The sequence below is a fragment of the Microcoleus sp. K5-D4 genome (assembly GCF_036704575.1).
Taxonomy (GTDB): domain Bacteria; phylum Cyanobacteriota; class Cyanobacteriia; order Cyanobacteriales; family Microcoleaceae; genus Microcoleus.
Genome location: NZ_JAUBSD010000038.1, coordinates 1 through 57,671 on the forward strand (window position 1 = coordinate 1; position 57,671 = coordinate 57,671).

Genomic DNA, 57,671 nt, shown 5'->3' on the forward strand with positions numbered 1-57,671 from the left:
TGAGTTGTCAGAGACTTTCTTGATGACAATATTGCCAGTGCCTTTTTGTACGGCTTCACTCAAGGTGACAACTAAATCAGCAGCAACTGCAACACTGGTGGCGTTGTCTGCGGGGGTGAAAGTGGCAGCGGTGGGGGCTGTGGTATCAGCGGCGACAGCAGTGGTGAAATTCCAAGCAGTTGCCCCTGTAGTGCCGGCATAATTGTTACCAGCCGAGTCTTTAATCGCCCCGCTAGCAATTTCAACGTAGTAATCAGTACCCTCAACTAAATCCGCTGTGGGATTAACTGTGACTGTACTACCGCTGACGGTGACATTGGCTGAGGTGACATCAATGGTTTCTACCACTGAGTTGTCAGAGACTTTCTTGATGACAATATTGCCAGTGCCTTTTTGTACGGCTTCACTCAAGGTGACAACTAAATCAGCAGCAACTGCAACAGTGGTGGCGTTGTCTGCGGGGGTGAAACTGGCCGCGGTGGGGGCTGTGGTATCAGCGGCGACAGCAGTGGTGAAATTCCAAGCAGTTGCCCCTGTAGTGCCGGCATAATTGTTACCAGCCGAGTCTTTAATCGCCCCGCTAGCAATTTCAACGTAGTAATCAGTACCCTCAACTAAATCCGCTGTGGGATTAACTGTGACTGTACTACCGCTGACGGTGACATTGGCTGAGGTGACATCAATGGTTTCTACCACTGAGTTGTCAGAGACTTTCTTGATGACAATATTGCCAGTGCCTTTTTGTACGGCTTCACTCAAGGTGACAACTAAATCAGCAGCAACTGCAACACTGGTGGCGTTGTCTGCGGGGGTGAAAGTGGCAGCGGTGGGGGCTGTGGTATCAGCCGTGCGCGTCAAAGCAGTGGCCGCTGTATTGTTGTTGCCGGCGGCATCCGTAGCTATATTGGCGGGGATGTTAACTGTAACTGTGCCACTCCCTGTGGGAGTGACGGTGAAGTTGTAGGTGGTGCCGGTGCCACTAAAGCCGCTGACGGTGCCGTTGGTGACGGTGATATCACTGGCGATAAAGTTGGTTGTGCTTTCACTGAAGGTGGCGGTGACGGGAAACGCTGCGGTGACGGTGGCAGCGGCTGCCGAAGTCAGGCTGACGGTGGGAGCAATACTGTCAAAGGTACGGGTTAAGGCGGTGGCGGCGGTGTTGTTATTTCCAGCCGCATCGGTGGCGACCCCAGTAGGGACGTTAACCGTGACAGTTCCTTGACCGGTGGGGGTGACGGTGAAGTTGTAGGTGGTGCCGGTGCCACTAAAGCCGCTGACGGTGCCGTTGGTGACGGTGATATCACTTGCGATAAAGTTGGTTGTGCTTTCACTGAAGGTGGCGGTGACGGGAAACGCTGCGGTGACGGTGGCGGCGGCGCCCGAAGTCAGGCTGACGGTGGGCGGTGTGGTGTCAGCGGTGGTGAAGTTCCAGGCTGTTGCGCCTGTAGTGCCGGCATAATTATTACCAGCTAAGTCTTTAATCGCACCGGCAGCAATTTCAACGTAGTAACCAGTACCTTGCGCTAAATCTGCCACTGGGTTAATGGTGACGGTACTACCAGTAACAGTGACATTTGTGGAGGTAACATTTATAGTTTCCACCACTGAGTTGTCAGAGACTTTCTTGATGACAATATTGCCAGTGCCTTTTTGTACGGCTTCACTCAAGGTGACAACTAAATTAGCAGCAACTGCAATATTAGTGGCGTTATCTGCGGGGGTGAAACTGGCGGCTGTCGGCGGTGTGGTCTCTAAAACACCTGTGGCTCCCAAAACTCCCAGATAATTAGTAGCTAACGAACCCGTCGTTTTAGTGACGGTAATGCTTTGAAGCGTTTTGGCTGGGTTAGGATTGAACCCAAACCCAAATAGGGCAACATCGTTGGCATCATGATAACTTGTTCCAGTTGTATCAAAGCTCCTATCCCTTCCGTCAATCAGATAGTAACTGGAAAATGATTCAGTGGTAATTTCGTTAAACCAGTCGGGAACTGTGGCTGTGGCTGTCCCAGTAGTGCCATCGCTATAGTTAAATGTCACCTGCATCCCAGCGTCGCCATTGGAACTGGTGGCCAACAGGTGGATTTCTGAATACTTATTGGGCGTAACTGCAAAGTTAAAGGATGTGCCGTTAGCTGTGAGGACTTTGGCGTTGTTGCCGTTATTGGTGTTGTTGTAGCCTAGCTGAACGTCGGGATGGTAAGCATTCGTGGCGAAAAAGCCGTTGTCGGGTAAACCGTTCCCATTAGCACCGGCTTTAAATGTGGCAAAGGACTGAGTTATTAGGGTTCCCCCCGAGGAATCCAGTCCGCTCTGTGTCGTGTCTGTGACTCCTCCCGTGTAGTTGATAATGACATCGCCATCGAATACTGATGTGAGGTCAAATTGAACGGCTGTGGCTAAAACACCGGCATAGGTTGCGATCACTTCGCTGGACAAGGCAAGTCCGCCTTCAATTGAACCGGTGGTTTTTTCCAGTTCCCAGTCGCCCCCTAGTGCTGCATTCCCCGTCTTGTCGGTAGATGCTGCCACATCTGCCCCTGTTATTTCACTGAGGCGCTTTACGAAGTTTTCTCCAACTTCTCCGGCTGCTACGTCGCAGCCATAAAGTAGGATATCGCCATTTGCTGTCAGGGCATTTCCCCACTGTTTGAGCTGATTGCTGAAAGTTTCTAGGTTATTCTCATTGAGTACGTCAGCACCGAGTTTTAAACTGCCTTCGCTGCCGTGAGAAACTATATGAACTGCTTCAATATCTTTTTTATCTGCCAAGGCGTTAGTAATTTGGTCGATCGCCCTGGAATTTTCATTTAAAATCACAATTTGAGCGGGATCGATGCCTTGAATCAGGTTTTGATAATCTTGTACAGAGGAGTCAACGAAAATAATTTGCTTGTTCATGGTTGGTACGTTCATAATTGCTGAAATTCTTTATATCTATTGTTTACATTCAAGTGGGGCAGGGGTTGAAACCCCCGCCTCGCTTAAGTCCTCGCTATGAGGACTGAATAATTTATTAGTCGTATTGCTCAAATCAATCGGGCGGTAAAATTGTTAGCCCGTTCCCCTTTTTCACGGGAAATGAACACGGAAAACTCATTGTCTTAGCTCACGGTTTCCAGCATTCGATCGACTTGCGCCCCCAATAGGGGAAGTCATAGCGCTGTAAAACCGGGGATTTTGTCGTAGTAGTGCAGCCAGTAAAGTAGAGCCTGAGCGGGGTAGTCCTGATATGAAGTAGGCTTTCACTGCCCTCCCGTGGGAATGAATGCCTTTAGCTTAGATGCAACTTTAATGTATCCCCCTAAAGACATATCTTTTATAGCATATTTTTATTTAACCTTTCGCAACACAACATCCAGGTTTACGATATCTTTACAATCTAGACATCGTGGGTTGGCTTTCCCTATCTCTAATCATTGCTTCGGGCCCCTGCCTCTGTAAAGTCGGAAAAGTCGGATCGTAAAGTCGGAAAAGTCGGATCTTTGTCTTTGTGATGAGTAGATAATAAGGTTTACGATATCTTTACAATCTAGATATCGCTGGGTTAATTACTTAGGTATTTAAACCGGATATCTCAGGAGATATACGCGGATATACGCAGATGAAGAGATGTTATTTGATGAGTTCTTCGAGGGATGGAAAAAGCAATTTTTCTGCGCTCACTTTTTCGCAATCACAAGGCAGTTGACTGGCGGATATTGCTGATACTTTTCCCAGCAGCAATTGGATGCTTTCGATTAGCAATGGTAGAGTTAATAAAATAATTGATGCTGATACTAGCAAGCTAATTAAGCCGTCAGCCCAATTCCAGTGTAGCCACGCTACGGCGATCGCAGCTAAAATTACTCCAACCGACGAAAAAATGTCGGCGACTGCGTGCAAAAAGGCGCTTTTGAGATTCAAGTCGCCGTGACAGCAGGAATGCAAGCAACAAGCATTAATCGAGTTGATGCTTAAACCGACTATGGCGGTAATTAACATCGGGAGTCCTTCTACTTCGGGAGTTGGGGACTGCAAACGGGCGATCGACTCAGCAGCAATCCACAGGGCGATCGCGACTAAACTGATACTATTAATTAAAGCAGCAATGATTTCTCCTCGTTCAGGGATTGACGATTGTGCGATCGTACAATCTACGGATTTACTTTTCCGTTTGACTGAGGAGTACCAAGTCGCTGTCAAAGTTATTGCTAAAGCTGCTACATCTGAAAAAACGTGACCTGCATCTGCTAATAGGGACAAACTATGAGAATTAAGTGCGGCGATTAACTCTGCTACAAAAAAGCTGCTAAGCAGTACCAATGCTGTTTGTAAAAGCCGCACTTTGCCAATTCTGGGATTTATATTCTCGCATTGTGCGATATCCGTGGCGTTTTCAGAGTCAAAATTTTCCCTAACTAGAAATGTCATGCAGCAGTCCTTAAGGTTAAACTCGATTTTAAATTAAACATTAAATTAACTATCAATGACCGATTATATACCAAATCCGAACCAAGATCCGGAAAATTTGATCGCAAATTCCCCAAATTCGGGAATAAACGATCGTCCAATTAGCGAGAATCACGCAAATACTTTGACAGGCGAATCTTTAGTTGATTTGCGCCGCTACGATCAATCAAAGTTCGATCGAGGAAAGCCTAGTTGGGTAATTTTGCTGTGGTGGTTCGTCCAGGCGATCGGATTTCCTCTCACTCCACACCCTTTTAATCGCATCAGAAGGGGGTTGCTGCGGTTATTTGGAGCGAAAATAGGTCGGGGTGTGATCGTTCGCCCCACGGCTCGTTTTACCTATCCTTGGAAAATTGCCATCGGCGATTACAGTTGGATCGGAGATGATGTTGTATTGTACAGTCTCGATCAAATTGCGATCGGCAAACACTGCGTCATTTCTCAAAAAAGCTACCTCTGCACCGGCACTCATGACCCTCAAGACCCAGCCTTTCGCTTAATAACAGCACCTGTGATCATTAATAACGGCGTTTGGATTGCCGCCGACTGCTTCATTGGCCCTGGTTTAGAAATCGGCGCTAACGCTTTAATCGGAGCTCGCAGCAGCGTCTTTAAAAATATGCCTGCAGGCTTTATTTGCACAGGAACACCTTGTCGTCCCCGCTGTCAGCGAGAAATTAACCAAAGTTCGTAAGAAATATTGCACCGGAAAACTAAGCAGCTTTACAAGCTTGCTGCCGAATAGGAATTTCAATGACGAATTCTATTCCCTTTCCTAATCCAGGCTGGCAGTATAATCTGCCCCCATGCTTTTCAACGATAATTTGGTAACTGATAGATAACCCCAACCCAGTTCCTTTACCGATAGGTTTGGTGGTAAAAAAAGGGTCAAATAGTTTCGGTTGTAAAGTTTCGGCAACTCCCCGACCGTTGTCACTAATATGAATAGCAACCCAATTATCGTCAATTACTTTTGTAGAAATTTGAATGCGGTTCGGGTGTTGTTTGATTTCTGCAAAGGAACGCTGCTGATTCGATTCATCTAAAGCATCAATGGCATTGGAAAGAATATTCATGAACACTTGATTTAATTGTCCGGCATGGCATTCTACTGGTGGAAGCTGACCGTAATTTTTTATTAGTTCAATCTCAGGATGCTCGGGTTTTGCTTTTAAACGATGATGCAGGATGGTGAGTGTACTATCAATTCCTTCATGAATATTTACAGCTTTCACGTCTGCCTCATCTAGGCGAGAAAAGATTCGCATAGACTTGACAATTTCCTGGATGCGCTGCGTTCCTAAGTTGATTGAGTTAAGAACTTTGATAAAATCTTCTTCCACAAATTCCAGTTCTATTTCATCCATTGCTGCTTGAATCCGAGGGGTGGGATTTACATAATCTTCTTGATAGAGATGTATTATTTTTAGTAAGTTATGAGCGTACTCTTGGGCATAACCCAGATTGCCAGAAATGAAATTTATAGGGTTGTTTATTTCATGAGCAATCCCAGCCGCCATTTGCCCTAAGCCGGACATTTTCTCGCTTTGGATTAACTTTAGTTGCATTTGTTGTAAATCTTCATATGCTTGGCTAACCTCTAAAACTTTTTGCTCCAATAATGTATTTTTTTCTTCTAACTTCTCAGTTAAAACATGAAGCTTTAAATGCAGCTTGACGCGAGCTAATACTTCTTCCTGTTGGAAAGGTTTGGTAATATAATCTACAGCCCCAAGCTTAAACCCCTCAACTTTATTAGCCGTATCCGAGAGAGCCGTCATAAATATAACGGGAATCTGTTTAGTTTCTGGATTAGCCTGTAATCGACGACAGGTTTCAAATCCATCAATTTCTGGCATCATGACATCTAGCAAGATTAGATCGGGGAGAGCATATTTGACTCGCTCTAGTGCCATTTTGCCAGATTTCGCGACCCGAACTTCAAATCCTTCCTGACTTAAGGCATCAGATAAGACACCCAAGTTGGCTGAATTGTCATCAACTATAAGAATTGTACCATTTGCTTGAATTTCTGAATTCATAAACCTTACTTGTAGGACTGAATAAACGTTAAAATCTCTTCGTCTTGAAAGTCCTTTGCCATCTGATGCAATCTTTTAGCAAATGGAATATATTGGGGATCTATTTCTTCAAGTAATAGCGCCTGCTTAACTATTTCTAGGAAATTTCCTTTCATAGCCAGTTCGTATAGCATTTCCATTTGTGTAGCAGGCGGGGCAATTAGCTCATCGGTGTCTGAGGATCTCGCCTGTGGCTCTTCATTAGCTTCATAAACCCATTCCAAATCAAGATACTGTTGCAATTTTTGCAGGAGTTCTGTTGCCTGAATAGGTTTGGGAATAAAGGTGTTGCCTCCTGCTTCTAAACTTCTGTATTGATCTGTTTCAAATACGCTGGCAGAAGACACAATAATGATGATGTCTTTGAAATTTTCCGATTCTCGAACCCGCTTAATTACCTCGAAGCCATCTAGTTCGGGCATTAATAAGTCGGTAACAATTAAATCGGGCTGCACCTCTATAATTTTTTCCCAGCCTTCCTGCCCATCGTTCGCTTCAAACACCTCAAAGCCGATCGGACTGAGTAAATTGCTAATTACCGAACGGTTAGCCCATTTGTCATCAATAACCACAATCTTAGGTTGGCGGTCTTTGATGCCGATAATCTGCCCGCGATGGTCGATTTGAGATGTTTTCACCCATTCATCGGCTTGAGATAGATGGACATCAAACCAGAAAATACTGCCAACATTCATCTCACTTTGAACCTGAATGGTACTGCCCATTAGTTCTACAATCCTTTTGCTAATTGCCAGTCCCAATCCCGTACCTTCCGTCTGCCGCCTGCGATCGCCTACCTGCTCGAAGGGCTGAAAGATAGCTTGGAGTTGATCCTGTGCAATGCCGGTACCTGTATCGCGTATTTCAAAGCGAATTTTTCCTTCTGTTGCAAAACTGACGATAAAAGTGACACTGCCCTCATCCGTAAATTTAATAGCGTTGCTTAAAAGATTAATTAACACTTGTCGCAAGCGTTTTTCATCCGCACGAATACCGATCGGCAGTTCGGGGCTTGAAGGAAAATGAAAGTGAATTCCCTTAATTTCAGCTCGGATGCGACACATTTCTGCGACACCTTGCAGGAACGCCGGGAAATGAAAATCCGTGGGCATGAGTTCCACTTTCTGTGCTTCAATCTTCGACAAATCGAGAATATCATTGATTAAGGTCAGTAAATGGGAACCGCACTGATAAATGACATCAATGCGCGATCGCTCTTCTTCATTCAAGACTTTGGAACGCTGAAGAATCTGCGCGTACCCCATGATGCCATTAAGCGGAGTCCGCAACTCGTGGCTCATGTTAGCAAGGAATTCACTTTTGGCCCGACTAGCTGCTTCTGCGGCTTCCCTGGCTTTTGCCTGTACGATTTCTGCTTGTTTGCGATCGTGGATATCGGTGCAAGTGCCAATCCACTCCCGGAGGCTGCCATCTTCATTTAGAATTGGCACCCCTCTAGCTTGAAAATAACGATAGTTTCCATCCGCTCTGCAGAGTCGAAATTCCATCTCATACAGGCTGTTGGTTTGCGCTGCTTCCATCCACACCTGAGCCGTTCGTTCGCGATCGTCCGGGTGAATTGCATCTAACCAGCCAAAACCAACCACCTCAGCTTCAGTTTGTCCGGTGTAAGCTCTCAGACTCGGTGTATCTGGGCATCTTCCTTCAGCATCCGCTGTCCAGACAATTTGGGACGTAGCAGCGATGAGCGATCGATAGCGTTCTTCGCTTTGTTTGATCGCATCTTCGGCTTGTTTGCGATCGTGGATATCGGTGCAAGTGCCAACCCACTCCCGAATGCTGCCATCTTCATTCTGAATTGGTACCGCTCTAACTTGAAAATAGCGATAGTTTCCATCTGCTGCACGCATTCGATATTCTATGTCATACAGGCATTTCGTTTGCGCTGCTTCCATCCACACCTGAGCCGTTCGTTCGCGATCGTCCGGGTGAATTGCATCTAACCAGCCAAAACCAACCACTTCGTCTACGGTTTGTCCGGTGTAAGCTCTCCAACTTGGTAGATCCGGGCATCTTCCTTCAGCATCCGATATCCAGACAATTTGGGAGGTGGCAGCGATGAGCGATCGATAGCGTTCTTCGCTTTGTTTTAGAGCATCTTCCGCTTGTTTGCGATCGTGGATATCGCTACAAGTGCCAATCCACTCCTGGAGGCTGCCATCTTCATCCAGAATTGGTACCCCTCTTAGTTGAAAATAACGATAGTTTCCATCCGCTCCCCGGATTCGATATTGTACGTCATACAGGGTTTTCGTTTGCACTGCTTCCATCCACACCTGAGCCGTTCGTTCGCGATCGTCCGGGTGAATTGCATCTAACCAGCCAAAACCATCAGCCATCTCAGCTTCGGTTTGTCCGGTGTAAGCTCTCCAACCCGGCTGATCCACGCATCTTCCTTCAGCATCCGCTGTCCAGACAAGTTGGGACGTAGCAGCGATTAGCGAACGATAGCGTCCTTCGCTTTGTTTGATAGCATCTTCGGCTTGTTTGCGATCGTGGATATCATTGCAAGTACCAACCCACTCGCGGATGTTGCCATTTTCATCAACAATGGGCACTCCCCTACCTTGAAAATAACGATAGTTTCCATCCGTTCCCCGGATTCGATATTCTATGTCAAACAGGCTTTTCGTTTGCACTGCTTCCATCCAAACCTGACTCGTTCGTTCCCGATCGTCCGGATAAATTGGATCTAACCAGCCTAAACCAAGCACTTCAGCTTCAGTTTGACCGGTGTAAGCTCTCCAACTCTGTAGATCCGTACCTCTTCCTTCAGCATCCGTTGCCCAGACGATTTGGGATGTGGCAGCGATTAGCGAACGATAGCGTTCTTCGCTTTGTTTGATAGCATCTTCGGCTTGTTTGCGATCGCTAATGTCATTATTAATTTCGAGTTGGGCACAAGGCTTTCCTTCGCGATCGCGCTGCAATGTCCAGCGACTTGCCACAATAATATGCCGACCATCGCGGGTGGTGTGCTGCAATTCTCCTTCCCAACTTCCCTGCTGGCAAAACTCTTCCAATACGGTTTCTAATGGTTGAGGGAAGACGGTTTCCAAGAATGTATGAATGTACTGCCCGACTACTTCCGCTTTTGTCCAACCATAGAGCTTTTCTGCACCTTGGTTCCAGTAGATGATGCGGTCATCCATATCCCGAATAATGATACTATTGCTGGCTAAGTCGAGTATTTCTAGGGTTTGACGGAGTGTTTGCTCGGCTTGTTTGCGATCGGTAATATCTCGTGATATGGCGATAATGCCGAGGATATTGCCATTAGCATCCAGCCAAGGAGTCTTGGTAGTGAAAAAAGTCGCGGTTTTTTCACCGTCAGAGACATCTTCCTCGTAAGTCTCAGCGATTCCTGCTGCCATAACTTGGCGATCTTTTGCCATAATTGCACGGACACTCTCATGCGGTAGTAATTCCAAATCATCTTTGCCGATGATTTCCTCAATTGGCTTGCCCAGGAAGTTTGCCACATTGGAGTTAACGGCAACATAAAGCCCTTCCCGATCTTTAACGACAATGAAGTCTGGTGTACTTTCCAAAATAGAGTTTAGCAGTGCATTACGATCGCGCATCTGGGCTTCAGCTTGTTTGCGATCGTTAATGTTTCGCGCTATGGCGATAATACCGAGAATATTGCCTTGACCGTCCCGCCAAGCGGCTTTTGTGGTTAAAAAATAATTGCTGCCCTCACCATTTGAAATTTCTTCTTCGTAGGTTTCAGTAGTGCCTGCTTCCATAATCTCCCGGTCTTTTGCCATTATTGGAACGGCGGCCTCCGGGGGCATCAGTTCCGAATCATCTTTACCCACAATCTCCTCTATGGGTTTACCGTCAAAGAAGCAGTTTGCCACAAAGGAATTAAGGGCAACATATCGACCTTCCCGGTCTTTAACAACTATTATGTCTGGCGTACTTTCCAAAATAGAGATCAGCAAGAGGTTGCGATCGCGCAACACAGCTTGCTGTTCGCGCAGAGCTTCTTCAGCTTGTTTGCGATCGGTAATATCTGTATTAGCCCCAACCCATTCCCGAATTGAACCATCCGCGTTCAGAATTGGTACACCACGACAACTCATGTAGCGATATTCCCCGTCATAGCGACGCATACGGAATTCAACTTCATAGAACGATCGATTGGCAACAGCAGTTAACCAGGCAGTGACCATAGACGAGCGATCGTCTGGATGGATAGCGTTGCTTCCACCCGTTCCCTTGTAATCATCAAATGTCTGTCCTGTAAATGCACTCCAAGTAGGTTGCTCGATCGCCATTTCGCCGTCGGCATTGCAGATCCAAATAATTTGAGCGCTGGCTTCGATCAAAGAACGAAATCGTTCTTCACTTTGTTTGAGGATATCTTCTGCGGTTTTGCGATCGCGAATATCCCGCGTAATAGTGGCAATCCCTACCGGTTCATTAGTCTCTGGATGTTTTACCAGAAATAGGGTGTAGTCTACCGCAATGGGTTGACCTGTCACGAAATGTCTGAACCGGTAATCACTCCGCCACCCCCCCTCTTGCATTAGAGTAGGCAGAACACGCTGCTGTACAAAGTCCAAATCTTCTGGCATGAAGAAGTCGGTAATGTGTTTAGTTCTGGCTTCGTCCAAACTACTGAGTCCAACCAAATCCAGACCAGCCTGATTCAGTAGCATCGGGCGACCATCCATTGAGGCAACGCCAATAAAGTCACGGCTGTTCTCGATCGTTGTAGCGAGCAATTGCCGTTCTTCCTCTGCTTTTTTGCGATCGCTAATGTCCCGTGCAATAGTGGAAATAAACTCGACTTCGCCTGTTTCCGTTTTGTGGACGATTAAAACTTGGGAAACTGGAATTTCTTTCCCATCGTGTGACAAAAACACGGTTTCACCAGCCCAGCTACCCTCTCTTAAGGCGGTTGGAAAGACTTCATTTTGGAATTTTGTCGTTGCCGAGGGAGCTAATACAAAATCTACACTAAACGGAGATCGTGCCTCCTCTGGAGGTACCCCCATCATTTTCTGTCCGGCTTTGTTGAGGTAGACGTTATGCCCTGTTGCATCCGCAATCCCTACGAAGTCGGAAGTTGCTTCCAAAATTGCCGTCAGTCTTGCCTGCTTTTGTTCGGCCCGCTTGCGATCGCTAATTTCAATTACAATCCCACCAAGACCAAAAACCAGGCCATTTTCATCCAACAAAGGATAGTAAGATGCTTGCCAGTAGCGCACGATGCCGGGTTCTTTCGGCGTTTCACCCACTAATTCATAGTCGAGAATTGGCTTGCCCGTATCCAGAATGCCTTGCAGCATTGGTTCCACAGTCGGAGCCAATTCTGGCAGCACCTCACGCACTGACCTACCAATATGGTCTGCCACGCAAACGCCATTCATCTGGGCCAAAACTTCGTTAATTTGGACATACCGAAGTTGGCGGTCAAAAATCAGCATCCCGGCGTTAGCACCTGCAAAAAAAGCGTCGAAGTGAGCCTGTCGCAATGCCTGTGCTGTTGTGTTCTCTTGCTGTTGCGGTTGGGTTTTCTCTGGTGGGAATTTGCTCATGTTGGCTCGTGCATTTCAGCTATTATTCTAAAACTTCTTTCCAATGGCGCGATCGCAAGGTTTTCCTTGTTTCCTATTTGGGTACTGAATCAAACGTTCAGTAGGGCGACCATTCGCTTTTCCATCGGCGATAAATGTATCCCTTGCGACAATATTTCCGTTAATTCTTCGGATGTATCGCCAAGCAGTTCCATTGCTCATCAATTCTATTCCTAATCAATCCTATTGGTAGAACCTTGGTGACAACCTAAGCTAGGGAAGCGTTTGTCAATCAGCAATTATGCTCAGCATTTACTCTGTTTTTGGGTGGAGAACTTAGATTTGGGCGATCGAGCAATCATGTCTCGCGCCATATTTATTTCCACCCAACCCCAAACCGTCAATTTTCCACTCCTGAACAAGCAAGTATTTTCAGTAATTTTACTGATTGACAAATGTGATTAAGTTATAGTGGGTCCTCCAGGTCGGTAGAATGCCAAGTATTCTTGGAACGTTATCAATTTTAGCTATATCCGTTAAATTTTCACTTATAAATACACAAAACGCACGCAACTAGCAGAGTAATAGCAATATGTCTCCCACCAGTTAAAGTCATTGTAATACTTGGATATTTGACTTGTCCACTTAAAGAGTCATTCAATAATCCCTGCTTAAGTTGATAACGGGACTTCAAAAAAAATTAGTGGAGAGTATGATAAACTCGAATCGAGTTAATGTTGACTAAAGTTAGCAGAGCGATCGCTTTAATAATAGATGAGTTTGCTCTTGGATCGCGCAAAAGTGGCACACTAACCGCAGGCCTGCGAAGACCAGGTATCCTAAAAATTGGCAATAGGGAGAACTGCGTAGTATGAGGAACCACATCTCTATGTAACGACTTCACTTTTTTTACCCCTAAAAATAGGTTAAAATTTATGATTACGAGTTCAGTATTTTATTTTTACATTGGGTACTGAGGACTTTATTTTTTACTACTCCCCTTAAAAAATGACAACACAAACAACATTAGGGCCTGAATTTAAATTAAATACAATACCAGAAGAAGTATTCACACAGATCTCGCAAATATTTACCGCTACCCTATTTAAAATAGGTGAAAATCCTGTATCCTTGCAGTCACTGGTGGAACTGATTGTATTGTTTATGGCTATCCTTGTGATAGCACGATATTTTACCAACTTTCTTAAGGAACGCTTGCTTGTCAGACTGGGAATTGACGAGGGAAATCGGGAAGCGATAGCAGTAATTATTGGGTACTTAATAGTAGCTTTGGGGGTGATAGTCGCCATCCAAAGCATCGGCTTCAACCTCGCTTCTTTTGCAGTAGTTGCGGGGGGATTGGGAGTCGGAATTGGCTTCGGAATCCAGGATTTAACAACTAATTTTGTCAGTGGCTTAACGCTGCTTTTAGACAGACCGGTGAAAGTCGGAGACTTTGTGGAATTAGAAGGATTAATGGGAATCGTCAAAAAAATATCGATTCGATCGACCATCATCCAAACCACTGAGGACTCTAGCGTTATAGTTCCCAACAGCAAAATGATTAGCAACAAAATTGTTAACTGGAGTTACGAAAACTCGCTACTCTGTCTGCGAGTTCCCATAGAAGTAGCGGAGAATAGTAACCCGCTGTTAGTGACAGAAACTCTGTTAAATATTGCTTACGCAGAAGCGGGAGTTTTGTACGAACCGAATCCGAAAGTATTGTTTGTCGAGTTTGGTGACGATAGTTTTAAATTTGAACTTTTAGTTTGGACGGACAGGCCGACTGAAAGAGAAATAATTAAAAGTTCTTTGAATTTTGCAATTGAATACAATTTCCGCCACCAGAAAATCGAATTTCCCTTCAATGACAGAGAAATTTATTTGCAAAACCCCGAAGTTCTGTTGTCAATGTTCAACAAAAAAGAAACTGCAATTGATCTCCCGAAGAGTTACTCGGAAAATGAGCAGAAACCGCCAATTTTTGCAGAGAAACTGAAAAAGCCATCGTCCCTTAGCTGTTTGCTACGAGAGGTAGAATACTTTGAAAATCTGACTGATCTTGAATTGCGGCAGTTGATTGAAGTTGGATATCGCAAACGGCTGCGACCGCAAGAATTTTTGTTTCACGAAAACGACCCCGGAGATGCTTTTTACATGATTCTTTCAGGTTCAGTAGAAGTTTTTGTAGAAGCTATTGACAAACATCTGAATAACCTAGGTAGTGGTCAGTTTCTCGGAGAACTTTCTTTGATGTTGGGCATCCCCAGAACTGCTTCGGTAAGAGCTTTGGAAGAAACAATTTTGTTTGCCATCAATAAAGAAGGTTTCCAGAAAGTTTTAACTGAACGACCGGATTTATCTGAACAGATTATTAAAGAAATAGTCAAACACGAAGAAGAACTCAGCGAGAGACAGAAATTCTTGCGAGAAATGGAATTAGTAGAGGCAGCAGAAGAGGAGGAAAATCCTGTAGAATGGGTGAGAAAACGGCTAAAAAATCTATTTAGTCTTTGAAATAATTCCTATGACGCGATTTATTCACGATCTCTTTGCCAAAGAATACCTGGAGGAATTGCTGTCGCCGCTCGGAACGGTTAATATCGGCCGCGATGTGACTTCAGAAGTCAGAGAAATCGATGTTTATTTCACTCCCAGCACCGCAATTCCCGAATACTCAGAAACCCTGGGCTTGTTGGGAAAAATGGCAAACACAACGGCAATTTTTGAACCGTTTCGCAATCCTGCCAACGTCAGCGAAATTTGTAGCTGTCTGGGCAAGTTATTGGACGTGCGAGGTGAGTTGGAGCGAAAATTTAGGAGAGAAAATACTCGCTATGATGACGCCCAGTTACCGAAACTGTGGATTTTGATGCCCACAGCATCGAAAGCATTGGTAGATAGCTTTAATGCGATACCAGACACAGAGAATTGGATGCAGGGAATCTATTTTTTGGGTGAATCTTTGCGATCGGCAATTGTAGCGATCCACCAGTTACCAGAAACTCCAGAAACCCTGTGGTTGAGGATTTTGGGCAAAGGGGGAGTGCAGCAAAGGGCTATTTCCCAATTAAGCGCTTTAGCTACAGACGATCCGTTGCGGATTATCGCGCTAGAATTGCTGTATCGGTTACAGTCAAATTTAGTAACCGATGCGCCACAAGAATTAGAGCCAGAAGAGCGGGAGTTAATTATGGCCATTGCACCACTTTTTCAACAACAAATACAAGCAGCACAGCAACAAGCTAGAGAAGAAGGACTAGAACAAGGACTAGAACAGGGACTAGAACAAGGGCTAGAACAGGGACTAGAACGAGGCAGACAAGAACAACAGCGCTTAATCTTAGAAAACTTTCTGCGAGTTAGATTTGGAGAATTAAGTCCAAAAATGACTGTTTTTCTATCTCCAATATCCAAGTTGCAGGCGGCGGAATTTACAGTGCTGTTGCTGGCAATATCGATGCTGACCGTTGATGAAGCTGGGCGGGAAGCAGCGGTTAAATTGTTAGCTGAAAGTGCGTTGCAAATACGATCGCCTGAATTGGGCGATCTTCTGCCTACAGCCGTTACTAATTTATTGGCTTTGCCTGTGACAGAATTGACATTGTTTGTAGAACAACTGCCGCAGTTATCGGCTGAGGAATTGAGGGACAGGTTAGGAAAAACACCTGACTAAAACCTGCGATCGCAGCCATAAAGCGATCTCGCTCTTTATGGCTGCGATCGTTCTCAAATAAAATTCCTAAATTCTGTCGATCGCACTTAGGAATTGGACTGCGGGCCTAAAATCAAGTGCAGCAGAGCGTCGATCAGTCGATCGCGCTCCATAGGGATAATATCTTTGCCGTGCATCATATGCTGCGTTAACTGGAAATATACCACCGATCCAATAAAAATCCGCGCCGTTGCCTCCGGATCGGGCAATTTTAACTCTGGATGCGATGCGAAATATTGAGTAAGCCGCTCAATACCCGGTTTAGCTAAGTTTTTCACAAAAGTCTGCGCTAGCTGGGGAAAACGCCCCGACTCCGCAATCACTAGCCTCACAAAATTCAGGAATTCAGGTTCCTGCGTCACCTGCTCTAATAGATTGGTGGCAACGAATCGCAGCGCTACGGCGGGTTCTTCATCCAAAACTGTAAAATGGACTTTTTCTCGCGCCAGCCGCTGTACCAAGGCCACGAATAATCCTTCTTTATCTGCAAAATAGCTGTAAACCGTGGCTTTGGAAACTCCTCCCGTCTTCGCTACCTTGTCCATACTCGTGCCCGCGTAGCCGTGGGCTAAAAATTCTTGCATCGCACCTTGCAGGATTTGCTCGGTTTTGTCACCTCCTGCTGCGTCTGGTTCGATCGATTTTGTCCTTGCCATACCTTGCTTCTGTAATTTTTATTTAGGATCTTGACATTATTATACTGAACGGTTTAGTATTAAAACATATCAGAACTAAACGGTTTAGTTTTATTTTCTTAAAAGAGGTATGTCATGGTACACCAACCAACAGCAGACAGCTTATCCTCAAATCCATCCCTAGTTAAACAACTCCTAGTTGTGGCAGCACTAGCAACCCTGGCGGCAGGAGGAACCACAGGCTACACGATCTGGCGATCGCGCATACCCGATCCCAACGCAGTAGCAGCAGCAGCATCCGTCGCAGCATCCCAATTAACCCAAGTTACAGCCTTGGGACGACTCGAACCCAGAGGAGAAGTAATTAAAGTCTCCGCCTCCGGTACGGCGGAAGGGAACCGCATCGATCGACTCCTGGTAAAAGAAGGAGACATGGTGAAAACAGGCCAAGCGATCGCAATTTTGGACAGTCGCGATCGCCTGCAAGCCGCCCTCGACCAAGCTCAAGAACAAGTGCGCGTCGCCGAAGCAAATCTAGCAAAAGTGAAAGCCGGAGCCAAAAACGGCGAAATCCAAGCTCAAAAAGCAACTATTAGCCGTTTATCCGCCGATCGCAGCAACGAGATCGCAGCGCAGCAGGCGATCGTCAGCCGCCTAGAAGTCGATCGCAGCACCGAAATAGCAGCGCAACAAGCCACAATTGCCCGCATAAGGGCCGAACAACAAGGGGAAATTCAAACTCAAAAAGCCGCAATTGCCCGCCTACAAGCCGAACTCCGCAACGCCCAAAGCGAGGATCGGCGGTACTCCCAACTCTATGAACAGGGAGCAATTTCCGCCTCAACTAGCGACAGCAAAAGCCTCGCCGCCGAAACAACTCAACAGCAACTCAACGAAGGAAAGGCAAAACTAAATCAAATTCAGCAATCGCGCCAACAGCAGATTAACGAAGCCCAAGCCAAATTAAATCAAATTCAACTATCGCGCCAACAGCAAATTAACGAAGCCCAAGCCAAACTCAGCCAAATTCAGGAATCTCGACAACAGCAGATTAATGAAGCCGTGGCAAATCTCGATCGCATCGCCGAAGTGCGTCCCGTTGACATAGCAGCAGCCGCCGCCGAAGTCAGTTCCGCCACTTCAGCAGCCAAACAAGCCAAAGCCAATCTGGATCTAGCTTACATCCGTGCTCCCAGAGACGCCCAAGTCCTGAAAATTCACACGCATCCGGGGGAAAGGGTAGGAAACGACGGCATTCTCGAACTCGGACAAACTCGCGAGATGCTAGCTGTTGCGGAAATCTACGAAAGCGATGTGGACAAAGTACGCCTCGGACAAACCGCAAAAATTACTAGCGATGCTTTGACCGGCGAATTGCGGGGAACTGTCGAACATATTGGTTTGCAAGTGCAGCGGCAAAACATTGTTAACACCGATCCTTCTGCGAATATTGATAGTCGAATTGTGGAAGTAAAAGTGCGCTTAGATGAAGCTTCCAGCCAGAAAGTAGCGGGATTAACCAATTTGCAAGTCAAAGTGGCGATCGGGGAAATTAAAGATTAATAAGTCTTAAACCGCAGGGTCGCTTTCTTCAATCCAAAATCCAAAATCTAAAATCTAAAATCCTATGCTTGGACTCATAAAACCCTTACAACAATTAAGACGCAGAACTTCCCTCGGATGGCTGCAACTGAGTCACGACAAAGGCCGCATGGCCGTTGCAGTAGCAGGAATTGCCTTTGCTGACGTTTTGATGTTCATGCAGTTAGGCTTTCAAAATGCGCTTTACACCAGCAATACGCGGCTGCATCAAGCCTTGCAAACAGACTTAGTTTTGATTCACCCCCAAGCGCGAAATTTGATTAATTTGTCTTCCTTTCCCAGGCGCAGATTGTATCAAGCAATGAACGTACCGGGCGTGAAATCAGCCGAGCCGCTTTACGTAAAAATTGCTAACTGGAAAAATCCTGAAACTCGGCGCGAAACGTCGCTGATGGTCGTGGGTTTCAATCCCGATCGCCCTGCGTTTGCGCTTCCAGAAGTCAACCAAAATTTGAGCGCGATTAAATTGCCGGATACCGTGTTGTTCGATCGAGCTTCTAGGGGAGAGTACCAAGGGACGATCGCGCAAATTGCTGAAGGCAAAGCCGTTAAAGCTGAGGTAGAGCGACGCACGATTAACGTCAGCGGTTTATTCACAGTTGGAGCATCTTTTGCCGCCGACGGTATTTTGATGACTAGCGATCAAAATTACCTGCGCCTGTTTCCCAGACAAAACGCCGCGAGTGTCAATGCCGGATTAATTCAACTGCAACCGGGTGCTGACCCCATGGAAGTTCAACAAGTTTTGAAAGCATATTTACCGCCGGATGTCAAGGTACTAACCAAACAAGAATTTATCGATTTTGAGAAAAACTATTGGGCTAAGAATACTGCGATCGGCTTTGTATTTAATTTAGGCGTCGCGATGGGTTTTGTCGTTGGTGTGATTATTGTTTATCAAGTTCTCTCAACCGATGTCAGCGACCACATGGGAGAATACGCTACTTTCAAAGCGATGGGCTACCGCAATGTTTATTTACTCGGCATCGTTTTTGAAGAAGCTCTAATTCTTTCCGTCCTCGGTTTTTTGCCAGGAGTAGGAGTCTCTCTCGGACTCTACTCTTTAACTCGCAAAGCTACAAATTTACCTTTGTACATGACGCTGCTTAGAGCATTTATAGTCTTACTTTTGAACGTGATTATGTGCACTATTTCAGGAGCAATTGCCACTCGAAAACTGCAAGCAGCCGACCCGGCAGATATGTTTTAAGGGAAAATGAATCAGAGAGTATGAAAGACTAAAGCCCTGACTAAAAACATATTTTTGTAATCCTTATCTTCTTTTTCCTCTGCCTTGTTGGCGACAAAAGCGGTTTATTAGACTTGAAGTGAAAAAATTCCCAATCTTGAAATTCATCTGCCTTCATCTGCGTTCATCTGCGGTTTGCCTCTTAATCAAAGATTTAGGCAACCTTGTCTCTTAATTAAATCTCAAACCTCAAACCAAGAAGTTATGAATTCTACTACTCTCTACCCAACAACCAACGCATTACAGATTCCTGCACCTGTAGTTTCCGCGCACCAACTCGACCACTACTTCGGTCAAGGTCAACTGCGAAAACAGGTACTTTTTGACATTAATCTCGACATTGAGGCAGGTGAAATCGTGCTGATGACAGGGCCTTCCGGTTCGGGAAAAACTACGCTTTTAACTTTGATTGGCGGACTGAGATCCGGTCAATCGGGAAGTCTCAAAATTCTCGGTCAAGAGATGTGCAAAGCGAGTTCAGACCAATTGGTAAAGGCGCGGCGCAAAATTGGCTATATTTTTCAGGCGCACAATTTACACCGCAGTTTGACGGCGCTGCAAAACGTGCAGATGGGTTTGGAAGTTCACGGGAATTTGTCGCGTTCCCAAATGCGCGATCGCTCTGCAAAAATGCTAGAGTTAGTAGGACTGGAACAGCGAATTAACTATTATCCAGATGATTTGTCGGGAGGACAGAAACAAAGAGTTGCGATCGCCCGCGCTTTGGTCAGTCAACCACAAATTGTTCTAGCTGACGAACCAACAGCGGCCCTGGACAGCAAATCCGGTCGCGAAGTGGTGAATTTGATGCAGCAACTTGCCAAAGAACAGGGTTGTACTATTTTGTTAGTAACCCACGATAACCGAATTTTGGATATTGCCGATCGCATCGTTCACATGGAAGATGGAAAATTAGCCTAATTTTTAAATTTCTGAAGAATAGACATCACCCATAACTCCCTCATTTTCAATTTTGGATGTTAAAATTTAATCCAAAATTGCCCAACCCCAATCTAAACTCGTCCTGGGACTGTTCACTAATTGCTAACAACCAATCCTGGGCGGTCAATCCCCAAATTTTTATGATACATGGCTTCGAGTGTGGGCATAGACGATTCCACAGAACCACCATAACGGCGAAAAGATGGCCAGATGTAAGCGAGTTTTCTGACTGCTGACTCTAATCGACCCGCTTCTATATCTTCTAAGGCACCTTTTTCTCGGATTAACTCTATAGCCATCAAATCTTGATTTTCTGGGCTGAAATCGCGGACGCCAAATTTTTTGGCAAATCTGTCCCAAGTGGTGCTGAGAAACTGATATCGCCCCGCTGCATCGGAACAGAGTTTTTTACGGTAACGACGGCCGCACCTCATTTCTCTGGGATGATCTTGAAAGCTGACAAATTTCGTGCCGGTGTACTGGGTGCGGTAGCCGTCGGGGCTAGCGGTTCCTTCGGCGGCTGCTATGGTGTCGAGAAAGGCTTTGACTCGACGTTCGGGCCCGATGCTATCGAGTCTGCTATCCTGTCTGGGAACTGGTGAATTCACGGTTGCAGCTTCGGGCGATCGATCGCGCTCGATGTTATCCTCTCCTTTGTCTGGTGAATCGATCGCCGCAACTTCCTGCAGGCGTTTCGGGGCGGGCGAGCTTTCTGCCGAGACCGCTGGTCCCCACAGCAGCCTCGGCGTCATTCGACCTAAGAAAAAGCACAAACAGATTAAGAAACCCCAAGAGAGTTGAAAACGAAGGCGTTTGGAGCGGTTTCGGCGCAGAACCGGCCACCGGTGAAGGGGGAGTGTTGCGGGCAAAATTTTCGTTTGCTGGCCGAAGGCGAACAGCGATTTCAGCGCTACCAAGGTTTGCTTGTAAAAACGTGGTGGAAGTTTCCGAGCTCTCATCGCTGTGGCGAAAGTCTCGACCTCTGTCAGAGTAACTTGTGCCAGCGGTTTTGCGACAAACACTCGAAAATGGTTAGCCGCCTGCCAGCTAAAGTGCCGGTTGCGGGGGGATTGGCGATTTACCCACAGGCGAATTAGCTCCATGTCTGACATAGGGAGCAGGTGGCGTCCCAGATCTTTTGATGCGTACAAGAGTACCTCCTGATATCACTTCTAGTTGAAGGTTCCCAGCTATAACGGATGAGTGAAACAGGGATCAATGGAAACTGGCTTCAACCATACTAAGTGATACTACTAAGCGCTCACGGGGTCAAGCTCAAGGGCCGATTGTTCGAGCAGTTGAGTGTAAAGTTGACTAAGTTGGGAGGCGATACCGTCCCAACGGAAATAGGTTTCGACGCGCTGGCGGGCTGTGTGTCCGAGTTGCTGGCGCCATAGTGAGTCAAGTAACAAGCGATCGATCGCCTCGGCAAAGGCTGCTTCATTTTTCGGCGGGGCGAGCAAACCTGTTTGTTGCGGCACTACAGTATATTTCAGCCCTCCTACGTCGGAGGCGATTACGGGCGTGCCGCAGGCCATCGCTTCAATGGCGACTAAACCGAAGGGTTCGTAGTGGCTGGGAACGACGCACACATCGGCGGCGGCGTAGTAGCCAGGGAGAATGTCTCTGCTCAAGGCGCCGGGAAAACTGGTAATGTCGCTCAGCCCGAGTTCTTCAACGATGCTGCCCATACGATCGCGCTCTTTACCGTCGCTTTCCCCCGCACGCCATCCGCCGCCAATAATGAGTTTTAAATCGGCTTTGGGCACTGCCGAAAGACTGACGGCGCGGACTAAGGTTTCGATGCCCTTGGGGGGGTCAAAACGGCCGACGTACAACACGACTTTGGTTTCGGGGGCTATGCCCAAGTGGCGGCGGGCGGTCGATCGGGCGATCGAGCCGAACCGTTCAGTGTCGGTACCGCAGGGAATGATGTCAATATTGCCTTTTAAGGAAACCAGAGACCTCATGTGTTCTTTTTCTTGGGGACTGGTAGCCACCACGCGATCGGCTGTTTCCAAAAGTGTTTTTTCGACTTGCAGCCTGGTTTTGGCAATCATCGGAATTGTCGAAACCGACTTGTATTTAACTGCTGCCAAAGAATGGTAAGTGTGAACTTGCTGCAGAGGTTGCGATTTTTTCAACTCCATTCCCACCCAAGAAGACAGCCAGTAATTCGTGTGAACTAAGGGATATTGAAAGCCTGATTCTAACTGAAACTTCTGAAATTCTTGAACAAAGATTGGTAAATATTCGTATAGTTCGTCGCGGGGAATAAATTCTTGTGGCCCGGCTACTAGCCGAATTGTCCGGCAATTGGGACTGTGCTCTACAATCCTTGCTTGTTGCCGATCGGATGAGCGGGTGAACATATCAACTTGCCACCCCTGTGTAGCCAGAGCTTCGCCTACTTGACGCACGTAAACATTTTCCCCGTCCGCTTCTTCTTTGCCAATTTCTACAGAGGGATCACCCTGTACTGAGATGAGAGCGAGGATTTTTTTATTTAATGAAACCATGATTGTTTACCAAAATTTAAATATATTTTCTAAGAAGATTAAAAGTGCAATTTTGGCTGCTGCGCCGGGACTGGAATCTTCTAGCTAATTTGTATTAAAGTGAAACTGGGGGATCGATAAATCATCCTTCAGGGATAAGTTCCAGGAAAAAATTCACAGACGACTTCCTTCTGCTGACAGAGACGTGCAGCAGCTCAAACTCTAGATAATCAAAATATAAATGAACGAGGGTGAAGGGAATTTTCCGTATTCTGGCCGCTGTCAAACTCGCACCTTTTAGCTATCTATAACTCGAGCCTGCTTTCAGCTTGCTGCTAGAGATGCGAGGTCAGCAGAAGGTAGAATTTTACCCCTCTGAATAAATAACTCGGGCTTTCGAGAAAGCAGAAGTCGGTCGTCCCAAAGACCGAAGGTTACAGGGCAAGCGAAAAAAAAAGCAAAGTTATTGCTTTCAAAATTTTTCTTTCGTTCCGCCTTGCACCTTCTGCCTTTTTCCCTCTTGCTTCTTGCTTATTGTGTCAAACCCGGAGTGCGAGTTTAACCTCAAATTTCCCGTTTGTATAATGTTAAGAGTTCTTCCGATGTTTGCGTGGGGAGGATTCACCGTTTTCGCTGTTGAGGATATTGTTTCGCGAACCAGGCATTCTGGAACCGTATCGGTTAGTCCAAACTTGGGTAAACTCGGCACCTAAGAAGAGAATTTGAGCGGAATAATTAATCCAAAGCAGGATAATCACGAACGAACCCGCAGCACCGTAGGTAGAGGCGATACCGCTACCTCCGAGGTAAACTCCAATTATGGATTTGCCGATCGTAAACAGCACTGAGGTGATGGCGGCGCCGATCCAAACATCATTCCAGGCAAGATGGACATCGGGCAAAAGTTTGTAAATTAAGGCAAAAAGCAGCGTAACTACGCCAAAGGAGATAGCAAAGTCCACAATCTGCCAAATGTTGATTGGTAATTGCAGCAAGCCGTTCAACCAATAGCTGACGGCGGCTAAAATGGCACTAATTACTAAAGATACTAGCAGTAGAAAGCCTATGCCTAAAATCATTGCAAAAGACAATACGCGGTCTTGCAGAAATCCCCAGATTCCTCGTCCGGGAGGCGGTGAAACATTCCAAATAGTATTGAGGGCTTCTTTAAGATTAGTAAACACGTTGGAAGCACCCCACAAAAGTGTAGCGATGCCGATTAAAGTAGCAATCATTCCCGACTTTGGTTCGGAGGCTTTGAGGATTAGTTCTTGGACGGTTTGGGCGCCTTCTTTGCCGATTAAACTTTGGAGTTGGGCGACGATTTGACCTTGGGCTGCGTCTGCACCAAAGACTAAACCGGCGATCGCAATTACGATAATTAGCAGCGGGGCGAGGGAGAAGACTGTGTAATAGGCTAGGGCGGCGGCTAAGGTTGGCGCTTTATCTTCTTGCCATTCAGTAAAAGTTTGTTTGAGCAGCGATATGACTGTTTTTAAGTTCACGGTCTTTGGTTTCCTTATACTTATCGTCCAAGGGATCTTAATAGGTTAAGAGTTTTTTAGCCTCAGCCACAAGATAGATTTATCGATTAGCAAATTCAGAAGATTACTTTTATGTCTGATTCCAACACAACTGTTAACACCACCGATATAACATTGTCCAAAAAAGCAATTTCTTGGGCAAAATTCAGCGCCCTAGTAGCGCTGGTCAATTTTTTGCTGGTACTTTTCCATTTCAGTTACCTTCAGTTGCGGCCTGTTTATGAGAGCTATTTTCCAGGTTTAGTTAAAATTTATGACCCGATTAAAGGCATTGATTCAAGTTTACAAAATCCAGAATATTTGAAAAGCGCTGACCAGTTTTGGCGAATTGATGCGTTGTTTATCGGTTTTTTTGGGGCGGAATTTTTGATTAAAAGTCTGTTCCATACGCGCCGCAAACCGGGGGTAACTTGGTTTGATTTTGTGCTGAGGCGCTGGTACGAGGTGTTTCTGGTGATACCGATTTGGCAGGGGTGGCGGATTCTGCCGGTATTGGTGCGGCTTCACAAGTCGGGTTTGGTGAATCTCGATCGCGTAGTTGCTCAAGTTACCTACGAACCGGTGGCTTATTTAGCCAATACGATCTCGGAATACATGATGGTGCGGTTTATCAATCAAGCTAAAAGTTCGATCAAACAGGGCGACGCGGCGCAGATGTTGCTGGCGCAGCAGCCGTACCTTCATGTCAATCAGGAAAATACGATCGAACAAATTACCAAGCGGATTTTGGATCTGACAATTTACAAAGTTTTGCCGCAGGTGCAACCGGATTTGGAAGAATTGCTGCACCACAATTTGGAAACAACAATCAAACAGTCGGATTTCTATCAAATCCTACAAACTATCTCTCCTATTAACATTTTGCCGACCGAGATGACGGAACAGCTAGCAAGTTATTTGACTCAAACTGCTGTGGATGTGGTATCTACTACTTATGAAGACGATAAAGGTAGAAAAATTCTCGATAATTTCAGCCAAGAATTTAATCAAAGTTTGCGGCGGGAATTGCAAGATGAGAAAACTCTCGGGGAATTGCAGTCGCTGCTGTCGGATTTGTTGGAAGAAGTGAAGTTGAATTACATTCAAGGCGGGTTGAAGTCCGATCCGGTGCAGACTTTTACAGAAATTAACTCGCTCCGGGGAGTAAGGGAAAGTTGATACAGCAATGAGTTCCGGTGTTGTCAATTAGATTTTTTTAACGAACCGATGAAACTCGCCTTAGCCCTATTATGGCGAAGGATGATAAGAGAAGAGAAAGAGTTTACAAGTTCTACGGGTAAGGTGCGCCTCCTCGGCGCACCTACGAATAAGAGTAGTGGGGATATCCGAAATCTCGGGGGATAAACCTATCTGAATCCCAAGCTAAAATAAAAGAATTAACCTAAAACCTCTATCATATTAGATATCTATCTTGAACAACCTTACTTGCCTGGAAATAGAAGTCGCTCAAACAATGCTGAGATTAGCAATGTTGCTGGGCTTAACACTTTTAATCGCCTTTTTTGTGGCGTCAGAACTAGCATTAGTATCAGCCGATCGCCATCAAATCCGCCAACTTGCCCAGTTGGACGATCGCCCAACCGCCAAAACTGCCGAACTCGTCCACCAAGCTCAAAACAACATACCGCATTACCTGTCTGTGACTCAAACTGGAACAACAGCAGGGAGTTTGCTGTTGGGCTGGTTGGGTGAGGGAGCGACTGTACACTGGATCGAACCGTGGATCGACAAATTGCCGATCGGTCATTTGTCGGCCGTGCTGACTGCTCATTCGATCGCAGTTCCCGCAGCTTTTATCTTTGTAACTTACGTAGAAATAGTCTTAGGAGAACTAATCCCCAAAGTATTAGCAACCCACGCCCCAGAACGCACCGCTTTGCTGCTGATGCCAGCCCTCGAACTCTGCTCAAAATTACTGTGGCCGCTGCTAGCAATTCTCAACGGTACCGTGCGGCTGCTGACTGGTTGGATTACCAGTAAAGAGTCTAAACCGCTGCTGCCAGCTTCCGAGGCAACTGTTATCCAAAAAGATGCTCATTCGGCACTAATTTCTGGCGTATGGGAAGTGACAGCAGTTAACAAAAAACTCGGGTTAAACCTGCCGACTAACCAAGCTTACCAAACAATCGCCGGATTCGTGATTCACAATTTAGGTAAAATGCCCAATCAAGGCGATCGGCTATTGTGGGGTGAGTTGGAAATAGAAGCAGAAAATGTAGTAGAAGGCAGTTTAGAAACTGTGCTACTGCGTCAGGTAACTCGCCCCTTATTTGAGACTCAGCAGCCAGAACTTGTGTTAAATTGAATTACTCGGAGTAGAGACAATAATTTCTCAACTCTTTCTCTTCCGTTCTACTCTCTTGCTTGGTGTCCTACCCTACCCTTCACCGAACCCCTGCAGGGAATGGGAACGCCTTCGCCGAAGGCGTCTTCGCGGTTCGTTTAATCTTGAGATTTGAAATTAGCAACTAATCCCAAATCTCAAAAACTCCGCCTTTCATCACCCAACAGCCACCTTAACCGCACCCCCAACAAACTGCTCGTAATCCGCCAACAACCACGGAGGCAAACAAGTATTCGCATCCTGAACCCGCAACTGTCCAGGGCGACAATACAGCATCGCCGCCAACAAATTATTTACAGCTTTAGGCGCTCCAAACCCTTTACTCAACTCAACAACCAACGAGTTGAAAAACTCGCGCTCGCTCTCATTCAATGGCTCATTAATAAACCCGCTGCCCAACATTGCTTTGTAACCCTTGCCAAAATCGCTCCGGTACAAAACTTCTACTTGTTCGCCGGAAACGCTCAGCCACAAATCGGCAATTTGCTTGCGAATATGCCGCAAATCTGCTATTACCAATTCAGCCGTCGGGTCGATTTCATAAAGATTGACAGCAGCAGTTAATTGATTTATAAACTGCGGCAGATAATCTTGTTTGACAAGTGGTTGTTCTGTTGTCGTAAATGCGCTCTCAAACACCTTTTCGTAATCTTCAAGCAACCACTGGGGCAAGCGGGTGCGAGCATCGGGAACCCGCATTTTTCCCGGAACAAAATACAGCATTGCCCCCAGCAGAGCATTGATAGCTTGAGGCTGCACCAACCCTTTGCTAATTTCAGTCAATTTCTGCAAAAACTGCTGTTCGGCTTCAGTCATCGATTCTGCTTGCAAGCCGCAGCTAAGTATTGCTTGATATCCCTTGCGAACGTCTCCTCGGTAAAAACTTTCGAGTTTTTCTGAAGGAACAGTCAGCCAAAAATCAGCCATTTGTTTTCTGATTTGGCGGAGTTCCAAAACTATCGATTCGTCAGATGGATCGATGCGGTAAAGATTGACGCATCCTAACAGTTGATTCGCGAATTGCCGGGATTGAATGTATTGAGCTAGCAAATCAGTAGTTGAATCAGACTTGACGGCGGATTCAGTCTCAAAAACTTGTTCGTAATCCCCAATTAACCAGTGCGGCAAACGGTTACGAGCGTCGGGAATTCGCATGGTTCCCGGCGGGAAATACAGCATCGCAGCAAGCAAGGCGTTGACAGCTTTGGGATGCACTAATCCTTTGCTAATCTGGGTTAATTGCTGCAAAAATATTTGTTCGCTTTCGATCATCGGTTGACGTTGGAAACCGCTCTTGAGCAGGATTTGATAGCTGTTACCTGAAGCGCTTCGGTAGGCGGTTTCGAGGTTTTCGGCGGGAAGGTTGAGCCAAAAATCAGCGATTTGTTTGCGGATTTGACGCAGTTCGGATATTGCTGAGATGTTTGAGGAGTTTCGTTGGTAAAGGTTGACGGCATTCGAGAGAATCTCGTCCAAATCTGGCTGCTTGGGAATGCTATCCTGTAAGTTGCGCGATGCTTCCAGGTGGCTGCTTTGCCAGTTGCCAAAGAGTTCTTGGAATAATTTGCCGATCGCCCCAGAGTATGCAACACTGTCAAAACAAGCCGGATTAGCTTGCATTTTTTGCTGAATTTCCTGGCGATAGCGCTGCCGAAGTTCAGGATTAGTGCCGAGACTAACTGCTAGTTGAATGTAAGATGCTTCGCTATTGGCAATTAAATCGGGCATAGAGAGCGATCGTACCACCGCAGCCCCCATTCTCGATCGCAAAGTATCACCATCCCTGACAACAGTTGGAAGTCCCACCTCTAACGGATCTACAAGGGAAGTAGTCCCCGCATAGGGATAGGAATCCAAATAAACATCCCCCAACTTCAAAACTTCTTTAACATCCGCACGGTTAGGAAAACTCTTCAACACCAGCAAACGATTACTCTCAATGCCATACTTAGCAAAAACGGCTTTCATATTATTCACAAAAGCCCCCCCAGGATAATGATTAGTCCAGCTAGGGCCGAAGGGCATTAAAAACAGCACAGAATTAGGAACAGCCGCCATAATCTTTGCCCATGTTTCCCTTAACTCCGGCACTAGCTTATACAAATTCGCACTCGAAATAAAGACCACCGATTCCTCGGAAATGCCGATACTATTTCTAGTGAAATTAATGTTAGGAGTGTAAGGTTCGAGGGTATAGCTAAAACAGCAACCAGGCCCGTCAATAGTTGCTAATTGCTCGCGATAATGCTCCTGTCCTTCAGGTGAATGTTCCATCAACTTACCAGCAATGTAATAGTCAATGTGTCGCATTCCTGTGGTAACGGGAGAATTAAAACAGGTAGTTTGTACCCGCGCCAATCGATGCAACGCCAGTAAACTAATCGGATGAGTAACCGCAGTAATATTGGTAGCAATCAGCAGAATATCTAAGTCATCAGCCCGGATTGTCTGAACTTGACTTGGCAAGTCATTAGACAGTTTAACCAGTCTGTCAGCGCGACTTTGACAATACTGTTCTAGTTTATTCCCGTCAAGATTGAGAGCGTATAAAATAATTTCAAATTGCTCTCGATTCAGATATTCAAAAGCTGGCAAGGTAGCGAAAGTTTCCGTCATCGCCCCGAAATGTTTAGTCAGGACACCAAGGCGAATTTTCGGCCTGTTAGCAGGTCTAGTCGGAAAAATGCAATCAATCGCAGCGCCACGATTTTTCATGGCATATTCAATAATATCGGCTCGCTTTGTGTATACCTCCTTGAGATTTTCACTATTAAAGTACAGAGGAATAAAGTTAGCGCTTTTCGTGAATAACGAGGCGATTTCCTGCCACACTTGTGACTTTTGGTTCTTGAAGATATTGCTATGCAAATAACTGACCCATCCCTGCACATACCGGCAATAATTGTCAGCTTCTCCTATTTCTTGAAAAAGAGTAGGCGCAGCAAACATAAATTTGAGGTAGTCGTTGACAAACCAATTAGGTATAACTGCCTTTTCATAGTTCAGCATTAACTGATCTGCACGACGATAGAGGGCGGCTGTTAGTAGGTAGTTAATATCTTTGGGATTTTTAACTCCCTGGGATAGATGTGCTGCTAGTCGATCGATAACAGTCTTTTCGGCATCTGTCAGCGCTTCATCTTTGATATTGCTGTTTAGCAGTAGCTGCTGCGCCTTACCTGCATCACCGCCATAGGCATTTGCCACTTGTTCTGCAGGCAGATTCAGCCAATAATTGGCAAGTTGCTGCCGGGATTGGCGGATGTTAGCGAGGTTTACTTCATTAGCTTGGTCTTTTTGATACTCTCCCACATATTGGGACAGCAAAGTTAAAAATTGTTCGGGTTTGTTAAATTCAACTAATTCATTAGCTATTAAATTGCCGTGTTGCTGCAAAATCTGCTGTGACCAACGCACTTCTTCTGGTTGGTAAAGTTGAGAGTGGAGGTGAATAATTGTGGCTCTCATTAAGTCTAATTTTGGGCGATCGCCAGCCATTTTTTGGGTTCTGCTAGATCCGTCGCCGTGCTGCCTGTAATAGAGGTAAGGCTTAGGTAGTCGATCGCCTAACCAGCCTTTTTCATAGGCAGACACCCAAAACTCCCAATCTTCGCATCCCAGCTTCATCACTTTTTTCAAGCCGCCTACTTGCTCGTAAATCTCCCTTCTAAAGAGGGAAGTAGCAGGGGCTTGATTGTCTCTCAAAAACCGATTGGCATCAAAGTCACCGTGAACAACTAAATCGCAGTTTGCTCCGAAGTGCTGCACATCTGTGTAGACAAAACCAACCTTGGGTTTTGCTAATAAAATTTCCACGCACTCCTCTAGAAAGTTAGGATGAAGTTTATCATCAGCATCTAGGAATAAAATAAACTTTCCTGACGACTGCTGAACGCCAACATTTCTCGAATCAGCGGGTCCCGTGTTGGGTTTATCTATGAGGCGAAGCGATTTTTGAGGATACAGTTTAATTAAATAATTGGCGAAGTTGCTGGTATCATCAGTGCTGCCATCATTGACAATTATGCACTCCCAGTTTGGATAAGTTTGACGGACAACACTTTCAACAGCTTCTCTGAGTAAAGTTGCGTGATTGTAGCAGGGAATGATTACGCTGACGAGTGTTTCTGCGGAGGTGCGGTAGGGCATGGCATTTAGCTGTGATGGAGAGAGTGAAACAGGTAATGTAGTGGCTGGTTTTACACCTCGGCGAGTGATCCCATATTCATCCCATATTTGCCGAGTTTCTTGGTACGATATTGGCGATGAATGTTGCAAACCTTGTTGATTTTCGTAGTACAAGCCGAGAATTTCTGGCAAGTACACAATATTTTCGCTTTTGCCAATCCGCAGCCAAAATTCGTAATCGCCAGCCGCCGTAAATTCGCTTCGGAAATAGCCGTGTTTTTCGTGCAGCGATTTTCTCCACATCGGCTGAGGGCCAATAATGCAGCGCCGTTCGAGTTCGCTGTAGTCAAATGCTGGCCACTTCCAGCGCTTTTGTGCTTGGGTTTTTGCAAAAGTATCGTTAGCTGTGCTGGTGATTAATTGGTCAGCATAAACCAGACTTACTGTGGCATTTTCATCCAAGTATTTCGCCATGATTTCTAGGGCATCGGGGCGATGTCTGTCATCGGTATTAGCATTAGTCATGTAAGCTCCGCGCGACATCTTAATGCCTCGATTCCAGGCTGCATATAGTGTTTCGCGGTCAGAAGTGCGATCGTACACTATATTCGGATATTTCGCTTGAAATTCCCGCACAACAGACTGTTCATTTTCTTGGGAACGGCTGTCAATTACTATGATTTCGAGTTGGCCTTGTTTGTACAGGGTTTGCTCTACCAAGTCATCCAAGCAGCCGCGGATAAATTTTTCGGAATTGTAAGTAGAAACGATCGCAGATACTTTAAAAGCGGAGGGGAGAGGCTGCGAGTTCTCACCATTCCCTAATTCCCCCTGCAAGGCTCCATCAGTTGGCTGTTGAACGGAAGCATTCTCCGAATGTGCGTGCTCAGCTACTTGAACCAAAGCTGAGCTAACAATTGCAGCCATTTTCGACCAGGAAAACTTCTTAGCTTGCTCTAACCCCGCCGCAATTAATGAGTTGCGGACAGCGGGCTTCTGTATTTCCTGCAAAGCATTGACAAGCCCAATAACATCATCCCCGTTTACATAAACCGCTGCTTGTCCTGCTACTTCTGGAATCGAGCCGTTTGGACAGGTGATGACTGGACAACCGCAAGCCATTGCCTCAAGGACTGGCAACCCAAAGCCTTCATATTTCGACGGATAAACTAACACTGAAGCACCAGAATAAGCAGCTCTCAGTTCGCTGTCGCTTAGTTGCAGCGTGTGGACAGTATTCCCAGAACAGTACAATTCCAGCTCGGGTTCTAATATAGGTTTGCCACCTGCACAGACTATATCAAAGTCAAACTTGTTGGCAAGTTGAGAAAAGGCTTTGAAGAACAATATCCCGTTCTTGTAACCATGCCAGCCTACCCTTTCGCCTACCAAAAGAAAATAGGGCTTGGTAATGCTGTATTTTGACTTAAAGCCTGAAATTTCTTCTCTATCGGGTGGCGAAAAATTGGCATCAATTCCGCAGTGTGCTACAGCGATAGAATTTGAAGAAATATGCGGAAAAACCTTAATTAAATCGCGGGCTGTATTTTCCGAAATGGTGATGTATGCCGAGGCGTGGCGGATACCGCAATGCTTTTCTCTCCACTCGGAATGACCAATATTTTGCCCCATCAACTCTGGAATCATGTCGTAGGCCATGAATACCGATCGCGTTGACAAAGGGGTTGTATAATAAGTAGAAATAAATAAATCGGCTTTTTCTTCATCGCAGATTTGTTGGAGCATCGCGCGATCGCGATCGGTATTACTATAATCGTAAAGAGGAATAGTTCGATAACGGATACCGGGAATTTTTGGGGCAGTTCCGTTTCGATCTAAAATGATAATATTTTGAGCAAAGTTCGTATTTGCCCATTCTTGCCAGAGGGATGTCCAAACGCGAGCAATGCCTGTATTATTATGTTGAAAAAATACACCATCAATGAGAATTGTCGGAGATTTTTGACTAGGCTTAACAGCAAGTGCAGGTAAAGAAGACACAGTTTTAAATTGCCACCTTTTTGTACTAATATCTCGTTGTGCAATGGGTTCGACTCCACACGCGATCACGCTATTGACTTGAGTTTCATCCTTAACCCAATCAAAGTATTGACGCAATAACACAGGAAGTTGAGTCTGTTGTTGCAGATTTAACCATTGGGAAGTCGCATTTTTATAACCATAATATTGCTCTTTAAAGCGCAATTGATTCGGGGTAACGTAGGCAAAATGTTGGAAAACTAACCCCTCTTTTTCGGTTTCTTGATGTTGAAAAGGATTAACAAACGCGACATCGCGCCATTTACCGTTAGGTAAGGGTTCCGCTAATCTGGGCGGTTCATGGGTTGCCCATACCATACCTGGTTTAAAACGCCAAGTGCGTAGCCATTCATATTGAGGATTATTTGCATAACAATTACGAGTGCTAATAACTAAATTTTCCCCAACAAAATACCAACACCAATAAAAAGCCACGGTTTTTTCAGGATGTTCAATAAACATCTGTCGAGTTTTCCAAATCTGCTCAAAAGTCCAGAGTTCATCTACATCAATTTGCCACAATAAACACTCTTCAGAAATCCGGGAAAGAGGAGCATTTATCATTTCTCGTTTCCCTTCCCAAAATTCGCCTTCTGGCTTACGATAAATGCTAATATTTTGGGGATAGAGACGAGCCAGTTCATCTAAATATTCGGTAGTCCCATCCAGGCTGCGCCCCTCGCGATGAACCTCATCAGAAATATTACCGCCCAGAGTGACACTCCAAGCCGTATCATGTTTTAAATCTGCTACCCCCTCGACAATATGCCAGTGCCATCGAAAGGGTAATTTTTTCAAGACATCAATATGATAACGGATGAACGGTTCACCGTTAAGGACAATAGTGAAAAAGTGAACGCTCAGGAGCTTTGAACCCGCCAGAGGTTTTGTACCCTCTACATAGATGGACTCATGCTTCCTTGCTTCTAAATCTAAGCCTAGTTCAAAGGATCTTAGTCTGACATCTTCAAATCCAGCATTAGCAATAATCTTGGGGAGGTTTTCTTCATCGAACAGAAAGCGGTGATGACCGTCCATGTACGCAATATAGTTAATGAAGTCTATTTTTGAATGATAGTGAAATGCTGGCTTATAAAGACAATGTTTTTGCGCGTCAAAGCTTTCTGGCTTCCCATAAGCCTCTATATATATCCTCGCGTTGGGGACTGCTACTTTGAATACTCCTCCTGGTTGTAGGACTCGATAGCATTCAGAGAGCAAGTTAACCATAGGGCAGGGGTAAGAGAAGTGTTCTAATAAATGAGATGAATATATTTGCTCTACACAATTGTCTGGGAAAGGAAGGGGTTGTGATAAATCAAGACATAAATCGCTCCTAGGATCTAGATCAATTGTCGTCCACCCTTCCATTCTTTTTTCTGAAGCCCCTAGCTCCAGCTTAATAGGCTTTCCGCTCTCAAAAAGAAACTCAATCGCATTTTGATTTTTCAGAGAAAGGTGTGATAATGACTTATTCATAGGTCTGATCCCGCCCGGATCTGATGCTGTAGAAGTGAACTGCTTCGATAAATCCCTTGGGCTGACTTCCTTTTTGATTTCTGCTGGGATGAACGCGATATAATTCTCATAGAAAGAGTTTGAGCCTCCTACTTGCGCCCCTATTGCCCCATCTTTCTCTATCCGGTGGCACTCATAGCCATATTTTTTTAATAAGTCAAAGGTGTCTTGTGCTCTCCGATTCAATCCCTCTAGCATTTTTTGAGAGATTTCAAATTGTATAAACTGGATGGCTTTTTTATTTAAAAGACCTGTTGCTCCTAGAAGGACATCACTTTCAGCGCCTTCTACATCGATTTTTAAGTAATCTATTTTCTCAATATTATGTTGTTGACAAAATGAATCAAGCGCGATCGCGTCAACGGTTTCAGTTTTGACAAGAGGTACATATTCCTGGGGATTGGCCGGATTCTCCATCTGCGGTCTGCCGATGCTGTTCCAAACCGAAAATTCCTCGGGAAATTCATTAAATTCAATTTGTTTATTCTCAGAAAATACAGCATTTTGAAACGTAAAAATATTGCTATATTTTTCTTGCTGCATTCGCTCTTGTAGTTTTTTAAAAGTAGTAGAAGTGGGTTCAAATGAATATACTTTTCCTTCACTTCCGACTAAATGACTAAACAAAATAGAATAGTTACCAATGTTGGCCCCAATATCGAAAACTGTCATCCCTTGACGAACTAATCTTTGTACAAGCCGTTGTTCGGTTTGTTCTTCATTAAACGCATATTTTTCTAGCTGGAAAATGGCATAACCATTTCGCAGATGAAGATTATGCAATAAGAGTTTATAATTAGGATCTTTGAGAAGTTTATGGTAATTTTTATGGTTTTTAAAGGTATTAATATCATCTAGCAATATAAATTTAGCCCCATAGACTTCATCTAATTCAGCTTCCCCGGTAAATTCAGAACCATCTATTAAGACAACATCAAAAAAAATGATTTGATTTTCTGATTTGATTTGCTTAATTCCTGTCTGAGATACTCCAGAATCTTGGAGATATTTTAGGTCTTGTTTGAGCCAATCTAAGACTCGTTCTAGGGGGTATTGATTCAGTGCTGTTGTGTAAGAATTATAAAAATCAATAACTTCTTTTTCGCTAGCAAAATTATTTTTTCCTACTGAGGAAACATTATAACCTTTTACAAAACCGTCCTTAGCATATCTCTTTTGTAATTCGGTAAATCTTGCCTGGGATATTTCCATGCAAAAAAGTTGAGGATGATGGGGATTTTCTCTAATTCCTGTGACAAATGCTTCTGTACTTCCCTCACCGGAAGATGACCCTATTTCTAAAATGGTTTTGATATCTTCTTGTTTGGCTATTTGTTTAATAGCCTGATAAAATTGATCGTACTTAATTTCTGCGGGAATGATTTTATTGATTTCTGAAGTCATGATAAAATTTTCTCCTTAATTCATTGTGTGATTAATCTGGGAATGCGTTTTCTAAAAAAACCCTGAAGTTAAATTTAGTTACGAAAGAAAGCAGATTTTTGAGATCAGACTATTGGGGTAAATGACGATTTGTGGTAAACACACTTGGTTTCTGGGTCAGTCCTACTTTACCTTACCTAACAGTTTAAGAGAACTTACGCGTAACTACCAAATAAACCGGGTTTTTCACTTTTTTTAAAGACTCAAGTGCAGTATTTCCGTCAACAAACCCGGTTTCTGCATAGCTATTTAACCGAAAAAGGGATTAACGCGATCGCCACCAGTTTTGATAATCTTGACAAATTATGCCTTATAGTGTAAGAAGATACCCAAAAATTAGGACAACACCCGAATCTCCTGACGCCGCCCAGGGCAGTTCCGTTCCCGCGACCTCAGACCGCCACAGCATGGCCGGGATTCCTCACCACACAAAAACAAGTTACAATTACGTTAAGATTGATGAACATAAATAAAAATTCCCAAATCACAGGGACTAAAAATTAGGAGGATCGACCTCGGTGAATAAACGGTGGAGAAACGCTGGCCTGTACGCACTGCTGGCTATTGTAGTCATTGCCTTAGCAACGGCTTTTTTTGACAAACAGCCCCCAAGCCGCGAAGTTTGGAAGTACAGTCAATTCATTCAGGAAGTCGAAGGCAAGAGAGTAGACAAAATAAATATCAGTTCCGATCGCAGCAAAGCCCTGGTCACAGCCCAGGACGGCAACAAGGTACTCGTTAACCTGCCGAACGACCCCGAACTGATCAACATCCTGACCAAAAATAACGTAGATATTTCAGTTCTGCCCCAAAGCGACGAAGGCTTCTGGGTAAAAGCCCTCAGCAGCCTGTTCTTCCCGATCCTGCTTTTGGTCGGACTGTTTTTCCTGGTGCGGCGCGCCCAAAACGGGCCCGGCAACCAAGCCATGAATTTCGGCAAATCCAAAGCTAGAGTCCAAATGGAGCCGCAAACTCAGGTGACTTTCGGCGACGTGGCGGGCATCGAACAAGCCAAGCTAGAGCTCGCAGAAGTCGTGGACTTCCTGAAAAATGCAGACCGCTTCACTGCAGTCGGAGCAAAAATCCCCAAAGGCGTGCTGCTGGTCGGCCCTCCTGGAACTGGCAAAACCCTGCTCGCAAAAGCAGTTGCTGGAGAAGCAGGCGTTCCCTTCTTCTCGATTTCCGGTTCAGAATTTGTGGAAATGTTCGTGGGTGTCGGTGCTTCCCGCGTCCGCGACTTGTTTGAACAAGCTAAATCTAACGCTCCTTGCATCGTATTTATCGATGAAATTGACGCCGTAGGCCGCCAGCGGGGCGCTGGTTTGGGCGGTGGTAACGACGAACGGGAACAAACCCTGAACCAGTTGCTGACCGAAATGGACGGCTTTGAGGGCAATACAGGCATTATTCTGATTGCTGCCACGAACCGCCCCGATGTACTCGATGCGGCGCTGCTGCGTCCGGGTCGCTTCGATCGCCAAGTTGTAGTCGATCGCCCCGACTTCGGAGGCCGCCTAGAAATTCTCAACGTTCACGCCCGCGGCAAAACTTTGTCAAAAGACGTGGACTTGGAAAAAATCGCCCGCCGGACACCCGGTTTCACCGGTGCGGATTTGTCCAACCTACTCAACGAAGCAGCAATTTTAGCCGCCCGCCGCAACTTGACAGAAGTCTCGATGGATGAAGTCAACGACGCGATCGACCGCGTGCTCGCAGGCCCGGAAAAGAAAGACCGCGTGATGAGCGAAAAGCGCAAAACGTTGGTAGCTTACCACGAAGCCGGTCACGCTTTAGTCGGCGCGCTGATGCCCGATTATGACCCCGTGCAGAAAATTAGCATTATCCCCCGCGGCCGCGCTGGCGGTTTGACTTGGTTCACACCCAGCGAAGATCGGATGGATTCTGGCTTGTATTCTCGGTCTTACTTGCAAAATCAAATGGCGGTAGCTTTGGGCGGCCGCATTGCTGAAGAGATTGTCTTCGGCGAAGAAGAAGTAACAACCGGTGCGTCGAACGACTTGCAGCAAGTGGCAAGAGTAGCGCGCCAAATGGTGACTCGCTTCGGAATGAGCGATCGGCTAGGCCCTGTAGCTCTCGGTCGCCAACAAGGCAATATGTTCATGGGTCGCGATATCATGGCTGAACGCGATTTCTCTGAAGAAACCGCAGCCACGATCGACGATGAAGTGCGTTTGTTGGTAGAGCAAGCTTACCGCCGCGCTAAAGATGTACTCGTCGGCAACCGCCACGTCCTTAATGCTTTGGCAGATATGCTAGTTGAAAAGGAAACGGTGGATGCGGATGAATTGCAAAATTTGTTAGCTAATAGCGATGTGAAAATGGCGACGATCGCCTAATCGATTTTACAATTTAGATTTGGGATTTTAGATTTAATCTAAAATTTGAAATCGATAATTGGGGTGATTCTGGGATTGTCTGGAATCGCCCCGATTTTTTTGTGGGAACACAGGAAGCAGCCAAAAAAAGCATTGGAGTAGCAAACCATGATCGTCACTGAAGATAGAGCGCGTGAACTTGCACTTGATTGGGTTGAAGCTTGGAATACTCATAACCTCGATCGAATCATGTCCCATTACGCAGAAGATGTAATTCTGATATCGCCTGTCGCAGCGCAACTGTTAAACGAACCATCTGGGACAGTGACAGGCAAAGAAGCGCTACGAAACTACTTCAAAAAGGGGCTGGAAGTTTATCCTGACCTCAACTTTGAGTTGCTTGATGTGATGTGGGGAGTTTCCAGTGTTGTCCTTTACTACATCAACCAAAAAGGCACGAAGACAGGTGAGTTTATGGAAGTCAGTTCAACCGGAAAAGTGACTAAAGTTGTTGCTCATTACAACGGGTAGAGCGAGGTTATGCAAATGGCGGTAATATGGATGGCACAACCGAGCGATGCTGAGGCTTTACTTACTCTAGCTAGCGAGTCAAACGCAGTCCACTCGCCTGTGGTGTAAAGAAAATAACGCAATTTTAACCGCCCCCTCGGAAACCCACGGAGGTGGGTTTTGCTTGTATAGATGCGGTTTCAACCGCTCGGTCTTCCGATATGAACTGTATTGAATTATCTGGGGGCAAAATCAGTTAGGATGAATCATCAATCTTGGTTGACACTACTAAAAAAACACCGGGCGATCGCAGTCATCCGTTCCTCAGATAAGGAAGTTGCTTGGCAGATGGCATCAGCGGTAGCAGCAGGCGGAATCCAGTTTATTGAAATTACTTGGAATACCCACAAAGCCGCTGAATTAATTCCCCAACTCCGGTCTGAATTCCCTACTTTTAGTATTGGCACCGGCACTTTATTAAATTTAGAACAGTTGCAACAAGCAATCGACTGCGGTGCTCAGTTTCTGTTTACTCCGCATACCGATTTAAGTATGATTAAAACAGCAGTTAATGCCGGAGTGCCGATCGTCCCCGGTGCTTTTTCTCCTACGGAAATTGTGACCGCGTGGCAAGCAGGCGCTACCTGCGTTAAAGTGTTTCCGATATCGGCTTTGGGAGGCGCGGCTTACCTGAAAAGCCTGCAAGGCCCCCTGGGAAACATTCCTTTAATTCCCACTGGCGGGGTGACGCTGGAAAATGCGAAAGTATTTATAGACGCCGGGGCGATCGCCGTTGGTTTAGCCGGAGACTTATTTCCTAAACACTTAGTGGAAAATCGCGATTGGCGCGCGATCGCCCAAATTGCACGAGATCTTACCCAAAACTTAACAACTTGTTAAGTCCAGTTTCCCAATCCAACATTTCAAATCTAAAATCTAAAATAGGACAAGCCAATCTAAAATCTAAAACCTAAAATCTAAAATAGTACGAGGTGTGAGAAATGAACAGCATTATCAACTCAACTTACTTCCGCCGCGCTGGAACTTTCTGTGCCGGCTGCGCCCTCACTTTTGCTACACTCTGCGGCGGTTCAATGACCGCATTGGCCAGCGAAGAACACAACATAATTGCCAATAAAATTATGCTGTTGCAGCAATCCAGCGAACGCTGGATTGAAATAGATTTGTCAAGACAAAGGTTAATAGCTTGGGAAGGAAATACACCCGTTTACGCGGTGATTATTTCCAGCGGCAAATCATCGACTCCCACCCGCACCGGAACCTTTGCCGTTGAAACCAAACACCGCGTTACTAGAATGACTGGGCCGGACTACGACGTGCCCGACGTTCCCTATACAATGTATTACGACGGAGGCATGGCAATTCACGGCGCTTACTGGCACAATTTGTTTGGCAATCCCGTTACTCACGGCTGCACAAATGTAGCTGTCAATCACGCTAAATGGCTATTTGAATGGGCCTCGGTGGGAACACCCGTGGTGGTACACAAATCTCAGGTTTAGGGCATTGGGCATAGTCAAACACTATTCAATCTGTTAGAACCCCTACTTCTTAAAGAAGTCGGGGTTCTGGGTATTATGTTTTTTTAGGCGTGCTTACTTAACTGATGCTTTTAAGCACAATCCCAATTGTATAAAACTTTACTAAAATCTAATTCTCTGAGTGCTGATTCATCAATAAAAAAGTTACCTACACCACTGTCTCCCCACATGATCTCTACTGTCTCATTGCAGCAATCGGTATCCATTTGGAATAGAAGAATGTCCGGCTTTTGTTTTTGATCGGAGTTACTATTATATTTTCTTACGTCGTCTTGTGTAAAATATGGATAACCACCTATTTTATGACCAAAGGAATTCGATATTTCTCGGTACTCATCCTCAATTTCTGGGTTCATAAATAACTCGTTAATTTCTTCTCCTAATAGTTCAATAAATTGGTAGTCATCGGTACTAAGCGGCGCATATTTTTTAGTAAATTGCAAGCTGCAACAGCCATGAACAGGAAAATTTTCTAGTTCCGGCAAAAAATCATAATTGGTAATAATGTTTTCAACTTGGAAGTCTCGCTGAGGAAAATAGATTATTTTGAATTTTTGTTCGATTGCGGGATTATCTACATTGGCGTAATTGCCGAAATCTAAACCATATAGGTCATCGTCGGCTATATAAAACTGCAAAATTCCCCGATCGGGAAAACCCTCTAAAGGCGGTATTTCATCAAAGTTGAGTTGCGCTAGCAAAAATAAATATTTACCGTCACAAGTTTTGGGATATTCAAAGCCTTTAGGTAAATAAGGTAATCCCCCAAATTTACTCTGCCACCAATTAACGTCATCATTATTCTGGGTTTGGATTTCGATGTAAGGTTTAATGGTAGCTTCGATTCTGTCGCGATACTTTTCTAGTTCTGGAGAGAGTGGAGATTGTAGTTTGTAGTTCATCTGCTATTAACAATTTGTTATGAAGGCAATCCGTAGGTTGCGCCGAAGCGCACCTTACCTGTAAAGTCTCTCCTTAACTTAGCTGCACCACTGGTTTATCCTCTAACAAAGTTTCATTGGTCAACAAATCTTCGACGGTAATTCGCAAAAAGCGCTGTTCGTCAACGCGGAACAAAACTTTTATGCGATCGCTCCCCGGATACCCAGGCGGCGTCAATTGAGCGATGCTGCGGGCTCCTTCTTTATCATTTAAGGGCTGTACCGATGTTTGGCCCGCGAGTTGGCGAGTAATTAGTCTGTCGCCGTCAAAATATATCTCCGTCCCACCAGTTTCCGCTCCCAATTCGCCGATAATTAATTCTATACTTGGCTGATTTTCTAAAGAAGCCCCCAAGACTAATTCTACCGGTTGGCTCATCGGATAAGACTGGCCGGATTTGATTAAACTGTGCCAACTGTGGCAATTGTCGCGGCGGTTCCAGTAGCGAATTCCGTAACTGTGATAGAGAAAATCTTTTATTTCTAGCCCTTGACTCAGTTGCAGAGCACCTTGGGCGATCGCCTCAAAGGGTTTGTCGCAGCGAATTTTTGCGGGCTCGAAATATTGCTCCACCCAACGCCCGACAGCGGGAATTTGTACAGTACCGCCAACTAGCAAAACTGCATCGATATCCCCAATTTCTAAGCCTTGACGCCGCGCTTGCTGCAATACTTGATTCATGCACTCGTCGAGTTTGTCAAAAAACTGATGTTCAGCGAGGATAGATTCAAAACGAGTTCGGTCTAATTCTAATTCGTAACTCTCAAAGTTTTCGTCATCAAAATAAACCTCAACTGCCTGATTCACTAAAGACAACTGAATCTTTAACCGTTCTGCCAATCTCGTTGTAATCGGAGATTTTGCCAGCCCTTTTGTTTTAACAAAATAGTCAACCAGCCAATTATCAATATCAGAACCGCCTAAATTTTGTCCGGCTTTAGCCAAAACCCGGGCAACTTTTGTTTTTTGCGCTGAAGATTCAGCTAATAGCTTTTCGCCCCACTTGAGAATAAAACCGAGGGGCTTTTTGTCGGAGGAAGCGTCCAAACGCACCAAAGAAAGGTCTAGAGTTCCGCCGCCGAAATCAATGACTAACAGATTTTCGCGATCGGCTAAACCGTAACCCAAAGCAGCCGCCGTAGGTTCGTCCAACATCCGCACCTGTTCTACTTGCAGAGATTGAGACACTTTGCCCAACCAATGGCGGTAAGCTTCAAAACTATCTACCGGCACAGTAAAAATCAAAGAATCGATCGGCAAAGGCAGTTGGCGAATTGAGTTCACAATTTGGCTCAAATACCACTCACCTACTTGTTCAAAAGTAATAAGTTGCCCGTCAAGTTCCGGCACAAAACCCTGAACTGATGTGCCAATTCCTCGCTTAAAATTGCGGAAAAACCGAGAATCTCCACTCAAATCAAGGCCTCTGTCGCGGACTTGCTGACCGAGTATTACTTTATTTGCCACAGCGTCCTCAACGTAGAGCAAACTGGGAATTAAGGGCGGGTTTTGAGCCAAGATTGCCGACAATCCCGGTAATTTCAAAGTTTCGGGCTGCTGGAGGACTTGATTCCAGCGAGCGACGACGGTGTTGCTAGTTCCAAAATCAATTGCGATCGTCATTCAGCCAAAATACACAACTACTAGGGATTTAATCATATTATGGTATTTGGAGTCCCCAATGCCAACAGATTATCAAATTGTGCTGGAATAAAGACTTTGTTGCCACAAAAACTCCTTTAGGGCGGAGTCTTCAATTTTGTGCAACTGCATATTTTTCGACGCCACAAATAAGCACCACTTTTATAAGCGACACAAAACTCATACCATTTTAGATTTTAAAATGGGGAATGAATTACTGCATAAAGGTTGGGATTACTGGTCTACAGTTATATTGTTTTTTGAAAGTGGTATCGCCTGTCCGCAGTGGCCCCGCTTTTACCTTTGATATCAATCCAATTTTAAAAATAAGCGTAAAAAATGTTAGATATGGGCGATCGCCAAACAGCACTATTGGCTCTAACACTGCTTGTTCCTGCGGCTAGTATTGGTATCATAGCAGCCTTGTATATTGCCCCTGGAAGCTGGGGACAAACACTGTCAGTCTTTTGTCAAGTTTGGTTACTGGTTTTTCCGATCGCATGGTCTGTTTTTGTCGATCGCGAAAAGCTGCTTTTATCCCTGCCCAAGCGCCAAGAATTGCTGGCTGGAGCTATTTGGGGAATATTCATGTTTGCGGTAATTCTGGGTATCTATAGCCTTTTTGGTCAGCACTGGATCGAGCCTGTAGTTGCCAAAGAAAAATCGCACCAATTAGGTATTAGCAGCCCTACTATTTACTTGATTGTAGAAGCATATTTTGTGGTAGTTAACTCACTGATTGAAGAATTTACTTGGCGGTGGTTTGTCTGCAACAAGTGCCAGATTCTCATACCGGGAACAAAAGCAATATTTCTGAGTTCGCTATTTTTCACGATCCACCACATTTTTGTAATAGCAGCTTACAGCGACTGGCAGGCTGTGATTTTAGGTTCCTTAGCTGTCTTCACTGCCGGGATAATTTGGTCTAAGTCTTATCTAACTTATCGTTCACTTTGGCCTAGTTATATCAGCCACGCGATCGCAGATTTTGCCCTGGCAAGTATTGGTTGGCAAATCCTCTTTAACTAGCTGCTTTTTCAGCGACTATTCCTGGCAATTATACAGTAAAAACTGACCTTTTGCCCAACTCACTCTCCAGATTAATCTCTCCCCCCATCATCCGGGCGGCGTGCTACTGCAGCAGGCGATAATGCACCCTGATAAATTGTAAGCTTTTGCAAGGTATATGTGGCTGTAGCTGCGGTTAATGCCAACTAGCAGCGACAAGTGTTTGCTGGCATTGATGCTGATTGTACTGGGTTATTGACTGATGCTGTGCAATAATCGAACGTTCATATCTTCCCACCGGCAGATGCTTTCCGTTAAGGCCTCTGCTGTTAATTATAGCTTTGGTTTTGCTTGCGATCGCATAATTTTAGCGGCATGAAAACTGACCAACATATCGCTGCAAGCATCGGCGGCCGGGCCCCCAAGAGCAAACCGATGGTCATCCAGAATTGCAAAGTCAGGAAAAATGATGATTTCATAACATGAAATTTTTTGTACGCGAAATCGTTTGATACATACCACGAAGCCGCTGCTAGTGCTTAGGAGTTAAGGTGTACACAATATAGGCCGATTAACCTTGAGTGTTCTTTTGATCTTGATAGGGTCATGTGATAATTTGCTACTGATTTTTTTTACGGTAATTACTTATACACGACTTGGGCAGGGATGCTACATATACCCGGCTCCGCAGTGGCAGTCTCTTTTGGCAACTTTTTCATGCGATCGCCTTTTATTAACACATTTAAAACTCAGGCACCTAATTAAATTTATATCTGTGAAACTCTATGTTCTGTAGCACGATTGGGAAACCTATTTTTTCAAACAGTGGACGCCTCAACCATCTTTTTTCAGGAACATACGACAACTGAGGGCGAGGGATATCTCTTGAAAAACAGGGTTTCTCCCCTCATTCGCACGTCCACAACGGTCATTCGCGCGATCGCGCCCCTGTACGTATCTGAGAAAACCACCATCTCTGAATTTTGACAAAATCGGAGCTTGTATCAAGCAATACCGACAGCACAGTTACCCAAAAATCACAGCTACTGATTGGTATTTATATCTGTTAGTTCCATGGGGCAATTAACATTCTCAAGGTAAGAATTCCCCTTTGGAATCTGTATAAAATTTTGCCAAAGGCGATTTCAATCTACTGAATATTGTTGCTAATGCTACCTTTATCTCCCACCTTAAAAGTTGGCTAATATTCGGTTTCCCGTACATCCCTGTCTGTTGGATAGCAAATGATGTTATCTTGAACAGAGGGTGTTGTCGAGCTTGGTGTTTGTCGCGAAGAAAGCTCATATTAGATGAGGTATCTATCTTTAGGAGTAACTTTCCATGACCTGAAAATTATCCCTCTGGGAACTGTTTCGCGAGCACATCAATCCTTATTATCAATGCAATGACAGTGAACTTTTGGCAGATACATATTGGGGTGTTGCAAACAGTTGATCGGTTGCATTCTATGTACACACCAGGAAAGCGGTAATTAATATTCACCCGCCCCTCTTTCCTTTTGGGCTCTAATATCAGCGCTGGTAGCAGCGCCGAAAGCGAGTTAAAGTCGTCAGCGGGACTTAAAAATGAAAATCACCTTTGTGCTTCCTACTGTGTCTCTGGCTGGTGGAATACGAGTAGTATCTATTTTCGCAGAACGTTTGAGAAAGCGAGGACACTCCGTGTTCGTCATCTCTTTACCCCACCCGCAACCGAGTATGCGCCAGCAAGTCAAGTCGCTGCTGCGAGGGCGCGGTTGGATTTCCACACCTGAAAACGAACCCTCATTTTTCGATAACTTAGGTGTAGAACACAAAATTACCGATCGCTACCGCCCGGTAGAAGACAAAGATGTACCTGACGCTGACGTAGTAGTTGCCACCTGGTGGGAAACCGCCGAGTGGGTAGCCAAACTCTCTCCTAGAAAAGGAGCAAAAGCTTATTTTATCCAGCACCACGAAATTTTTGACTATCTACCTCAAGGTAGAGTAGAAGCAACTTGGATGCTGCCGATGCACAAAATTACGATCTCTAAGTGGTTAGTTGATCTAGCTCGGACTAAATATGGCGATCGCGAAGTTTCCTTAGCTCCTCCTACCGTGGACACCAAGCAATTTTACGCCTGTCCTCGCAACAAACAATCGGTTCCTACAGTTGGCCTAATGTACTCTACAATCTACTGGAAAGGAACCGACATCGCCCTCAAAGCTTTTTCCCTAGCTGCAGAAAAGATCCCCAACCTGCGTCTGGTTGCCTTCGGTACAGGGGCCCCATCCTCGGAATTGCCCTTACCGGCCAATGCCGAGTATGTAATTCAACCCGACCAAGACAAAATCAAAGACTATTACAGCAAATGCGATGCTTGGCTGCTGGCGAGCCGCTCAGAAGGCTTCGGCTTGCCCATTATCGAAGCGATGGCGTGCCGCACTCCCGTCATCAGTACCCCAGCAGGCGCTGCTCCTGAAATTTTGAGCGGCGGTACTGGCATACTTGTAAGACCAGAAGATCCCGAAGAAATGGCAAAAGCCATAGAGCGTATCTGTCAGATGCCAAATTCCAAGTGGCAAGCCATGTCGGAAGCCGCCTATGCCAAGGTGAACAATTATACTTGGGAAGATGCCACGGATCATTTTGAAGCGGCATTGAAAGTTGCTGTAGACAAATCTAAAGACCGCGACGTTAACGTAGATTCCTTTTCTCCCTACGAAAAATTGGCGGTTGGATGCTAAGTGCCGCGCCGCCATTTGAAATTCGGCGCTACGGGCGTTTTCGGCGCCGGATTCTGGGGAGAAACTCAATATAGTTTGGTGGGGTGGTTCTGCCACAAATAAAATCGCCCCTGTCCTATTTTCTACCCAGCAGTCTAGAGACGAATTCTAACCGCAGCGACGAGGGAATACTGGTTATAAATTGATCTGCCAAACTCTGAACCAGAGAGCAACGGAGGTTTTAAGGCTGCCTCCGTTACAGGTTAAACTTGTGTAGTCGTCAAACATCTGCCGATTTGTAATTGGGGAAAGTCCCTGACGACAAAGTAAGATCGGCTCGACTATCGAGTTACGATCGCCTCCAGCAGAGATCCCCACCGCGCACCCAACCCAAACAGAGGCTGGTAAGTGCCAACTTGCAGTTATGGAAAGGAGGAGTTTTAACCAGTATCAATCTTCCGTATCTATATGAAAATTACTTTTGTCCTGCCTACCCTGAGTCTTACAGGGGGTATGAGGGTGTTATCTATCTACACAGAACTTCTCCAAAAGCGAGGACACAAAATATTTATCGTCTCTATGCCCCCGCTGCAACCGACTTTTCTCCAACAATTGCGATCGCTGCTGAGGGGTTGGGGTTGGGAGTCCGCTCCCAAGACACAAAAGTCTCACTTTGATAAAGTGGATCTCAAAAGTCGAGTTATCGAAACCAACCGTCCAATTACTGACCTTGATGTACCTAATGCCCATATTGTCATGGCTACTTGGTGGGAAAATGCCGAGTGGGTGGCAAAACTCTCTCCCAGCCAAGGAACGAAAGTATATTTTCTCCAAGATTATGAGGCTTTTGACTACGTACCAAAAGGTCGAGTAGAGGCAACTTGGCGGCTGCCGAGGCACAAAATCGCTGTGGCCCAGTGGCTGGCCGACATCGCTAGCAATGAATACGGCAATTTGTCTGTATCTCTTGTCCCTCCTACGGTGGACACCAAACAGTTTTACGACCCCCAGTCCCGAGCGAAGCAGCCGCGAGGCAAGCAATTAGTTCCCACAGTCGGGATGTACTATACTACAACTCCCTGGAAAGGCTGCGATAGTGCCCTGAAAGCTTTCTCTATAGCTGCTAAAAAATTTCCCAATCTTCCTTTAGTTGCCTTTGGTTCCGGCCATACTCCTCCTCCCAATTTGCGGCCTGATGGCACGGAGTATAATAAAGCACCTACTCAAGACCAACTAAAAGAATTTTACAGCAAATGCTATGCTTGGCCGTTTTCCAGCAGATCCGAAGGCTTCGGCTTGCCAATTTTAGAAGCTATGGCTTGTGGCACTCCAGTCATCGCCACTCATGCTGGTGCGGCTGCGGAACTACTTGCTTGCTGGCGGGGGTGGCAGACTTGTCAAGCCAGAACACCCAGAGGATATGGGAAAAGCGATCGAGCAGATTTGTCACTTGCCTGATGCCGAAGGGCGCGCAATGTCCGAGACTGCTTGGGAAAAGGTGATAAATGATACTGGGGAGGATGCAACTAATCTCTTCGAGGCGGCACTATACACCGCTTTGGAACGTCAGGCACAATTAACGAACAAGACGTAAAATTGAGGTTGATTTAAAAGATTGGGGTTGGGCGATCGTTTAAGCGAGAATTTTTCTTGGGCAATTGAGTTGTCTTTCTATAATTTTACTGCCAAAAAAGACCTATGGCTGCATTAATCCCACTTGCTATGTTCGGCTTTATTCCAGTCGTTTTTTACCTGTTTGTGAGGTTTCCGGCTCAGCGGGCGGTAATTATAAGTTTTGTTGCAGCCTGGCTGTTTTTGCCGCAAGCTTCTTATCCTATCCCCCTACTGCCACCGTATACAAAAATTTCCGCAGCTTGCTACGGCATTTTGCTGGGGACTCTTATCTACGATCCTGCGCGCCTCACATCTTTTAAGCCCGGTTGGCTGGACGTGCCAATGGTAATTTTGTGTTTGTGTCCAATTATTTCACAAGTTAGTAATGGCGGCAGCCCGCTTTCTCCGACTATCAAGCAAATCGTTACTTGGGGTCTGCCTTATTTTTTAGGACGCTTGTATGTGGGTAATTTAGATGGGCTGCGACAATTGGCGATCGGGATTTTTGCCGGTGGGTTGGCCTACATTCCTTTTACTTTAATTGAAGGGGTTAGGGGCCCAATTCTGCACCAAATGATTTACGGGGTCAATGCCTTTGAGGACTGGGGTCAAGCAAGGCGTATGGGGGGGTGGAGACCGGTAGTATTTATGCAGCACGGTTTGATGGTGGGCCTGTGGATGATGACAGCCGCCTTAATTGCTCTTTGGCTCTGGCAAACTGGGACGCTCAAAAAGTTTATGGGCCGTAACATCAAAACTTTAGCAATTATATTAACTATCGCTTTTTTCCTGTGCCGTTCTACGGGCGCCTACAGTTTATTTGCAATGGCGTTGCTCGTATTATTCTCTGCCAAGTGGTTTCGCACCTCTTTGCCCTTGCTCTTGATAATTGGATATATAGTGTTTTATCTGTACGTAGCTGCATCGGGTCAATTTTCGAGCAAAGACGTGATTAATTTCATCACTCCAGTATTTGGCGAAGAACGAGCCGCCTCTTTGAAGTTTAGATTTGACAATGAAGAGATATTGGGGGAAAAGGCGCGGCAAAGATTTATGTTTGGCTGGGGAGATTCCGGCGGAAACCGCGTGTACGACGAGTACGGTAATGATATCTCGGTCACCGACAGCTTATGGATTATTGCCTTTGGTGTCAACGGTGCACTCGGTTTAGTTAGTTTATTTTCTTCATTATTACTTCCTGTTATTGTCTTTTGCGTGTTTAAATATCCCGCCAGAACCTGGTCTAATCCCAAGGTAGCACCCGCTGCAGCCCTGGGAGTAGCCTTAACTATGTACATGTTTGACTGTGTTTTGAACGCTATGACTAACCCGATTTTTGCGATGATTGCTGGAGGAATAGCGGGTCTGGTCTTAAAAGCTCCAGAAAGTCTTAAGGCCAAGAAAACCGGTTCGCCACCAAGAAGACAGGCGCTGGTTCACCAAAAATCAGGATGATTTTCATGAAGGCGATCGCTCCTTCACTTCAAGCTTGACACTATCTTGCCTTCCCTGGAGACAAAAACTAAAAAATCTACCACTTTTGGATGAAATGCAGTTCTGAAGCTGCCAGATATTTGTCACTAGGTTAAAATTTTAACCTCATAAACTCTTTTTTACATTCATATCAAATCCGGTTGCATTGGAATGATTAAACCGATCTTGACGCAGAGAATACAGAGGAAGAGAACAGAAAGATGAATAATTGCGATCCAACCGAATTTGATATCATTGGCAATGCTTCAACAAGTATTAGCACTGGATGGCTTTTTTCTTGAAACTGTGTTGCGAGTTATAAACTTAAAAGTGGGCTTTATACACTTTTTCTAAAACGAGATGATTCTTTACATAATCTTTAAAAATCCTCACTAGACACGCAGGGTTTAGGAGGATATACTGAGAAAAGTATGTTCACCGAAGCACCTAGGTAGTTAAAACACGAAACTGAATGGTGGGTTATAATAGTAGTTTGAGTTGTAGTTTAATATAAAGTGGGAAGGGAATCATAAATGAAAACCGTTAATTTATTGAATGTCTCGATAGATAACTTGTCAATCACAGAGTTGTTTGAAAAACTCGACTGCGAAGGTGGTGTCGTATTTACACCCAATGTAGATCACTTGATTAAGTTGCAGTATGACCGCGACTTCTATGAAGCTTACAATACATCTACTTATAGAGTCTGCGACAGTCAAATATTGATGTATGCCTCCAAGTTTTTGGGTACTCCTCTCAAAGAAAAAATTTCTGGTTCTGATTTGTTCCCTGCATTTTATATGTATCACAAAGATAACGAGAAGATTAAAATATTTTTGCTAGGAGCTGCTGAAGGTATTGCTAGGCAAGCCCAGGAAAAAATTAACCAAAAAATTGGTAGAGAAATAGTGGTTGAAGCACTTTCTCCTTCTTTTGGCTTTGAAAAAAATGAGGAAGAATGTGAAACAATAATTGACGCGATCAATAAATCAGGAGCGACAGTTCTGGCTATAGGAGTGGGAGCACCCAAGCAAGAGAAGTGGCTGGTTAAATACAGGAGCAAATTAACACACGTCAAAATTTTCTTAGCCGTAGGTGCAACCATTGATTTTGAAGCTGGTTGCAAAGCCAGAGCTCCCAAATGGATGAGCGAAGTCGGCATAGAATGGGCGTACCGACTGTTAAGTGAACCGAGAAGGTTGTGGAAAAGATATTTGATTGAAGGTTTGCCTTTTTTCCGATTAATCTTAGAACAAAAATTAGGGTTTTATAAAATGCCTTTCATGGACAGCAAAACCACCAATCTAAAATGGGAAGGTGGCTCCTAAAAATGGCAGCGACAAATCTCTAGCGTAAATTAAGCTGAGTATCAGAGAAAGTGCGTTTGGCTTCCAGGCAAGACTGATGCCATCTGTGGATAGTCCGATCGCAGTTTCTCTCAAAATAATTCATTTTTGCTTTCAAGTCCAGGTAAAATCGGAAAGAAACCTTTTGTGGAAAATCCTAATTAGGGATGCAACCGATGAATCTGCCTTCTTTCTTGTGGTTGTGGAAAATAGCGGCTTGGTCAATGGGTGTTGCCCTGTTGGCTTACCTGTTGCTGGCCGTTACTGGAACGTGGATGTTTGCCGCTAGGAGTACCAAACAACCCCGCCCAAAATGGCTGCGTCCCTTTCATTTAGCCACTGGTGCGGGGATGGCGACTTTGGTAATTTTACTGCTGGGAATTGGTGTAGTCGGTACGCTAGGATACTACGGCAATTTGGGTCACTCGGCTCATTTACCGGCGGGGTTAGCTGTTGTGGCTTTGGTGTTGGTTTCTGTGGGAAGCGGGCTGCAAATTGGTCCTAAACATCCTTGGGCGCGTCCCCTCCATATCGGCACTAATTTGGCCTTGTGTGGGGGATTTGTGACTGTGTTGCTCACAGGATGGACGATCGTACAAAAGTATTTGCCGAAAGTTTGAAACCTGTCTATTTGACCTCAAACTATACCAAATGTTCCAGGGAAAACATATATGTAAGGTGCGCTGCAGCGCACCTTATGTTTAATTTTTTTGCGTGAGTCCGCTTTGGGTGATGAATTCTAAAATATGCTGCGCGGTAGTCTGTGGCTTTTCTAAGTGGGGAACGTGCCCGCAGTCGGGTATCCAGATTAGTTGAGAATTTGCGATCGCCCTTGCAAACTTTTCCGCATCCCCCGTCCCCAAAATCCGGTCTTGTTTTCCCCACAAAATCAGAGTCTGCTGCTGAATTTGCGATAATTTTTCCCCAAAACCTCCGTAACCGCCGCTTTTGGTAAACGCAATTAAAGCTTGATTCCAGTTGGGCATTTCCAAGTGCAAAGCAGCACAAGTTTGAGCGTCTTGAGAAGCCAAATTTTTATCGAAATAAGCATTGACGCTAATTCGCTGGCGAATTTTGGGATTGCGTAAAAATGAAGTTGCCAGATACCCTAAAGGAGGAATTAAAAACTTTCCCTTATTAGAACTGATGGCAAAACCTGCGCTATCTATTAACACTAATTGTTTCACAGCTTCGGGATAATTGAGAGTGAAATCAATGGCTGCTGCACCTCCCATTGAAGCACCGACTAAGATTACAGGCTGCGAAATTAGCGTTTTCCAAAAATAGTAAAGATGACTTTCAATTGCCCTCGCGCTGAATGCCAAACCAGCCGCTCTTTCTGTAAAGCCAAAACCCAACAAATCAACCGCCCAAGTTTCATTTTCAGCAGCTAGCAGCGGCAACAGGCGGCGGAATTCAAACAAGGAACTGTCGAAGCCGTGAATTAGCAAAATCGGTGTGTTGCCCCTGCCTTGGCGCACGTAGGTTGTGGCAATTGGCTCAGAAGATAGGGGAGTTGTAATGGCCTCTCGCTGAATGCTTTGGGCTAAGGCAATTGAGGTAGATTCTGTGAGTTGTGCGATCGATTTTGGCAAAAAACTTGCTGGCATAATTCTTGATAAATTGTGAATTGGTAGGGGCGATGCCACTCTGTCCGCCCTAACATTTAAGTATATATGCTTGCTCAATCGCTATTTTAGGAGTTCGGGCGAGTCCTTAAAATTCGATCGATACTCAGTATCCTTCAGCCCAGTCTAAGGCTGAGTTTGTTAACAAGATGTTAAAATATTTTATAATCGTTGTTAATAATTGCTGTTTAATCTACCCTTACCTTCCTCTGCGTTAAGACCGTCTCTGCAGTTTATTCACAAAAACTAATTGACAAATCTAATAAAATTAGCCTACCATTTACTCAAACATCTGAATATATTTTCAATATTTTTTACAATTCTTCTAAAATATCAAAAACAGACTGAGGATAACTCAAAGTCCATACCTCAAAATCGTAGCAAATAAAATTGGCAGCATGGACTGGGACAACTGCGCCAAAAAAAGTCGAAGCCTGTATGCAAAAATTGCCATGAATTACGGAAATTAATCTAGTATTTGCCACATTAAGTTTCGATAAATTAAACAACGAATAGCAAGCTTACCTAAAACTTAAAATTTAAAATTGGTTGGTGGCTGTGTACATATAGCCAAAAGTTGAGTATTTTTTCGCCCACTTGTTCTGGATAGAAGTGGTGAAAGAAATGTCTACCGTCTTGACATTCCCAAAGCATATCGCCTTTTTTAAGAAATTTAGACCAGCGACGCATGACAACAGGAGATACCAGAAAATCAGTTTTGCTGCTGCATATTAACAAAGGTACTTCTACACCTTCATTGTGGGAATTACTAATCCTAAATAATGAGTTAGGACAAGGAGAACAGGCTAAGTCATCCTCAAAATATGATATGAATTTTTGATGGATAATTTGATTTTTGCATCCCAGCATATCGCCTACTATTTGATTCAAAACTTGTTTGCGGCTCCGGGGAAAAGCTGAAAGATACGTATAGTAATGTGCTTGCCAATTAATAGGAGATGGCAAACCCACAGATAAAAGTCCCAAAGAACGTACTTTGTGAGGATAGCGGCGCGCATACATTAAACCAACTAATCCGCTGGTACTGTGGCCCAGGAGATGAATTGGGCGATCGCGAAATGTTAAAAAATCGTGCAAAAGTTCAACAGCCATATCTAAAGAGCAAGCTTCGTCTTCAGTTTGTTGGTATTCCCATATCTGCACGGGTACAGAATCATTTAAGTAGAAAAGCAGCGATCGATCGAAGAATTGCAAACTCGGACTTACACTTAACCAAAGCACGTCTTCAGAACTAAACTTCATTTATTTTAAGTTGAATATCGAGTTATTCACAATTATAATTTATAGCCTTTCTCAGAAAGATGAGGTACTATAGGGCATATGACATAGGGCATACCTCACTTTTTTGAGAACCGCTGTATTTGCTAGATTTTCGGGGCGGGTTGAGTGCGTAATTTTGATTGTCGCACATCATCTAATTGCCAAACCCGCCCTACCCTGAAGTCTACAAGCTAAATTCTCTCTTGAGTTGAGATACCCAAGATTTGATGCGCGATTCCGTCAGATCGGATTGGTTGTCTTCATCAATAGCAAGACCCAAAAACTTGCCATCAACTACAGCTTTAGACTCATTAAAATCATAGCCATCTATCGGCCAATAACCAACTGTTTCACCGCCCTGTTCAGCAATCTTTTCAGCCAAAATCCCCATTGCATCCATAAAATTATCAGGGTAGCCTTCTTGGTCGCCAGTTCCCACGTAAGCTACTTTTTTGCCACTAAAATCAATATCATCAAGTTCAGGCAAAAAACATTCCCAGTCGCTTTGCAGTTCGCCGATATTCCAAGTCGGACAAGCGATAATCAGACATTCGTATTCCGCAAAATCATCATTTTCAACGCTGCCGATATCGTGCAAGGTCACGATATCGCCACCAAATTCATCTCGAATCATTTCAGCTACAGACTCAGTTTTCCCAGTTGTAGTTCCGTAGAAAAGACCAATTGATTTCGACATTGTTACTCCGAAGGTGAAATTTGATAGTGCTTGAGAATTATTTTTTTTGAGTCAGGATTTGGCATTTCCTGCCTGCAATTCAGACAAAAACAGTAGACACGGTTGTGGCGAACCTGAGAAATTAGGGAGTCAAGGCAGCAAGGACACTGTTTTTTCATCTACTTAAAGTTGAAAATTCATTAACCAAGCTGACTCACTCAGATCGGGGTCTGGTTCGCAGTCAATTAGTAACAAATTCAGCGTCGTTTGTACTTTTAGACTGCGCGGAATGCCGGCGGGTACAAACACAAATACTCCCGGTGTTAAAGTGACTGTTTGATCGCACACCGTGAGAGTTCCCACTCCTTCTAAGACGGCGATGGTTACATCTTTAAACTTATCGAGGTCAGGTATTTCGGAATTTTTACCCAAACTCATCAGTTTTTGGCTGTCGGCTGGTTGTCCGTCGCTGATTGGCGAGGCTGACGCGGAAACTATTGCTGCTGTCACGGTGATTGACCTCCAGGTACTGTTAACTTCCGGCAGTTATTGCAATTAATATTCAATAAGCTACATGCAATCTAGATAAATTGTCAACAGTTGAACATTAAGTTTTGTTGCAGTCGGCCGTGTATCTGGGTTGAAAAGCAGCATTTGCACCCGCAAATTGAGACAGGGCGGTCATTTGGGTCAAACAAACTGCGATTGGCGATTCGGTTCACGCCAAAATACTTGCTAATTATTATCATTTAACTTTAAAACACTCATCAGTCATCATAGGACTTACGCAGAAACCGGGTTTGATGGACGAAAATATTGCATCCCGGCCTTTGACACTGATGAAAAACCCGGTTTCTTTAGTATTTATCCGTAAGTTCTACATCAGTCAACAGTTAACAAACAGCCCACCGCCAACAGTCAACAGCCAACAGTCAACAGTCAACAGTCAACACACTACTTCTTCGCCCCAACGCCAACATACATAATCGACTTATCCTCATTAATTTGGATTTTAAACAACCCTGATTTTTTGTAATCCATATAGTTAGCTAGATTAGATGTTAGAGTTTGAGATACTTGTTTTAAAATACCCGCCGAAGGAAACACCTGCTTGCCGCGTGTAAAATCTTCCCAAAACCCGTGCATTGTGGCTAACATAGCGCCAATTTCGCCAAACATATCAAAACCTTTAATTTGAATATTGCCAAAACCAATATCCTGCATTACCACAGATAGTTCCTCCGGGGTAATAAATTTTTCCCAATCGTGAACGCCCCGCCTAATTTCCTGCAAAATATTTTCCATCAGTCCTATCATCACAATTTGCGAGGAAAAAGTTCGGTTGATTGTATCAAAAAAGAACAGTCCCCCAGGCTTGAGAATCCTGTGCACCTCAGACACAACTTTTTTGTAATCCGCCACGTGCTCCAAAACATCCACGCAGATTACAACATCAAAGGTATTGTCGTCGTAGGGCATATTTTCGGCAAAGCCTTGCCTGTAGTCAATCTCAAAACCGCTGGTAACTGCGTGATTTTGAGCGGCTACAATACATTTGTCCGATCGATCTATTCCAGAAACAATAGCGCCTCTCTCGGCCATAAACTCGCAAGAAAAGCCGCCGCCGCACCCGACATCTAAGGTTTTCAGCCCTTGCCAGTTAGTCGCGTGTCTGTCGAAGAACTCAAATCTGGGTTTGTTTAGGTGGTATAAAGCATAAATTTTAGCATTTTCGTCCCACCAATTATCGGCATTTTCATCATAAAATTCTAAATCATTTTTTACTTCTGTTTTCTGCACGATTTTCTCAGTCCTGATTAGTGGAAAATATATATGGCGATTGCACATTTGCGGGATTTTATAGGACGCCTATACACCTAATTTTTGTAAAAAAACAGAGGTTTCGTGACAAATTCGCAGGCAGACACCAGGTTCCTGAATCCGCGCGCGTAAGTTCTATTTTATCGTTAGTTGTGAATCGCCACAGTTTTTTATTATAATAGCTCTGGCATAAATTTCAACCAGATGGATCGCGTTTCTATTATCATCCCAGCCCTCAACGAAGCGACTTGTCTGCAACGCACCCTCCGCCAACTCAGCATCCTTAATCCTCCCGCTTGGGAAGTGTTGGTGGTAGACGGCGGCAGTCAAGACGAAACAGTGGCGATCGCACTTTCCGCCGCCACCCGCGTTATTTCTAGCAGTATAGCCGGACGATCCCTGCAAATGAATTTAGGTGCTCAAGTCGCCACCGGTGAAATTCTGTGCTTTCTCCACGCCGATACTTTAGTTCCCGACGACATTGTAGCAGTCATCCAGAAAACTTTGTCCGATGCGGAAATTTCCGGCGGCGGGTTTATCTCCCTGATGGCTGGTTCGCAGCAAACAAGATGGGGTTTTTCCCTCCACAATTACCTGAAAACTTATTACGCGCCGCTGTTATTTCGACCTCATTTATTTTTCCAAGGATTGCGCCTGCTGTTTGGCGATCAAGTTATTTTTTGTCGCCGTAGCGATTTTTGGGAATGCGAGGGTTTCGATGCTGCGCTGCCAATTATGGAGGAAGCGGATTTGTGTTTGAAGTTAGTGCGACGGGGGAGACTTAAGTTAGTCAATCGGGTAGTGGAAAGTAGCGATCGGCGAGTTGCAAATTGGGGCGAATTTAAAGCAATTGCGATCTATCTTTCGATTGGTTTTTTATGGGGTTTTGGCGTTTCCCCAAGGTATCTCAAGCAGTTTTATGAAGACATCCGCTGAAACACAAAATTTGATTAAATTGCCAGAATGTACTGGCTGTAATTTTTGGGCAAAACTTTCTACAACAGGTAAATAATCGCCCAACAACCGTACAAATGACCTCTCACTAAAAAGCCGAGTTTCAGCAGCGGAGATACGAGGCTAATAAACTTATAAAACGCTAACAAAACCTATTTCACTACCGTCTAATCCAGGAGATATAAAGGTAATGAATAAGCAGACAATATTGTGATTAACCCAGATACTCTATCTACAGGAAAGTGCGATACTCTTAGAAAATGCGAGGATGGACAATACGAACAAAATTGCGTATCTTTGAGAAGATATTTTAAAAAAAGAGCGGAGAAACCATCCCGCCGAATTAACTCCACTTACCAGGTAATATTCCCAAATGCTAGCTAGATAAAATGCGAAAAAAAAATCTACCTCAATTAGGTAGACTTTTA

General features: G+C 44.9%; 38 protein-coding genes. 20 read left to right on the forward strand and 18 right to left on the reverse strand.

The window, feature by feature from the left end:
• The 3 genes from QUA77_RS13900 to QUA77_RS13905 all read right to left on the reverse strand — a co-directional run.
• Positions 1-2,916 (reverse strand): Ig-like domain-containing protein (locus tag QUA77_RS13900; RefSeq protein ID WP_333450630.1); only part of this gene is annotated, 2,916 nt, incomplete at its 3' end.
• 180 nt (positions 2,917-3,096) lie between these two features.
• Positions 3,097-3,249: a sulfotransferase gene (locus tag QUA77_RS29310; protein WP_445302077.1), complete on the reverse strand. Its 153-nt coding sequence runs from the start codon at positions 3,247-3,249 to the stop codon at positions 3,097-3,099.
• Between the two features lie 366 nt (positions 3,250-3,615).
• Entirely contained in the window at positions 3,616-4,413 is a 798-nt protein-coding gene (locus QUA77_RS13905; protein ID WP_333450632.1) for a cation diffusion facilitator family transporter, read from the reverse strand.
• A 55-nt stretch (positions 4,414-4,468) separates the two neighbouring features.
• Here QUA77_RS13905 and hpsU point away from each other — a divergent pair, with 55 nt between their 5' ends.
• Positions 4,469-5,146: a hormogonium polysaccharide biosynthesis acetyltransferase HpsU gene (hpsU, locus tag QUA77_RS13910; RefSeq protein ID WP_333450634.1), complete on the forward strand. Its 678-nt coding sequence runs from the start codon at positions 4,469-4,471 to the stop codon at positions 5,144-5,146.
• Positions 5,147-5,165: 19 nt separating this feature from the next.
• On the opposite strand, the gene QUA77_RS13915 is transcribed toward hpsU, so the two are convergent.
• The 3 genes from QUA77_RS13915 to QUA77_RS13925 are packed head-to-tail and all read right to left on the reverse strand — an operon-like array spanning position 5,166 to position 12,304.
• Entirely contained in the window at positions 5,166-6,494 is a 1,329-nt protein-coding gene (locus tag QUA77_RS13915; protein WP_333059642.1) for a response regulator, read from the reverse strand.
• A 5-nt stretch (positions 6,495-6,499) separates the two neighbouring features.
• Complete coding sequence (locus tag QUA77_RS13920) at positions 6,500-12,103, reverse strand: PAS domain S-box protein (protein WP_333450636.1); 5,604 nt, start codon at positions 12,101-12,103, stop codon at positions 6,500-6,502.
• A gap of 27 nt (positions 12,104-12,130) precedes the next feature.
• Positions 12,131-12,304, reverse strand: coding sequence for a hypothetical protein (locus QUA77_RS13925; RefSeq protein ID WP_333450638.1), 174 nt, complete (start codon positions 12,302-12,304; stop codon positions 12,131-12,133).
• Positions 12,305-12,367: 63 nt separating this feature from the next.
• Here QUA77_RS13925 and QUA77_RS13930 point away from each other — a divergent pair, with 63 nt between their 5' ends.
• The 3 genes from QUA77_RS13930 (at position 12,368) to QUA77_RS13940 (ending at position 15,761) form a co-directional block, all read left to right on the forward strand.
• A complete protein-coding gene (locus QUA77_RS13930) occupies positions 12,368-12,547 on the forward strand; it encodes a hypothetical protein (protein ID WP_333450640.1) in 180 nt (59 codons plus the stop codon).
• Positions 12,548-13,090: 543 nt separating this feature from the next.
• Entirely contained in the window at positions 13,091-14,602 is a 1,512-nt protein-coding gene (locus QUA77_RS13935) for a mechanosensitive ion channel domain-containing protein (protein WP_333450642.1), read from the forward strand.
• A 10-nt stretch (positions 14,603-14,612) separates the two neighbouring features.
• Positions 14,613-15,761 (forward strand): flagellar assembly protein H, encoded by a 1,149-nt coding sequence (locus tag QUA77_RS13940; protein WP_333040522.1) that lies wholly within the window; start codon positions 14,613-14,615, stop codon positions 15,759-15,761.
• A gap of 86 nt (positions 15,762-15,847) precedes the next feature.
• Here QUA77_RS13940 and QUA77_RS13945 read toward each other — a convergent pair whose 3' ends face one another.
• Positions 15,848-16,456, reverse strand: a complete 609-nt coding sequence (locus QUA77_RS13945; RefSeq protein ID WP_333450644.1) for a TetR/AcrR family transcriptional regulator — start codon at positions 16,454-16,456, stop codon at positions 15,848-15,850.
• 114 nt (positions 16,457-16,570) lie between these two features.
• On the opposite strand from QUA77_RS13945, the gene QUA77_RS13950 reads away from it, so the two are divergent.
• From QUA77_RS13950 to QUA77_RS13960, 3 genes are all read left to right on the forward strand, one after another.
• Positions 16,571-17,998, forward strand: coding sequence for an HlyD family efflux transporter periplasmic adaptor subunit (locus tag QUA77_RS13950; protein ID WP_333450646.1), 1,428 nt, complete (start codon positions 16,571-16,573; stop codon positions 17,996-17,998).
• 64 nt (positions 17,999-18,062) lie between these two features.
• Positions 18,063-19,247, forward strand: a complete 1,185-nt coding sequence (devC, locus tag QUA77_RS13955; RefSeq protein WP_333040527.1) for an ABC transporter permease DevC — start codon at positions 18,063-18,065, stop codon at positions 19,245-19,247.
• Positions 19,248-19,490: 243 nt separating this feature from the next.
• On the forward strand, positions 19,491-20,207 hold the full coding sequence (locus QUA77_RS13960) for a DevA family ABC transporter ATP-binding protein (RefSeq protein WP_333450647.1): 717 nt from the start codon (positions 19,491-19,493) through the stop codon (positions 20,205-20,207).
• Between the two features lie 116 nt (positions 20,208-20,323).
• On the opposite strand, the gene QUA77_RS13965 is transcribed toward QUA77_RS13960, so the two are convergent.
• The 3 genes from QUA77_RS13965 to QUA77_RS13975 form a co-directional block, all read right to left on the reverse strand.
• Positions 20,324-21,379 (reverse strand): glycoside hydrolase family 104 protein, encoded by a 1,056-nt coding sequence (locus QUA77_RS13965; protein WP_333450649.1) that lies wholly within the window; start codon positions 21,377-21,379, stop codon positions 20,324-20,326.
• A gap of 102 nt (positions 21,380-21,481) precedes the next feature.
• Positions 21,482-22,747 carry a glycosyltransferase gene (locus QUA77_RS13970; protein ID WP_333450651.1) on the reverse strand — a complete coding sequence of 422 codons (1,266 nt, stop codon included), beginning with the start codon at positions 22,745-22,747 and terminating at the stop codon, positions 21,482-21,484.
• Between the two features lie 566 nt (positions 22,748-23,313).
• Positions 23,314-24,231, reverse strand: a complete 918-nt coding sequence (locus tag QUA77_RS13975; protein WP_333040534.1) for a YihY/virulence factor BrkB family protein — start codon at positions 24,229-24,231, stop codon at positions 23,314-23,316.
• A gap of 111 nt (positions 24,232-24,342) precedes the next feature.
• Between QUA77_RS13975 and QUA77_RS13980 the strand changes: the two genes are divergently transcribed.
• Complete coding sequence (locus tag QUA77_RS13980) at positions 24,343-25,428, forward strand: hypothetical protein (protein WP_333450653.1); 1,086 nt, start codon at positions 24,343-24,345, stop codon at positions 25,426-25,428.
• A 253-nt stretch (positions 25,429-25,681) separates the two neighbouring features.
• On the forward strand, positions 25,682-26,575 hold the full coding sequence (locus tag QUA77_RS13985) for a CNNM domain-containing protein (RefSeq protein WP_333450655.1): 894 nt from the start codon (positions 25,682-25,684) through the stop codon (positions 26,573-26,575).
• Positions 26,576-26,770: 195 nt separating this feature from the next.
• On the opposite strand, the gene QUA77_RS13990 is transcribed toward QUA77_RS13985, so the two are convergent.
• Positions 26,771-35,704: an FkbM family methyltransferase gene (locus tag QUA77_RS13990; protein WP_333450657.1), complete on the reverse strand. Its 8,934-nt coding sequence runs from the start codon at positions 35,702-35,704 to the stop codon at positions 26,771-26,773.
• Positions 35,705-36,261: 557 nt separating this feature from the next.
• Here QUA77_RS13990 and ftsH3 point away from each other — a divergent pair.
• The 4 genes from ftsH3 to QUA77_RS14010 all read left to right on the forward strand — a co-directional run bounded on the left by ftsH3 (position 36,262) and on the right by QUA77_RS14010 (position 40,112).
• Positions 36,262-38,100 (forward strand): ATP-dependent zinc metalloprotease FtsH3, encoded by a 1,839-nt coding sequence (gene ftsH3 / locus QUA77_RS13995; RefSeq protein WP_006633639.1) that lies wholly within the window; start codon positions 36,262-36,264, stop codon positions 38,098-38,100.
• Positions 38,101-38,247: 147 nt separating this feature from the next.
• The gene (locus tag QUA77_RS14000; RefSeq protein WP_333333611.1) at positions 38,248-38,610 is read left to right on the forward strand and encodes a nuclear transport factor 2 family protein; all 363 of its coding nucleotides are present in this window, start codon (positions 38,248-38,250) and stop codon (positions 38,608-38,610) included.
• A gap of 240 nt (positions 38,611-38,850) precedes the next feature.
• Positions 38,851-39,489 (forward strand): bifunctional 4-hydroxy-2-oxoglutarate aldolase/2-dehydro-3-deoxy-phosphogluconate aldolase, encoded by a 639-nt coding sequence (locus tag QUA77_RS14005; RefSeq protein ID WP_333040546.1) that lies wholly within the window; start codon positions 38,851-38,853, stop codon positions 39,487-39,489.
• A 101-nt stretch (positions 39,490-39,590) separates the two neighbouring features.
• The gene (locus tag QUA77_RS14010; protein WP_333450659.1) at positions 39,591-40,112 is read left to right on the forward strand and encodes a L,D-transpeptidase; all 522 of its coding nucleotides are present in this window, start codon (positions 39,591-39,593) and stop codon (positions 40,110-40,112) included.
• A gap of 110 nt (positions 40,113-40,222) precedes the next feature.
• On the opposite strand, the gene QUA77_RS14015 is transcribed toward QUA77_RS14010, so the two are convergent.
• Together QUA77_RS14015 and QUA77_RS14020 are read right to left on the reverse strand one after the other, a co-directional pair.
• A complete protein-coding gene (locus tag QUA77_RS14015) occupies positions 40,223-41,053 on the reverse strand; it encodes a DUF1963 domain-containing protein (protein ID WP_333450661.1) in 831 nt (276 codons plus the stop codon).
• Between the two features lie 73 nt (positions 41,054-41,126).
• Positions 41,127-42,716, reverse strand: a complete 1,590-nt coding sequence (locus QUA77_RS14020) for an Hsp70 family protein (protein WP_333040552.1) — start codon at positions 42,714-42,716, stop codon at positions 41,127-41,129.
• A 357-nt stretch (positions 42,717-43,073) separates the two neighbouring features.
• Here QUA77_RS14020 and QUA77_RS14025 point away from each other — a divergent pair, with 357 nt between their 5' ends.
• The 6 genes from QUA77_RS14025 (at position 43,074) to QUA77_RS14050 (ending at position 51,503) form a co-directional block, all read left to right on the forward strand.
• Complete coding sequence (locus QUA77_RS14025; protein ID WP_333040554.1) at positions 43,074-43,763, forward strand: CPBP family intramembrane glutamic endopeptidase; 690 nt, start codon at positions 43,074-43,076, stop codon at positions 43,761-43,763.
• A 1,565-nt stretch (positions 43,764-45,328) separates the two neighbouring features.
• A complete protein-coding gene (locus QUA77_RS14030) occupies positions 45,329-46,471 on the forward strand; it encodes a glycosyltransferase family 4 protein (protein WP_333040555.1) in 1,143 nt (380 codons plus the stop codon).
• Between the two features lie 498 nt (positions 46,472-46,969).
• A complete protein-coding gene (locus tag QUA77_RS14035) occupies positions 46,970-47,908 on the forward strand; it encodes a glycosyltransferase family 4 protein (RefSeq protein WP_333119812.1) in 939 nt (312 codons plus the stop codon).
• 240 nt (positions 47,909-48,148) lie between these two features.
• The gene (locus QUA77_RS14040) at positions 48,149-49,519 is read left to right on the forward strand and encodes an O-antigen ligase domain-containing protein (protein ID WP_333040558.1); all 1,371 of its coding nucleotides are present in this window, start codon (positions 48,149-48,151) and stop codon (positions 49,517-49,519) included.
• Between the two features lie 551 nt (positions 49,520-50,070).
• A complete protein-coding gene (locus tag QUA77_RS14045; RefSeq protein WP_333040560.1) occupies positions 50,071-50,865 on the forward strand; it encodes a WecB/TagA/CpsF family glycosyltransferase in 795 nt (264 codons plus the stop codon).
• 194 nt (positions 50,866-51,059) lie between these two features.
• A complete protein-coding gene (locus tag QUA77_RS14050; protein WP_333040562.1) occupies positions 51,060-51,503 on the forward strand; it encodes a DUF4079 domain-containing protein in 444 nt (147 codons plus the stop codon).
• Between the two features lie 81 nt (positions 51,504-51,584).
• Here the strand turns inward: QUA77_RS14050 and QUA77_RS14055 are convergent, their stop codons facing one another.
• The 5 genes from QUA77_RS14055 to ubiG form a co-directional block, all read right to left on the reverse strand.
• The gene (locus QUA77_RS14055) at positions 51,585-52,493 is read right to left on the reverse strand and encodes an alpha/beta hydrolase (RefSeq protein ID WP_333450665.1); all 909 of its coding nucleotides are present in this window, start codon (positions 52,491-52,493) and stop codon (positions 51,585-51,587) included.
• Positions 52,494-53,036: 543 nt separating this feature from the next.
• Positions 53,037-53,774, reverse strand: a complete 738-nt coding sequence (locus QUA77_RS14060) for an alpha/beta hydrolase (protein ID WP_333450666.1) — start codon at positions 53,772-53,774, stop codon at positions 53,037-53,039.
• Positions 53,775-53,976: 202 nt separating this feature from the next.
• Positions 53,977-54,489: a flavodoxin FldA gene (gene fldA / locus QUA77_RS14065; protein WP_333450668.1), complete on the reverse strand. Its 513-nt coding sequence runs from the start codon at positions 54,487-54,489 to the stop codon at positions 53,977-53,979.
• A gap of 162 nt (positions 54,490-54,651) precedes the next feature.
• Positions 54,652-54,978, reverse strand: coding sequence for a cupin domain-containing protein (locus QUA77_RS14070; RefSeq protein ID WP_333059683.1), 327 nt, complete (start codon positions 54,976-54,978; stop codon positions 54,652-54,654).
• A gap of 444 nt (positions 54,979-55,422) precedes the next feature.
• On the reverse strand, positions 55,423-56,268 hold the full coding sequence (ubiG, locus tag QUA77_RS14075) for a bifunctional 2-polyprenyl-6-hydroxyphenol methylase/3-demethylubiquinol 3-O-methyltransferase UbiG (protein WP_333188546.1): 846 nt from the start codon (positions 56,266-56,268) through the stop codon (positions 55,423-55,425).
• A 225-nt stretch (positions 56,269-56,493) separates the two neighbouring features.
• Here ubiG and QUA77_RS14080 point away from each other — a divergent pair, with 225 nt between their 5' ends.
• Positions 56,494-57,225: a TIGR04283 family arsenosugar biosynthesis glycosyltransferase gene (locus QUA77_RS14080; RefSeq protein ID WP_333450670.1), complete on the forward strand. Its 732-nt coding sequence runs from the start codon at positions 56,494-56,496 to the stop codon at positions 57,223-57,225.
• Positions 57,226-57,671 lie beyond the last annotated feature (446 nt).

Coding starts and splice junctions, on each gene's coding strand:
- hpsU (WP_333450634.1), top strand. CDS start 4,469: ATGACCGATTATATACCAAATCCGAACCAAGATCCGGAAAATTTGATC.
- fldA (WP_333450668.1), bottom strand. CDS start 54,489: ATGTCGAAATCAATTGGTCTTTTCTACGGAACTACAACTGGGAAAACT.
- QUA77_RS13925 (WP_333450638.1), bottom strand. CDS start 12,304: ATGAGCAATGGAACTGCTTGGCGATACATCCGAAGAATTAACGGAAAT.
- QUA77_RS14020 (WP_333040552.1), bottom strand. CDS start 42,716: ATGACGATCGCAATTGATTTTGGAACTAGCAACACCGTCGTCGCTCGC.
- QUA77_RS14045 (WP_333040560.1), top strand. CDS start 50,071: ATGAAAACCGTTAATTTATTGAATGTCTCGATAGATAACTTGTCAATC.
- QUA77_RS13945 (WP_333450644.1), bottom strand. CDS start 16,456: ATGGCAAGGACAAAATCGATCGAACCAGACGCAGCAGGAGGTGACAAA.
- QUA77_RS14060 (WP_333450666.1), bottom strand. CDS start 53,774: ATGAAGTTTAGTTCTGAAGACGTGCTTTGGTTAAGTGTAAGTCCGAGT.
- QUA77_RS14025 (WP_333040554.1), top strand. CDS start 43,074: ATGTTAGATATGGGCGATCGCCAAACAGCACTATTGGCTCTAACACTG.
- QUA77_RS14000 (WP_333333611.1), top strand. CDS start 38,248: ATGATCGTCACTGAAGATAGAGCGCGTGAACTTGCACTTGATTGGGTT.
- QUA77_RS13990 (WP_333450657.1), bottom strand. CDS start 35,704: ATGACTTCAGAAATCAATAAAATCATTCCCGCAGAAATTAAGTACGAT.
- QUA77_RS14050 (WP_333040562.1), top strand. CDS start 51,060: ATGAATCTGCCTTCTTTCTTGTGGTTGTGGAAAATAGCGGCTTGGTCA.
- QUA77_RS13970 (WP_333450651.1), bottom strand. CDS start 22,747: ATGGTTTCATTAAATAAAAAAATCCTCGCTCTCATCTCAGTACAGGGT.
- QUA77_RS13940 (WP_333040522.1), top strand. CDS start 14,613: ATGACGCGATTTATTCACGATCTCTTTGCCAAAGAATACCTGGAGGAA.
- QUA77_RS14015 (WP_333450661.1), bottom strand. CDS start 41,053: ATGAACTACAAACTACAATCTCCACTCTCTCCAGAACTAGAAAAGTAT.
- QUA77_RS13915 (WP_333059642.1), bottom strand. CDS start 6,494: ATGAATTCAGAAATTCAAGCAAATGGTACAATTCTTATAGTTGATGAC.
- QUA77_RS13980 (WP_333450653.1), top strand. CDS start 24,343: ATGTCTGATTCCAACACAACTGTTAACACCACCGATATAACATTGTCC.
- QUA77_RS13950 (WP_333450646.1), top strand. CDS start 16,571: ATGGTACACCAACCAACAGCAGACAGCTTATCCTCAAATCCATCCCTA.
- QUA77_RS14005 (WP_333040546.1), top strand. CDS start 38,851: ATGAATCATCAATCTTGGTTGACACTACTAAAAAAACACCGGGCGATC.
- QUA77_RS13905 (WP_333450632.1), bottom strand. CDS start 4,413: ATGACATTTCTAGTTAGGGAAAATTTTGACTCTGAAAACGCCACGGAT.
- QUA77_RS14055 (WP_333450665.1), bottom strand. CDS start 52,493: ATGCCAGCAAGTTTTTTGCCAAAATCGATCGCACAACTCACAGAATCT.
- QUA77_RS14040 (WP_333040558.1), top strand. CDS start 48,149: ATGGCTGCATTAATCCCACTTGCTATGTTCGGCTTTATTCCAGTCGTT.
- QUA77_RS14080 (WP_333450670.1), top strand. CDS start 56,494: ATGGATCGCGTTTCTATTATCATCCCAGCCCTCAACGAAGCGACTTGT.
- QUA77_RS13935 (WP_333450642.1), top strand. CDS start 13,091: ATGACAACACAAACAACATTAGGGCCTGAATTTAAATTAAATACAATA.
- QUA77_RS13920 (WP_333450636.1), bottom strand. CDS start 12,103: ATGAGCAAATTCCCACCAGAGAAAACCCAACCGCAACAGCAAGAGAAC.
- QUA77_RS13960 (WP_333450647.1), top strand. CDS start 19,491: ATGAATTCTACTACTCTCTACCCAACAACCAACGCATTACAGATTCCT.
- QUA77_RS14030 (WP_333040555.1), top strand. CDS start 45,329: ATGAAAATCACCTTTGTGCTTCCTACTGTGTCTCTGGCTGGTGGAATA.
- QUA77_RS14010 (WP_333450659.1), top strand. CDS start 39,591: ATGAACAGCATTATCAACTCAACTTACTTCCGCCGCGCTGGAACTTTC.
- devC (WP_333040527.1), top strand. CDS start 18,063: ATGCTTGGACTCATAAAACCCTTACAACAATTAAGACGCAGAACTTCC.